The following is a 52562-nucleotide window of genomic DNA, read 5'->3' as shown; positions in this document are numbered from 1 at the left end:
TTTATATTTTACCTTGTGGCGAATGAACTCAAGGAAAATAAATCTCCAAGCGATCCGCACCATTACGAAAAATAAAGAAATTCGGAAACTGGGTATTAATGACTGCGGTTTTGTATTCATATATGGGAACCAATATTGTTCCGTCATTCCCCTTTAAAAATAGTAGCTGCTCGCTTCCAAATTGGATAGATTCAAAGTCAAAGCCGTCTCTTTTCCATAAAAAATCTTCATCCTGATAGTAGTTAAGAATGACCTGTCGATTGCAGTAACTCTCGAAAATAGACAAATCGGACAATTGTTTTTCCATACCAGAACCATCTCCCTTTAACTATATTTTATAAAAAGCAAGAAAAAGAAGAGGTGATAGGCATCACTTCTTATTTATTTAAAGGATATGTCATTTGGAAATCAAGTTTTATCGATTTTAAGATGGAAACTTATTTAAAGGAAAATAATCCGAAATAGAGTATAATAATGGTTCGGACTTTTATTCTCAAGGAGCACATAGACATGAATCAGACCTTTACAATACGGGAAAAGACAAAACAAATAGCTGTCTTATTAATTCCCATTTTAATTACACAACTTGGCATGTTTTCGATGGTGTTTTTTAATACGATTATGTCAGGGAAATATCATTCTTCCGATTTAGCAGGAGTGGCGATTGGCTCCTCGGTTTGGAGCCCTATTTTTATGGGAATCAGCGGCATTTTGCTAGCGGTTTCGCCCATTGCGGCGCAACGATTCGGTGAAAAACGAAATAATGAAGTTTCCTCTGTTGTGAAACATGGTATATATCTTTCCTTTTTAATTGCCGTCGTGGTCATTATTCTAGGAGCCTTTTTACTAGATCCCATCTTAGACAAAATGAAACTGCCGGTAGACGTTCAAGAAACGGCATATGATTATTTAGTTGGTCTAAGTTTTGGAATTGTCCCTCTGTTTATTTTTAACGTCCTAAGGTCGTTTATTTACGCTCTAGGGAAAACACGTGTGATTATGGTGATCATGCTGGCATCACTACCCCTTAATTTCTTCTTGAACTATGCGTTTATCTTTGGGCATTTTGGCTTTCCAGAGTTAGGTGGAGCTGGGGCAGGGTATGCGACGTCAATCACTTACTGGGCCATCATGGGAATGACGATTTTTATTGTAAAAACACAAGACCCATTTTCATCCTATCCGGTTTTCAGTAACAAGAAGGAATTCTCGTGGGAAGAATGTAAGGAAATTTTAAAAATCGGTGTGCCGATGGGGCTTTCCACTTTTTTCGAGACAAGTATGTTTGCAGTGGTCACGATTCTATTAAGTAAATTTAACGTCACAACGATCGCGGCTTATCAATCGGCTTTAAATATCGTGTCATTTCTGTATATGATTCCGATTAGTATTTCCACGGCGCTGACCGTCCTTGTCGGCTTTGAAGTCGGGGCACGACGTTATAAAGACGCTAAGCAATACAGCTGGCTTGGCGTGTATCTGGCTATTTTCATTGCACTCTTTACGGGTTTGTTAGTGGTTTTGTTCCGTTATCAAGTGGCTGGCTTATATTCGAACGAAACAGCCGTTATTAACTTAACAGCAAACTTTTTAATCTTTGCACTGTTTTTTCAAATATCCGATGCCATTCAGGCGACAGCACAGGCTGCATTAAGAGGGTATAAGGATGTCAATCTTGCATTTATCATGACATTAATCGCCTATTGGCTTATCTGTCTCCCAGTTGGCTTCGCTTTAGCCCATTACACAAGCTTAGAAGCAAGGGGCTATTGGATAGGACTAACCGTAGGACTACTAGCAGCAGGAATCGCCTTATCCCTCAGACTTATCTACATCCAGAAAAAGAAATTCGTGCCTGTAGAGGGGTAGAAGGATCCTATTTGGGTGTCAGGCACCATTCGTGGACATTTGTCTTCTTGAGATGGACATTTTGCCCATGCTTAAATACCATTAATGATAGGACTGACTTAAGGTTGGTCCTTTTTTTGTTTTTGTAAAAGGAATGGTTTACTTAATATTCCAGTGGTAAAATAAAGGATAATGGGTGATCGAAATCCGCTTGCGGGGTGATCTTGATGGGGAGAAAAGTAACCTTTACCAAGGATGAATTTGTGCTTAGGTTAAACGGGGTACTGAGTGTGTTTGCACTCAAATGGCAATTGAGAATTCCTTACAAGGCAATTAAACGTGTCTATATCGATGAATTTGATCCACCGATGTGGATGCTTAAAATGCCTGGCACTGCGATTGTTCCACTGAACATTTTTGAGGGCAGTTTTAAATTTGGTAACGAATGGTATTTTATTTCGTGTGAACACGACGTCCCCTTAGTGCACCTGGAAGTAGAAGGATTTGGAAAATATAAATATGTTATTTTTGAAATTGAAAATCCAAGAGCCGTAATGATTGAATTACGGAAAAAACTAAGAGAGTTAGATGAGTAATCAACTAAAATAGCAAAATAGCAAATAAATGACGCCATTCTAAATAGAATGGCGTCTTGTTTTTAGAATAATTTTTTCATGCCTAACCATTTGGTAAATAGACTTTGCTCTTTATCAGTGATTTTTAATTCGTCCATTATTAATTTTTCACGATTAGTAGAAATCCAATTCTTCAATTCTTGTTTGTCCTTACAACGCGTATAATATGTTTCCCCACCTTTTCCAAGTGCGTTGACAACATACCTACATGTGTTCCCCATAGTGCCCACCTTTAAATGTAATAATGTATTCTATTTGGATTATAACAGGCTTATAAAAATAGTCCACTATTATTTTTCAGCAAAAATCTCCAAATTTCCTCACGTGAACAATATGAACAAAATGGTTTATAAGTTTTTAATGCTGTTTAAATACATAATCTTTTCAAAGGCAAAAGATTTTGTAAAATTAAGAAAACGTTTACAAAGGGGGAAACAAAATGATTTCTATTAAAAGAATTTCAGCAGTCATGTGTGCAGGTGCATTAGCATTAAGTCTTGGTGCTTGTAGCAGCACTAAAGAAACAGCAAGCTCTGGTAAAAAGGAAGAAGGTACAGGCTATCCAACAAAAGCCATTACCGTTGTGGCTCCATCAGGTGCAGGGGGTGGCTGGGATCTAACCGCACGTTCCTTTACAAAAGTACTCAGCGAGACAAAATTGGTAACACAACCATTAACAGTGGAGAATAAACCAGGTGGCGGCGGCGCTGTATTTATGGCAGAATATGCAACCCAACATGCAGCAAACAACGATATGCTCTTTGTTAGTTCACCGCCAATTATCATTAACAACCTCAAAAAAGAAGGGAACAGCCCTTACGGCTACAAAAACACCACTCCATTAGCACAGTTGACGAAAGATTTTGGAGCCATTGTCGTAAAAGCAGATTCAAAATATAAGGACCTTAAATCTGTCTTGGATGACGTGAAAAAGGACCCTACTAAACTAACATTTGCAGGCGGTTCCGCACCAGGTTCGATGGACCATTTGATTTCAATTCTTCCAGCTTACAAATATGGTGTGGATCCTACGAAAATTAAATATGTCTCCTATGATGGCGGCGGAGAAGCGATTACTGCACTCCTTGGAGGAAATGCGGATGTGATCGGGACTGACGCTTCTAGTGTAAAAGAATTTTTAAAAGCAGGTAAGATTAGAGTATTGGCCGTCACTTCAACAGATCGGTTAACAGGTGATTTTAAAGATGTACCGACCGCAAAGGAACAAGGAGTTGACGCTGAATTTACGATTTGGCGCGGAATATTCGGTCCTGAAAAGATGTCTAAGGAAGCAAAATCTTATTGGGAAAAAACGATTGATAAGCTAGTCAATTCGCCTGAATGGAAGAAGGAAGTAGAAACTCAAGGTTGGGAGTTACAGTACAAAAACAGTGGTGATTTCAAAAAATTCCTAGAAGAACAAGATAAACAAGTCCAGCAATTATTAGAAGCATTGGGCATGCAAAAGTAATGGTGTGGGAAGGAGTGTACACTCTCCTTCCCATATTAGTTAAGGAGGGGGTATGAAGATGGATATCAAATTCGATCGTGTCGCATCAGTCATGTTTCTTGCGGTTGGAGTGCTATTTATGATTGGAAGTAAGCAGCTATCAAGCTCGTCCTATGGTAGTGTTGTAGGGTCTGACATTTTTCCATTTATTCTTGGAATTATCCTTGTATTATTAAGTATTCGTTTGTTTTATGAAACAATCATCTCAAAGGGAGAGCATAGGGAAAAAGGCAAATTAGAATATAAGCCGTTTTTAATCATTTTTGTCGCTACATTGGTTTATATCTTAACCTTGGAAACAATAGGGTATGTGATTACAACTTTTATCTTTTTATTTGTTTGCTTTCAAACAATGGAACGTTCGAAGTGGGTGTCATCCCTTATCATATCTGCTGCTTTTTCAGGAATCGTTTACTTTTTATTTGTTGAATTATTAAAGGGAACACTTCCAGGTTGGCCTATTTGGTTTTAACCACAACACTAGAAGGAAGGAGGAAAGATCATGAGTACGTTAGATTATTTATTTCAAGGTTTTGGAACGGCACTTATTTGGTATAATATTATTTTTGCTTTTGTTGGGGTTTTGATAGGGACTGCTGTTGGTGTATTGCCAGGTATTGGACCCATGAGTGGTGTGGCTCTTCTTATCCCGGTAACAGCATCCATTACAGGCGGACTGCCGCCAGAACAAGCTGCAACAAGCGCAATCATTCTATTAGCAGGAGTTTACTATGGAGCAATGTATGGTGGTTCCACCACTTCTATTCTATTAAATACTCCAGGAGAATCGTCCTCTGTCGTCACAACCTTGGACGGTTATCAGATGGCAAAGAAAGGAAGGGCAGGCAGCGCACTTTCCATCGCAGCCATTGGATCGTTTGTAGCTGGAATCGTGACTCTGATTGCCTTGATTGCCCTAGCAAAGCCGTTATCCGACGTAGCCCTCAAATTTGGTCCAGCAGAATATTTTTCCTTAATGCTACTAGGACTAGGAGCCGTTAGCGGATTAGCTGGAAAGTCGGTAACGAAAGCCTTAATCATGACTGTTTGTGGGTTATTACTCGGTACAATTGGAATTGACAGTGTTTCCGGGATTGCTAGATTTACATTCGATGTGCCATGGCTTTTCCAAGGTATTGAGTTTCTAACTATAGCGGTAGGGTTATTTGCACTCGGTGAAGTATTCAAGACCATTCTAGAAAAAGAAGAAGAAGAGGTGGATATTGCAAAAATTAATAACTTGCTTCCATCCAAAGATGAACTGAAAGAATCGGCTGGACCGATTGCCCGCGGAAGTATCCTTGGCTTCTTTGTTGGAATCTTACCGGGCGCTGGAGCAACACTTGCATCATTTTTCTCTTACATTCTTGAAAAAAAGATATCGAAAACTCCTTCTAAATTCGGAACAGGAACGATTGCTGGGGTAGCCGCACCTGAATCAGCGAATAATGCAGCATCTGGCGGCGCTATGATTCCATTATTAACATTAGGGATACCAGGTTCAGGCACCACAGCTATCCTCATGGGTGCTCTAATGATGTACAATGTGCAGCCAGGTCCATTGTTATTTGAAGACCATCCACAGGTAGCTTGGGGGTTAATCGCCAGCATGTTCATTGGCAACATCATGCTATTAATCTTGAATCTTCCATTAGTGAAGGTATTTGCAAAAATCATTCAAACACCGAAGAAATACTTAATCCCAATCATAATTGCGATATCTATTTTTGGCGTCTATGCCGTTCAAGTATCGACCAACGACCTTCTACTATTATTGGGCTGTGGAGTCCTGGGGTATTTTTTTAATAAAAATGATTACCCCATTGCCCCGCTAGTTCTTGGTCTAGTTCTCGGGCCAATGATTGAAAATAACCTAAGAAGAGCCCTGACCATATCCAATGGTGATTACAGTGTATTTTTCACAAGGCCAATTTCTTTAGCATTCCTTCTCATTACTGTCCTTTGGCTAGTTGTTCCGTTCATGATGAAACGAAGAGGGAAAGAAGTAATCATAAATGTAGAAGGGTAAGATTCTGAAGATTGAGAAAAAAACTCCTTTTTAATAGGAGTTTTTTTTTATATGATAGAGTTAGAGGTGTTTGAATGCGTCTACATACAAAGCTAATGCTAGGAATTTCCATACTTATTATTGTCCTTGGAACGATTATAGAATTTACCTTTAAAAATATTATGGAATCGAATTTAAAGCATGAAATAGGGTCCAAAGCGTTATCAGTTGCTCAATCAATCGCCAATATGCCGGAGATTCAGGCAGCCTTTCGGACCAATAATCCTTCGACAATTATCCAACCTATTGCTGAAAATATTAGAAAACAAGTCGAGGCAGAATTTATCGTCATTGGGAACAGAAACGAAATTCGCTATTCGCATCCCAACCCTGATCGTTTGGGTCAAAAAATGGTAGGGGGAGACAATGGGCAAGTATTTAAAGGAGAGTCTGTTATTTCCGAATCGACGGGGACGTTAGGTCCTTCCTTGAGGGGAAAAGCCCCCATTTTTAGTAACGGCAAGGTCATTGGCGTCGTTTCAGTCGGCTATCTGCAAACGGATATTGAAAAAGAGATTTCGAAGTTACAGAAGAAAATTTTTGTTGCCACATTAATTATATTAATAGGTGGGTTATTGGCAGCTCTGTTAATCTCGTTAAATATTAAAAGAGCTATATTTGGACTAGAACCAAAAGAAATCGCATGGATGTACCAAGAGAAGCACGCAATCTTGGAATCTATTCATGAAGGAATCATCGCCATCGATACAGATGGAAAAATTACGGTAGTAAATGAAACGGCCCATACGATCTTGAAGGTGCCTAATCATATCCTGTTGAGAGGAAAAAGAATTGAAGAGGTGCTGGTTAATACCCACCTACTTGAAGTGGTTCGGACGGGACAAGCCGAGTATGACCAGGAAATTATCATTATGGGCGAGGTGTATTTAGCCAATCGTATTCCTATTTTTAATAATAAAAGGGAAGTAGTTGGCGCTGTTGCCAGTTTTCGAAATAAGTCGGAGCTTGCTCAGCTACTGCAGGAATTATCCCATGTTAAAGCCTACGCAGAGGGATTGCGCGCTCAAACTCATGAATATTCTAATCGTCTCTATACTTTACTTGGCCTGATTCAACTGGGGTCCTACCAGGAGGCCATTGATTTTATTTCAAAAGAAGTGGATGTTGCCCAGGGGTTCATTCAATTCTTAATGAAAGAAGTACCAGATCCTATCATTGCAGGCTTTATCTTAGGAAAAGTTAGTTTAGCAAGCGAGTTAAAAATACATTTTACGATCGATAGAGAAAGCAGTTTTAAAGATATCTCACCTGAAATCAGCAGAGAGGCTTTAGTAACGGTGATAGGAAACCTCATCAATAATGCATTTGAAGCCGTAAAAGAAAATGAAAAGCAAGAAAAGAATGTTTCCTTATTTTTGACCGATTTGGGTAAAGAACTGATTATTGAAGTAGAGGACAACGGCAAAGGGATAGATCCAGACACGAGTGAACAGATTTTTCAGGCAGGTTTTACTACAAAGAATACAGGCAGCAATGCTGGTATTGGCCTTAGTTTAGTACAAAAAGCGCTAGATGAATTAGGCGGAACGATTACATTTTCTTCGAATGCAGGAGAAGGCTCCATTTTCACAGTAGCAATACCAAAAAGCAGGGGGGGATATGTATGAAAAGCAGTCAAACTATCACTGTGCTAATTGTGGAGGATGACTTAAGAGTAGCGGAAATCCAAAAGCGGTTTCTTGAACAAATTGAGGGGTTTGAGACAGTTGGGATAGCCGCCAGTTATATAGAGGCAAAAACGTTAATTGAGATTCTCCAGCCAGACTTACTCATACTAGATGTGTATTTTCCAGATATGAATGGATTAGACTTACTAAAGGAAACCAAACAGCAGACCAAACAAATGGATGTAATCATGATTACAGCAACAAAAGAGATTCACAAGGTGCAGGAAGCCATTAGTATAGGTGTATTCGATTATATTATTAAACCCGTCGTGTTTGAACGTTTCAAACAATCATTGTTACGGTATAAAGAGTACCATACAAAACTGATTCAATTAGGCAAAGAAAGTCTTCATGTCACTCAGCAACAGGTAGACAAGCTGTTGCGCAAAGAGAATGAAGGTGGAGGGAACGAAAGGATTTATCTACCTAAAGGAATCGATCCACTGACACTCGAAAAGGTATTGGAGGTCCTCGGCAGGGAGGGTAGGGGGCTAACGGCTGAGCTGGTGGCTAAAGAAATTGGCGTCAGCCGAACGACTGCAAGACGATACTTAGAACATTTGGTCTCAGAAGAAAAAATTGAGGCAGACCTCTCATATGGAACCGTTGGCCGCCCTGAGCGAGTCTATTTAGTGCATCAATAATGATTGACAAGGTTAAATCTAATACCATCCACATATAGTATCACAAACAAAAAAATTTTTTGACCCGTATCTTTTCACCCTCCTTGAAACGTTTATAGGGTAGAGAGTGCAAAGGAGTGAAATCAATGTCACACAAGCTTAGACAGGACAGCATAGAAAGTTCAGAGGACGAAAACGGGTTTGAGGAAGCCTTTTGGTTGGAGTATTATCCGAAACTTCAGCGATATTGTCACTTTTTAACCCAAAATAAATGGGATGGAGAGGATATCGCTCAAGAAACGTATCTTAAGGCCTTAAGATATTCGAATCAACCGCAAAAAATGACTTCGGCGTTGTTAAATAAAATGGCTTACAATCACTGGATTGATTTGCTTCGTAAAAGAAAGAAGGAAACAATTGAAACAGATTCCGATTGTGCAAGTCATGCTTTTTCTCATCAACTGGATGCTCTGAATGACTCGGTGGAATTACTTTTAAAATATTTCACTCCAAAGCAGGCGGTTATCTTTCTTTTAAAAGAGGCCTTTCAATATCAACTGAAGGAAATATCCGATATCCTGGATTTAACAGAAATAGCGGTGAAGTCCAATCTCCATCGAGCAAAAAAGCGACTGGAAAAAGCAAAAGAAGAGGACCAATTGTTTGGTTTGGAATCCTTTTGGGATAGAGAAGAGCGGAAGCAGCTTGCAGATCTTTTTTATGAGGCGCTGAAAGATCAAGATCCTACCATCCTGATTGATGCAATACCTTCGTTAAAGTGTATTAGTACGGGATCTACTATATTTGTTTCTAGTACTTTCCAAAAGACTCGTCCAAACTTCTCTCCTTCAAGCACTCTCTGTATGGCAGCATAGCCAATTATCGCTTCAAGGAGGAATAATGAATGAGTACAATTCCATATGTAATAGAGCAGTCTAATCGGGGAGAACGTTCCTATGATATTTATTCACGATTATTAAAAGACAGAATTATTATCATTGGTGATGAAATAAACGACCATACGGCCAATAGTGTGGTAGCCCAATTATTATTTTTAGCAGCCGATGCACCTGATAAAGAAATCTCACTTTATATTAATAGCCCCGGTGGTTCTACCTCTGCAGGATTTGCCATTTTTGATACGATGCAATACATTAAACCTGACATTCGCACGATTTGCACGGGCATGGCGGCCTCATTTGGAGCTATGTTGCTCCTCGCAGGGACAAAGGGAAAACGCTACGCGCTGCCAAACAGTGAAATCATGATCCATCAACCTTTAGGTGGAGCGAGAGGGCAGGCTACGGAAATAGAAATATCTGCACGACGAATTTTAAAGCTCAGAGAACATATTAATGAAATCATTTCAGAACGTACCGGCCAGCCGATTGAAAAAGTCGCAAAGGATACAGACCGAGATTATTTTATGAGCGCTGAAGAAGCAAAAGAGTACGGGATTATTGATGAAATACTTTATCCAAAATGAAAATTAGTGTAAAAGAGCAATGTGAATCCAATCTAAGTGGTTCACTTTTGGAGTACAAACAATTAAAAAACACTTAAAAAGACACACGAAATCGTCAATGATTTCGTATGTCTTTTTTTGTTGTTATATCAGTATTATTTGGTGATTCGCAATGAGATATTTGAAGCCAAAAGGTTTAAATTATTCCCTCCAATATAATTATTGCATTAATCCTTTTCGTCCTTATTATTTACTTTAAATAATAAGGATATATCAATAACAATAATAATATAATTAAAAACAATATTAATTTATTGTAAAACAATAAATTATGTGCTAAAATCACGTTATCATTTTAAATAAGTGAGGTGTTTTAAATGAATGGTAAACGAGGTTCAGCCATTTTCTTAAAGGTAATTATTTTTCTGGTTGGAATTGCAGTGCTTACTTTGTGCATTTATTGGATGCCTGTGTTAACCATTAGAGATGTAAAAGCACACCCAGGTGGGGATTACTCGATATACCCCCTTTTAGTATGTGCGTATGGAATCTGTATTGCATTTTCTTTTACGCTGTTTCAAGTATATAAACTATTAACCTTTATCGAGAGGAACAATGCTTTCTCGGAGTCATCTCTTAAATCTTTAAAGGTTATAAAAAAATGTGCTTTTACAGCAATTTTCTTCATTATGTTAATGATAATAAGCTTAAAGGTGATTTCTAGTATCTCAGGAGATGATTCAGCAGGTCCTATATCGGTAAGTCTGATTAGTATTTTAGCAACAAGTATTATCATAGCTGTTGTGGACGTACTTCAAAAGCCATTAAAAAGTTTCCTAGATAAAAAATAAAAAAGAGGTATTACAAATGAAAAATGCATCCACATTGTTTTTAAAATTAGCGGTTATTCTTATAGGAATTGCAACTCTTGCATTGTGCATATTTTTAGTGCCTAAGTTCGGGAATATGGCTGGAGAATTGTATCCAGATATTGCTTATATAAAATATCTCGTTTTCATCGTGATGTATGGTTCGGCTGTGCCTTTTTACTTTGCTCTTTATCAGGCTTTCAACCTTTTACGGTACATTGACGAGAAGACTGCCTTCTCGGAATTATCTGTAAAGGCGTTAAAGAACATAAAGTGCTGTGCGATTACAATCAGTGGTTTGTATGTATTAGGTTTGCCACTCTTTCATTTTATTGCGAAGAAAGTTGACCCTCCCATTGGATTAATGGGACTCATCATCATTTTTGCTTCGTTGGTTATCGCCGTTTTTGCCGCTATCCTCCAACGGCTTCTACAAGAAGCGATTAACATAAAATCAGAAAATGATTTAACGATTTGAGGTAGAGAATATGGCAATTATTATTAATATTGATGTGATGTTAGCAAAACGAAAAATGAGCGTAACAGAGCTTTCGGAGAAGGTTGGGATTACTATGGCGAATCTTTCCATTCTGAAAAATGGGAAAGCCAAAGCGGTTCGTTTTTCAACATTAGAAGCGATATGTAAGACTTTGGATTGTCAGCCAGGTGATATTTTGGAGTACAGAAGCGACGAAGACACTCAATAAAAACAGACAACAAATTTATTTAACGGAGTCGATAGCGAATTTAAGGGATAGTCATTAAGCTGTCCCTTCTTTGCGTTTATTGATGTTATTTTATTTACTCACCAATCGCATTGTTCTTTTTTAATAGGATGTGTCAAGGATCTATATAACGTAAATTGAATAGGCCCTTATAGGTATGTGACATGCGCTCATTTCATACATATTATCTTACAGATGAATAATTTAAAGGTCATCATTTGCTACTAACTTTATCAGTACAATGCACCTGCTGCAGAGATCCAAAAGGAAGCATGAAAAAACAGGAGGGGCTGAGTATGAAATTCACGATACAGTATATACCACTGAACAAAATCAAACCTGATTTATCACTTAAAATTACGGAGCACATGAAGAAACTCCAAAGATTAATGTGGGACTGCATGTTTGTTTTAGTGGTCAAAAAAAATCGGAAGGATGGGAGCTACATTATTGTGAGCGGGCAAGATCGATTCGAATCCCTTAAAAAACATACTAAAAGTATATATGCCCCATGTATAGTCGATAAAAGTAGTTCAACCGGAATGATATCGTGGTTTCATCGTTTACGGAATAAACAACCCCTAGATGACTTTCCTTTAATGCCACCCAGCTGGTCAATCGTTCGTACCTTTTTGAAGAAAGAGCCTCGTTTTAAAAATCTATCCCGATCCGAACAAATAAGAGTGCTGCTTATAGCGGCACGCTACAAAAAAACCGTCATTTATTCCATGAGAACAACCGTGAACGAGATACTAAGTAGCCAAAAATAATTCTTGGAAAAATAGAAGACATAGAAAAATGGCTTGGGAAATCCCAAGCCATTTTGTAATTAGATTGCTTCATGAATGAAGGCATAGTCTCTTAGATAAACCGGAAGCTGTAAAAGGGATTCAAGCTCGGCGAATGTCCCATTTGGTTCAATTTCTAAATCAATGATATTATAACTCCATTCAAAATCCGACGGTATATGAATCGCATTGATGCCTAGCTCGATAGCAGGTTTGACATCCGTTTTTAGTGAATTTCCGACCATCCAGGTTGATTTTTTTTCACACTCTATTCTACTTAGTACTTTTTTCAACGTAGTAGAATTTTTATGTTCATGGATAAACACGCGATCCTTAAAGTAGCGTTCTAATCCTAACTGATTAATTTTCCTTCTTTGATTTTTCTTATCCCCGCCTGTAAAAAGATACAATCGATGACCATCCTCTTGTAGACTATCCAAGACATCATATACGTAAGGAAAGGGCTGTACGTCAAGTTCAAACACTTTTTGACCCATGCTACGTACAAGATCGATTTCACTTTTCTTTAAGGCTCTACCATATTTGACGCAAAAATATTTGTAGGTTAATACGAATGATTCTGGGTAAAGTGAAGAATGTAAACCGTGTTTATCCACATTTTTTACGTCAATTTCTAATTGTTTTTGTAAAATTTCATCCTTTGAAAGGAAATCAAACCAGTCTTGCATCTGTTCAGCAAATTGGTTTTTTGATTGGATAAAATACTTGCTACAGTGGATGAGGGTATCATCTAAATCCAATATTAAGGTTTGTTGATTCATATAATCAATTCCCCCTTTAATATGGTGTAAAATAATTATATGGGTAAATACTGTTACAATGCTAAAAAAACAATGTCCATCGGTAAATTACGCCTTAGGTAGTAATCCTCTATACTTGTTCCCATGAATAATCATGCCGTTTCACCTAGCAAAAAATAAAAGACATACATATGGGGAACTAAATAATTTATTCACATGCTCAAGCTGGGCTCGAATTTTAATAAGGAAGAAGGTTTATCATGAAAAATGCGAGAGCAAAGCTAAATGCCATATTAATTGCAGATCAACCAGAATCATTTTTGACAAGAAGGATTGCCCATACCACACTTGAGTTTGGGGGAATGAGAGGAGACCGTCATTTCGGTCTAATCGTACCATCCGATTCACGGCAGCCAATGTATCCAAAAGGGACAGAAATTTTTAATCGTCGTCAAATTACAATTGTTTCGGAAGAAGAACTTGTTGAGATAGCTGAGGGACTCGGGGTAGAATATGTCCTACCGGAATGGTTAGGTGCGAACCTCTTATTGAACGGGTTACCTGAGCTGACGAAGCTTACGATGGGCTCACGTATTCTCTTCCCAAGTGGTGCAGGGTTAATTTGTATGGGTGAAAATCAACCCTGTATATTTCCTGGTGAGATGATTCAAAAACATTACGAAAACCACCCAAAACTGGCTGCTAAATTTGTCAAAGCCGCTTACAAACGCCGTGGAATCGTCTGCGCCGTCGAACGACCAGGAGAAATGAATGAAGGCGACGAAGTGCAAATCCTCATAAACGATTTCAGCAATCCCATGCAATAAAAGTGGTGTCAGGCACCACAAAAAGACAGTGTCCACCTCAGGCGGACACTGTTGTTTTCATGAAATATATTATTTAGACTAAATAGTCTTTTTTAAATAGGACCATCTATGTTTTAATTAAAATAAAGAAACTTGTAAATATTTTATTCAATTTTTTTAGAACGGAGGTAAAAAAATGCCGCCCATCGTTTCAGACTCACATAAAGAGAAGAAAAAGAAGGAGATTCTAGCCAGTGCCCTAGTTTGTTTTGCAAAGAAGGGTTTCCAAGTGGCAACCATCGATGATATTGTGGGACATTCAGGTATAAGCAAAGGGGCAATTTATAACTATTTTAAAAGTAAAGATGAAATATACTTAGAATTAATGAATACAGACACAAAAGAAACGTATGAAAGTTTAGTAAAGGATCTTGGAACTTACAGTAGGGCCATTGAAAAAATCAATTTTTTATTCAACCTCTATTTAGAGGTCGACCTATCGAATAAAGAAATTCAGGGAAAATTTATCGTTCATGATGAATTTAAGCTCCATGCCTCCAGACACCCCGAATTAGCAGAAAAGTTAACGGACCGGAGAAAACAGTATTTTGTCGATCTGCTTGCTGGGATTATTAAAGAGGGCCAAGAATCAGGTGAAATCAAGAAAGACCTTCACCCAGAAGTAATGGCAGACATTTTTTGGTCGATGATTAATGGAGTCACAGTACAGTCCGTATATACGGATTACCCTTTTAAACAAGTATTAACCGAAATGAAACAAATGTTTTTAGAAAAAATAAAATCATAAACTTGGAAAAGACAAGAAACCATTCTTGTCTTTTCTTCGTCTAAAGCTATGGAATCCATCAGACGTTTCTAAAATCAATAAAAATGAATAGTAAAAATATTTCTCAACTGTAGGTACATTAAATTGACAATTTAGGAAGAAGGTAAATATAATAAAATAAACTGACTAGTCGTTTTAAATCATGCGACTAAAGACTGATAAATTAATGGGTCAAAGATTGTAGCGAAGTTTCGCCTTGCGGATGATTAAATTTTTCCCAAGTTTTTCTATACTAAGGATATCAAATAAAACAGTATACTTTTAGAGTGAAGGAGTGGTAGAAATGACCATCAATATTTTATTCCTTTCGATTACCATAAAAAAACGGACGCTCAGTCTACAAGAAGCTTGTCAACATGAGGAAGTTGAAAAGCTCTACGACAAAAATCGAGATCAACAAATTTCCATGCATCGGTTTTTTAGATAAATTTTTTAAAAAGGGCTGATTTGAATGACCAAATTTAGATCGAGGTGAGAATCACATGAAAAAAAGACAAGAAATCCCTTCCGAAAAGAAAAAATCCGTCAGCCTCAATCTTGAGTGTTGGATGTGGGAATTAGTTGAGGGGATCGAAACCAATAGATCTAAGTTTTTTAGGGATTTACTCCTAGAAAAAATAAAAACGGAACTAATTAACGAGAAATTGATGACTGAAACAGATGCAGTTTCTGAATTGTTAAGTGAGGTTTACTTAAACATCATCCAATATAAGCGCAAATTAATGACAGCAATTTCCGTTCGAAAGCCAATAAGAAGGATAGGTAGTAAGAATGCGCCGGAAGATGTAAGAAAAAAAGCAATCAGTATTCATATGGAAAATTGGTTATGGGACATAGCCGCTAAAATAGCACCAAATCGTTCGGTCCTTTTTAAAGACTTACTTTTACAAAAAATGAAAAAGGACTTACTCATTGCGGGACTTGTAAAAGAAAACGTGGTTATTAGTCAAGAACATGCTGAACAATTTGTTAAACTAACGACAGCAAGAAAGATTAATAAGAAGGTTAGTTAATATAAATGTATAGTTCGAAAGGATTAACCAACACTACCTTTTAAAGGATGGTGTTAATATGAACAAAGAAGAAAAAATGTTACCACAAGAACTCCATAATAAAGTGAAAGAAGGTACGGCTAGTAAAACTGCCAACAATGTAGAAGCAAACCTTGAAGATAATGATATTCAGACAGAAAGCTCGATTATTGTTGGGAAAGGCGACCCAAATCTTTCGCCAGATGCAGGGAAACCTTTGCTTTAATCACATAGTCACATAGGTCAATTCTCCCGTAAATCACAAATTGAAAAACTAGTCATTAAGACATTCATAATAAGCGTCCAAAACGGTGTAATATCGGCTTTGGACGCTTATTTTCTTGTGTTTTGTGACTTCCATTACAGGATGTAAAAAGGTGCGAAAATTAATATACAAAAAATTAAATTTTTTTATTTACATAAAACCTATAGGTATGGTAGGATTAATTTCAATAAATTATTAAATTATTAAATTAATAAAATCTTCCTGGATTGATAAAGGGGGGCGAACCAACTGAAAGAAAACGAAAAGGAAGAACTATTCGCTCAGCTTGAGAAAATGCTCGAAACCTTACAATTTGGTTCAATTACACTGGTTGTCCAGGATGGCAAGATTGTGCAACTTGAAAAAATTGAAAAGGTTCGGATTCAATCGAATAAAAATCGCTGACTAGACAAACTAGAGGCGGTCTCCACTTTTACTTAAAAGGAGACCGCCTTTTTCTATTGAAAAAGGCGGAGCAAAACAGAAGTAACTTATTTTTTTATGAATGAAAAGGAGGCCTGTAGATATGACGACTACAGTAACTTATCAAAATTGGCGTGAACGATCAGATACATTTTCATTTGAGGATGAAACCAAAGGGGCTCGTTCCGTTTTAGAGTGGGCATACAGCAGCTATCCTGAACAAGAACTTGTGTATGCATCGAGCTTTGGGGCAGAAGCCATCGTGTTAATTGACTTAATCCAGCAGATTAAGCCCGACGCCCATATTGTTTTTTTAGATACAGGTTTACACTTCCCGGAAACCTATGAGGTCATTGACAAGATAGAAGCCAGATTTCCTAGCTTGAAAATTGAGAGAAAGCTCCCAAATCTTACCCTAGATGAACAAGCAGCACAATATGGATCAGCATTATGGAAACGAGATCCCGGCCAATGCTGCAATATCCGCAAGGTCATTCCTTTACGAGAAACACTAACAGCGAAACAAGCATGGATATCAGGCCTTCGAAGAGATCAATCACCAACAAGAGCAAATACAGAGTTTATTAATAAGGATGACAAATTTCAAAATATTAAAATCTGCCCATTAATCCATTGGACCTGGGAAGAAGTTTGGAGCTACATCAAAGAAAAAGACTTGCCGTACAACACCCTCCATGATCATGGATATCCAAGTATCGGATGCTTTCCATGTACACAGGCGACTGGGACGGATGGAGATTCCCGTGCTGGCCGCTGGGTGGGAAGCAGCAAGACTGAGTGTGGATTACACACGAAATAGGGAGGGCATATCATTTGCTCACAATCATTGCCATTACAATCGGATTATTTTTCGCAATTAATATAGGTGCTAGCGGGGCCGCCGCTTCGATGGGAATTGCCTACGGAGCTGGAGTAGTTAAAAAGAGGCTGGCATTACTCCTTTGTGCCATTGCAGTGTTCTTTGGCGCCTGGCTTGGCGGTGGAGAAGTAGTAAAGATGATTGGCAGCGGAATTGTTCCCAATAGCACATTTACCATTCCCATTGCCTTAATCGTTTTAACATCAGCAGCCCTGTCATTGTTCTTGGCTAACATATTTGGCATTCCACTTTCTACAAGTGAAGTGGCCGTTGGGTCAGTGGTTGGTGCCGGGATTGTTTATCAATCCGTATTCGTAAGTCACCTTTTCTGGATCATGATGTTTTGGCTCCTGACACCATTTGCTGCCTTTCTTATCGCTATTATTGCTTCTTATGTATTGAAAATTAAACAGCTGAAAAAATGGCTGGAAGCATCTAAAGCAGCTCCTTTTCTGTCAGTCCTTGTATTAATCATGGGTATGTTTGAGGCCTTTTCTGCAGGGATGAACAATGTGGCGAATGCGGTTGGACCGCTTGTAGGGGCCAACATCCTTTCAACAGGGGATGGTATTCTCTGGGGTGGCATCTTCGTCGCACTAGGTGCCTTGCTATTAGGTCATCGGGTTCTTGAAACAAACGGAAAAAAAATTACCACACTCAGGCTGGAGGAAGGCTGCGTTATCTCTGGTACAGGTGCAACAATTGTGACGATTGCATCTGTGTTTGGAATCCCCGTGCCGCTTACGCAAATCACGACCTCTTCCATTATTGGAATTGGTTTTGCGAAACACGGTAGAGCAGTATTAAAAAAAGGTATTGTGGTTCAACTGCTAACAGTCTGGATCGTTTCACCGGTTTTATCAATGGTCCTTTCGTACACGCTGATTCAGTTAATCATTGAACATAATTTTTACCCAATTATCGCCATGGGCGGTGCGTTAATTTCTGTGTTTGGGGTCCTGTCATTAATAAAAAAACAGAAAACCACTATTCCCATAAGACAAGAAATTGCTAAAGACTAAGTATTTTTCAATAAAATCTTAGTTTAATAAATTAATAATTTGTAGTCGAAAAAGGCTAACTAAAGAAAGGATTTGATTTTGTGTCATTTTTACCAAAGCCGCATGGAGGAAAATTAATCCAAGCATACAACCCAAATTTAGATCTATCACTTATTGAAAAAGAACTAGAAATTGATGCTATTGCCTTGAGTGACCTCGAGTTAATTGGCGTTGGACTATTCAGCCCGCTTACTGGGTTCCTTGGAAAAGCAGATTATGAATCAGTCGTTTCGAGCATGCGCCTAGCTGACAATACGATTTGGTCTATTCCTGTCACACTACCTGTTTCCACTGAAACGGCTGCCACATTAAAGGTAAGCGAGGAAATTAAGTTGATTTTTAACAATGAGGTTTATGGAGTCATTAAGGTATCCGAATGGTATGAACCGGACTTAGATAAAGAAGCACTAAAAGTATATAAAACACTAGAACTGGCTCACCCAGGTGTGAGACGTCTTTATGAAAGAGGTCCCGTTTACGTAGCGGGGGAAGTAACTCTCATTCAAAAACCGGAAAAGGGCGTCTTTACTGATGTATGGTTGGAGCCGAAAGAAACACGTGCCTTGTTTGAAGAAAAAGGCTGGAAAACAGTGGTCGGCTTCCAAACAAGAAATCCGATTCACCGCGCACATGAATACATCCAAAAGGCAGCATTAGAAACAGTTGATGGACTTTTCGTCAATCCACTAGTGGGGGAAACAAAATCAGATGACATCCCTGCCGACGTTCGTTTAAAAAGCTATCGTGTGTTACTTGAAAACTACTACCCTACTGAACGGGTTCAGCTAGGTGTGTATCCGGCAGCGATGCGTTACGCAGGACCACGCGAAGCCATTTTTCATGCGATTGCCCGAAAAAACTTTGGCTGCACACACTTCATCGTCGGACGCGATCACGCGGGTGTAGGCAATTATTATGGCACCTACGATGCACAGCTGATCTTTAGTGAATTTGAAGAAGGAGAACTTGGCATTAAACCATTGTTCTTTGAACACAGCTTTTATTGCAACAAATGTGAAGGTATGGCTTCAGATAAAACATGCCCACACAGCAACGAAGACCGTGTCATTCTTTCTGGAACAAAGGTGAGAGAAATGCTGCGCTCAGGAACTCTTCCACCATCAACATTCAGTCGTAAAGAAGTAGTAGAAGTGTTGATTGAAGGAATGAAAGAAACGACGACGGTCTAAGGAGGCAGAACAATGACGAAAGCAACAAATATTACATGGCATGCAACAACGGTTACTAAGGAAGACCGACGTTTGAAAAAGGGACATGGCAGCAGCGTTCTATGGTTTACGGGTCTCTCTGGTTCTGGGAAATCGACCATTGCCAATGCCGTATCCAGCGAATTGTTTCGTCAAGGAATAACGGAATACGTTTTGGACGGTGATAATATCCGCCATGGTTTAAATAAAGATCTTGGCTTTTCTGACCACGATCGTACCGAAAATATTAGGAGAATTGGAGAAGTAGCGAAATTGTTTGTAGACAGCGGAGCCCTGGTGACAACTGCGTTTATTTCTCCCTTCCGTTCTGACCGTGATCAAGTTCGCGAACTGTTTCAAGATGGTGAGTTTATTGAGGTTTTTATCGATTGCCCTCTTGAAGAATGTGAAAGACGTGACCCCAAACAGTTATATGTGAAAGCTCGTCGTGGTGAAATTAAAGATTTTACAGGGATCAACTCACCATATGAGGCGCCGTTAAGTCCAGAAATCACAGTTAGGTCTGATCAATTAACCGTTGAAGAAGCAGTAAAACAAATATTTGGATTTTTGCAGGATAAGAACATTATTTAACTGGTAATATAGAAAGGATGAATAGCCATGGTTGGAAAGGTGTATTTAGTGGGGGCGGGTCCAGGTGATCCAGAATTAATTACGGTAAAAGGCTTACGGTACCTGCAGCAAGCTGATGTCATCCTTTATGACCGACTGGTAAATCCTGAACTTTTAAAGCATGCAAAAAAAGGCGCCAAACTAGTATATTGTGGTAAACTTCCACATCACCATACAATGAAGCAGGAAACAATCAACCATTTTTTAATAAAGTATGCGAAAAAGGGTCTTCAGGTCGTTCGACTAAAGGGAGGGGATCCCTTTGTGTTCGGCCGTGGGGGAGAAGAAGCCGAGGAATGCTTGAGGAATGAAGTTCCCTTTGAGGTTGTTCCAGGGATCACGGCAGGCATTGCCGCTTCGGCTTATGCAGGAATTCCTGTCACCCATCGATATTTGAGTAGAAGTTTTGCCTTTATTACTGGTCATCAAGCAGGGGACCTAGCGGCAGAACACCAATGGTCACACTTGGCAAAAGGAGTTGACACCCTTTGTGTCTATATGGGAGTTTCACATCTTTCGACGATTATTAATGAACTAATTCAACACGGAAAATCTCCTCAGACACCAATTGCTCTTATCCAATGGGGAACATTAAGTGACCAAAGAACGGTTGTTGGAACGCTTGAAACGATCGAAGAACGAGTGAAGGTAGCAGGTGTTTCAAATCCGAGCATGATTGTGATTGGAGAGGTTGTTCGTCTTCATAAGGATCTGAATTGGTTCAATGAAGAAATAATGCCAAGTTTGCCAATAAGGCATGGATAAGGTTAGTCACGTAGAAGCAGTCTATGAGCCCGAATAGAGGAAAAGAAAGAGGAAACGGTCACGTAGAAGCAGTCTATGAGCCCGAATAGAGGAAAAGAAAGAAGAAACGGTCACGTAGAAGGTGTCTATGAGCCCGAATTGAGGAAAAGAAAGAAGAAACGGTCACGTAGAAGGTGTCTATGAGCCCAAATAGAGGAAAAGAAAGAGGAAACGGTCACGTAGAAGGTGTCTATGAGCCCGAATAGAGGATAGGAAAGAAGAAACGGTCACGTAGAAGGTGTCTATGAGCCCGAGCAAAGGGAAAAAATGAGGAAACGGTCACGTAGAAGCAGTCTATAAGCCCAAATAGAGGAAAAGAAAGAGGAAACGGTCAGGTAGAAGGTGTCTATAAGCCCGAATAGAGGAAAAGAAAGAAGAAACGGTCGCGTAGAAGGAGTCTATGAGCCCGAGCAAAGGGGAAAAATGAGGAAACGGTCACGTAGAAGCAGTCTATAAGCCCAAACAGAGGAAAAGAAAGAGGAAACGGTCGCGTAGAAGTAATCTATGAGCCGGAGAAGAGGAAAAGAAAGAAGAAACGATCATGTAGAGGCAGCTATGAGCCCGAATAGAGGAAAAGAAAGAGGAAACGGTCGCGTAGAAGGAGTCTATGAGCCCGAGCAAAGGGAAAAAATGAGGAAACGGTCACGTAGAAGCAGTCTATAAGCCCAAATAGAGGAAAAGAATGAAGAAACGTTCACGTAGAAGCAGTCAATGAGCCCGAACAGAGGAAAAGAAAGAGGAAAAGGTCACGTAGAAGAAGTCTATAAGCCCGAACAGAGGAAAAGAAAGAGGAACGGGATGTAAAATAAGCTGAAATAAAGTATTCCTATTGGGCTTATAGTAGTTTAAAATAAATAATAGTAATCCTATTGGATTTAATGATTTAAGTAAAATGTTTTTTTAAATAGTCTTGAATTATTGTATGGTCGAAAGATTTCGACCTCCTAAAAGTGAGGAATTCTATGAGAGCAATACTTTACATTGGTCATGGGACGCGCTCAAAAAAAGGAGCGGAAGAAGCGAAAGCTTTTATCCAAAGAGTAATGAAGCGAGTGAATATTCCGATTCAAGAACTTAGTTTCCTTGAATTGACTGCTCCTTTGATTGAAGAAGGCTTTCAGCGTTGTGTTGAAAGGGGAGCGACAGAAATGACTGTCGTCCCTTTGTTCCTTTTGGCGGCAGGACATATAAAGCAGGATATTCCTGAAGTACTTTCTTCATTGAAGGTCAAATATCCACATATTGAGGTAAATGTGAAGGACCCTTTTGGTGTCCAGGGGCCAATTCTGGATGGAATAGCAGAGTTGGTTCATTCTACTGCCGGTGACATAGGACGGGAAGATCGATTATTGATTGTTGGAAGAGGTAGTAGTGATCCAGTTGTTCACGATGATTTTGCAAGGATTGCTAAGGGAATTCGTGAGCGGCTGGGAATCAAGCATGTGTCTGTTTGTTATATGGCTGCAGCCGAGCCTAGGCTGAGTGAAGGGTTAGAGATGATTACAGAAGGTGCGGTTGGCCGAGTGCTGGTTGTCCCATATTTATTATTCTCCGGGCTGCTTACCGCTGAAGTGAATCAAGAGATACGGAAGAGACAAAAGGAAGGGCAGCAAATTCTTCATACGGGCCCTTTAAGTGGTCATCGGGTGATTGAGGATATTGTTGTAAATCGGGCGACAAGGGAATAAGATGCTGGCAGATCGATAAGAACAATTCATAAAGCCTATTCACCAGAAAAAAGAGGTCTACGGTCTTTAATAAAGATTCATAGTGCCCGTCCAGCTAAAAAACCGAGGTCCATGGGCACTATAAGAGGTCCACAATGCCCGTCCAACGAAAAAACTGAGGTCCATGGGCACTATAAGAGGTCCAAAGTGCCCGTCCAACGAAAAAACCGAGGTCCATGGGCACTATAAGAGGTCCAAAGTGCCCGTCCAACGGAAAAACTGAGGTCCGTGGGCACTGTAAGAGGTCCACAATGCCCGTCCAGAGAAAAAAACGAGGTTCACGGGCACAATAAGAGGCCATAATGCCCGTCTTAATGAAAAACCGAAACCCACGGGCATGAAAAAAAGCTCAATTTAACCTACCCAATGTAAAATAACAGATTCATAGTTTAATAACACAAAAACACATAACGGTCGCCCAAAATACGACCAAATTAACGAAAAAGATTATTCCTTAGTGAGGTGGATATCGTTGCAACTTCAGGTAATCAACAGTCCGTTTAATCAGGAGCAGGCAGAACTTCTTAACCGCCTTTTGCCAACCTTAACAGACGCCCAAAAAGTTTGGTTGAGTGGCTATCTTGCTGCAACCCCATTTACTGTTATTGGAGCAGCCAACAACCAGGGGGCAGTCCTCCCTGTCCAAAGCACTGAACCAAAAACAACAAAAGAGGTAACTGTCCTTTATGGTTCACAAACGGGCAATGCTAGGGGACTAGCAAAGAAAACGGGCAAAACATTAGAGGAAAAAGGGTTCCAAGTAACCGTCTCTTCTATGAATGATTTTAAAACAAATAATTTAAAGAAAGTCCAAAACCTTTTTATTATAGTAAGTACCCATGGTGAAGGAGAGCCACCCGATAGTGCACTCACATTCCATGAGTTTTTACACAGCAAAAGAGCACCAAAGCTCACGGATGTTCATTTCTCGGTGCTAGCTCTTGGCGATAGCTCATATGAATTCTTCTGTCAAACAGGAAAGGAATTTGATGCTCGCCTCGAAGAATTAGGCGGCACACGCCTATATCCACGCTTCGACTGCGATGTGGATTATGATGAGCCAGCATCTGAGTGGCTTGAAGGAGTCCTCGGCAGCTTAAATACCGAACTAGAAGGAATTACGGCTTCAGCCACAAGTCCAGTAGCGGCAGCAGCACTAATTACTGAATCAGAGTACTCAAGAACCAATCCATTTAAAGCCGAAGTACTTGAAAATATCAACTTAAACGGACGTGGCTCCAATAAAGAAACACGTCACCTTGAACTATCACTCGAAGGCTCAGGACTGACCTTTGAACCAGGTGATAGTCTAGGAATCTATCCAGAAAACGACCCAGCACTCGTTGAACAGCTCCTTGCTGAGTTGCCATGGAGTGCGGAAGAAACAGTGACCGTTAACAAACAGGGTTATGCTCTATCATTACAAAAAGCGCTCACTTCATATTTTGAGATTACCGTTTTATCAAAACCGTTCCTTGAAAAAGTGGCAAAGCTTTCAAAAAATGAGGAGTTACAAGACCTGCTGGCACCTGGTAATGAGGAAAAAATGAAAGCATACATCCATGGACGTGACCTGCTTGACCTGATTCTTGACTTTGGTCCATGGGGAGAATCGGCACAGGAATTTATTTCTGTCCTTCGTAAAATCCCTGCTCGTCTTTACTCGATTGCGAGCAGCTTAGCAGCCACCCCGGATGAAGTCCATTTAACGATTGGTGCTGTACGCTATGATGCCCATGGTCGTGATAGAAAGGGAGTTTGCTCCATTTTAACAGCTGAACGCTTGCAACCTGGAGATACACTACCTGTATTTATACAGCAAAACGAGAACTTTAAGCTGCCAACAAACCCAGAAACGCCAATTATCATGGTTGGACCTGGTACAGGAGTAGCACCATTCCGTTCGTTCATTCAAGAACGAGAAGAAACAGGTGCAGAAGGGAAATCATGGCTATTCTTCGGAGACCAACATTTTGTGACTGATTTCCTTTACCAAACCGAATGGCAAAAGTGGTTAAAAGAAGGCAATCTGACAAAAGTGGATGTGGCTTTTTCACGTGATACGGAAGAGAAAGTATATGTTCAGCACCGCATGCATGAGCATAGCAAAGAATTATTTGAGTGGCTGCAAGAAGGAGCACACCTGTATATTTGCGGTGATGAAAAACACATGGCACATGATGTCCATCACACGCTTCTTTCAATTATTGAAAAAGAAGGCAGTATGAGCCGTGACCAAGCAGAAGCCTATCTTGCAGAGATGCAGCAGCAAAAACGATACCAACGGGATGTATATTGATGGGATGGAAAGGAGTTATTTCAACATGGTGAAACAAATCTTAAAAGCGCCGGACGGCCCGCCAAGTGATGTTGAGGGCATTAAAGAACGAAGCAACTATTTGCGTGGTACATTAAAAGAAGTCATGGCCGACAGGATCAGCGCCGGAATTCCTGAGGATGACAACCGTCTCATGAAGCATCACGGCAGCTACCTTCAAGATGACCGTGATCTACGTAACGAACGACAAAAACAAAAACTTGAACCAGCGTATCAGTTCATGTTGCGTGTTCGATTGCCTGGTGGAGTGGCTTCTCCCTCCCAGTGGCTGGTCATGGATGAACTTGCTGATAAATACGGAAATGGCACATTGAAATTGACAACACGTGAGACGTTCCAAATGCACGGGATTTTAAAATGGAATATGAAAAAGACGATTCAGGAAATTCATGCATCGCTTTTAGACACCATTGCTGCTTGTGGGGATGTTAATCGTAACGTCATGTGTGCTTCAAATCCGTATCAGTCTGAGATTCATGCTGAAGTGTATGAATGGTCTAAAAAATTAAGTGATGACCTCTTGCCACGTACAAGAGCCTATCATGAAGTTTGGCTGGACGAAGAAAAGGTAGCCGGTACACCCGATGTGGAAGAAGTAGAACCAATGTATGGGCCGCTTTATTTACCAAGGAAATTTAAAATTGGAATTGCGGTTCCTCCATCTAATGATATTGATGTCTTTTCACAAGATCTTGGTTTCATTGCCATTGTGGATGATGGCAAGTTAATCGGATTCAACGTAGCGATTGGCGGAGGAATGGGGATGAGCCATGGTGATACAGCAACCTACCCGCAGCTTGCGAAGGTTATTGGTTTCTGTAAGCCAGACCAGTTGTATGAAGTAGCGGAAAAAACAATTACCATTCAACGTGACTATGGAAACCGTTCAGTTCGGAAAAATGCACGCTTTAAATATACGGTTGACCGCTTAGGTTTAGAGACAGTAAAGACGGAACTAGAAAATCGTCTTGGCTGGAAATTGGATGAAGCTAAATCCTATCATTTTGACCATAACGGAGATCGTTACGGCTGGGTAAAAGGTATACAAGGTAAATGGAATTTAACCTTATTTATCGAAGGTGGTCGTGTTGCTGATTTTGCGGACTATAAGCTAAAAACGGCACTTCGTGAAATTGCAAAAATCCAAACAGGTGATTTCCATTTAACACCGAATCAAAACGTGATTATCGCCAATGTATCTAGTCAGAAAAAGAAACAAATCAATGCTCTAATTGAACAATACGGTTTGACCGATGGAAGCCACTTTTCAGCTCTCCGTCGCAATTCGATGGCATGTGTGGCGCTGCCAACCTGCGGATTGGCGATGGCAGAAGCAGAGCGTTATTTACCGAATCTAATTGATAAAATTGAGACCATTGTCGATGAAAACGGCCTTCGCAACGAAGAAATCACCATTCGTATGACAGGCTGTCCAAACGGCTGCGCCAGACATGCACTTGGTGAAATTGGCTTCATCGGTAAAGCGCCAGGAAAATACAATATGTATCTAGGTGCAGCACACGATGGAAGCCGCCTAAGCAAAATGTACCGGGAAAATATTGGTGAGGATGAAATCTTGAAGGAACTAAACGTTGTACTTTCCCGCTATGCCAAAGAACGCAACGAAGGGGAGCACTTTGGAGATTTCACCATTCGTGCAGGGATCGTCAAGGCAACAACAGATGGAACGAATTTTCACGAATAAGGATTGGCATGGCACCTTAACGGGTATAGTTCCCTGTCTAAAAAAGTAAATAAAAAGAGTGTCAAATTTAATATTTGACACTCTTTTTATTGATAAAGAGCGATTCACACAGGAACTCTACAATACCTTGCATAGGATTGGTCCTGTATATAAGAGCAAGCTAGTTCAATAAAATAAAAGGGTATTGACAAAAAAATATATAAGTATTATTATTATCTCAGATTCAAGATAATTTAATTCGAGATATAAAAATGGTGTGCTAAATGGAATGGAAATGCTTGAATTTGCAAAATGCAAAAAACAAGCTTTGTATTACGGGAAAATCAACTGTTTAAATCATTAGATTCTGATGAGGCAAAGACATTGGTGCATAAAAATAATTTTTTTTAATACATTATCTCGAATTCGAGATAAATAACATTTAGGAGGATTTTAAAATGATAAACATTGGTCTATTAATCATTCGATTGGTAATTGGTTTACTATTTGTGGGTCACGGTGCTCAAAAATTATTTGGCTGGTTCGGTGGCTACGGATTGAAAGGAACTGGTGGATGGTTTGAATCCATTGGCATGAAACCAGGAGTGACAATGGCTCTTTTCGCAGGGTTAACAGAACTAATTGGAGGACTTTTGTTTGCTTTAGGACTATTAACACCACTTGCAGGAATTATGATTGCAGGAACTATGTTAATGGCTATCGTAAAAGTGCATGCTCCAAATGGATTATGGGCAACATCAAATGGATATGAATATAACTTAACTTTGGTTTCAGTTGCAATTGGTATAGCTTTGGTCGGTCCCGGTCAATATGCTTTAGATTCATTTTTATTCTAAAAATATCGTATTTTATGAGACTTTTACCAATTACGTGCGGTTTTAAAATATTATGACAGGGGTGATTAGGAGATGGAACTCTTAGGACTACATCATGTATCAATACTAACAGGAAAAGCGGAAAAAAATTATGAATTTTATACAAAAATTTTAGGAATGAGATTGGTAAAGAAAACGGTTAACCAAGATAATATAGAATCCTATCATCTTTTCTATGCCGACGCTGAAGGAACCCCGGGAACAGAAGTTACGTTTTTTGACATTCCTCATCTTGGGCAAACATACAGAGGAACTTCAGATATTTCTACTGTATCACTAAGAGTTAGAAATTCGGATTCATTGTTATTTTGGAAAGAACGTTTTAACCAATTTGGGGTTCAACATGATGATGTTCAAAAAAGAGCAAATCGTGATACATTGGCTTTCAGAGATTTCGAGGGGACTCGCTTAACACTGGTAGCGGATAACGGTGAAAAAGGTGTGAGAGCAGGGATTCCTTGGAAAAGGGATGATATTCCACTGGAACATGCCCATATTGGTTTAGGGCCAGTAACCCTCACAGTCGCAATTGCAGAACCAACTATCGGTGTTTTAACAGAAGTTATGGGCTTTCGATTTGCCGGTTCTTATCCTTCACTTGAAGGAGAGCATCCAGATATATTGATTTATGCAACTGGAGAAGGCGGCAGCGGTGCGGAAGTCCATATTGAAACAAGACCCGATTTGCCAAGAGTCCGCTTAGGTCGTGGAGGTGTTCACCATGTTGCCTTCCGTGTTCCGAATGAGGAAGAATATAATGAATGGGCAGTGCGTTTGAAAGAATACAGGTTACCGAATTCAGGGAAAGTGGAACGGTATTACTTCAAGGCCTTATATTTCAGGGAACCCAATGGAATATTATTTGAATTATCAACAGATACACCAGGATTTGCGACAGATGAACCAATGGAAACAATGGGGGAAAAACTAGCACTTCCACCATTTTTGGAACCAAATCGAAAAGAGATCGAAGAAAAATTACGACCTTTGATCTTAAATTAAATCTTGAGGAAGAGTCAATAGAACCTTTTCTATTGACTCGTTTTATTATGTTTGAATTGAAATGCTCCGAAAGGAAGATGGCGAAGGATTGAATGTACTTAATGGAAAATTTGAGTTATCTCGGCCGACCAAATTGACGAAGCTTACGAACGCGTATTAGCTTCAGATGTGAAGTATCGATTTGTGATTGATATAAGCACAATGTGATTTAAATTCTATTGGTCCATTCGAGGGTGTCCAAAAAGCCTAGCTTTTTGGACACCTTTTTATAGATGTTGCTTCAAAGTGGAATTAAGTCAAAGAAGTTGCGCTTGTAACTGGCGGGAATCGAGGAATAAATATAAGGAAAATAAACAAACGAGGGAGCATGATTAGATTGCTCTCTTGTTTGTTTACTATTTTGATTCAATTAATCTACCAAAGAAAATTCATCTTGTTTTAAGTCGATAGTTATGAATCATGGAACAATTTCATAAATAGTACCTTGGTTAAAATCAGTCACTTTCATAGAGTTATAAACGCCTAAATATAATTTGGTCTGATCCAGATTTGTTCCTAAATTAACATAATAAGCGGATTGAGACCCAAAATTATAATCGGTTTCAATCACACCAAAATCATTTAGTTTGCCATCTGTTCTTATCCTGCTATAAGCTAAAACCCCTCTAACCGCTGTTTGTGATTCTCCTTTCCGAGCAATATCAGTAAACACAACACTACCCGATAACTCAGAGATTCCATTCCCCATATAGGCTTGCACGCCTGTAAGTGCAGTTCCTCCAAACTTATCGGGTCTTTCATCTTTATGAAAATAACTAGTTAGAGGGTGAATACGCCTCGTTGAAGTGTTTACTGCTTCATTGTAATAAGCAATGGTTTTCTCATCCAAAGTCGGATTTGAAGAGCAGCCCCTTATAATGGAGGTAGGAAAAGCACCTTCCCACCCTCGCCATCCAAAGTTAATGAATCCTTCTTGGTCAAGTTCAATGTTATTTAAAGAAGCTTGAACAAGCTGAGTGACTGGGATGGCTTTAAAATGAATGAAAGAAAAAATCGATTCCACCAAATCCTGTCCGACCTGTCCTACATATTTCATATACTGATTATAAATTCTTTGATAAGAAATACCTGGGATATTGCGAACCCCTTTAGCTATTACCGTAAGCGTTTCCTGAATTGGTAAGGGAAGTTCATTAAACCGTGAGACTACGGGTGGGTTATTAATAAATGTATTCTTAGCTATATCCATTTCAATGATTTTACCGGCAATCTCCATATCGTCCTGACTTAAATTAAATGGATCATAGCCTGATCCACCATCACCGGTAGTTATAACAAGTTTTCCTGTTTCAGGTGAAAAGTTTAAGCTATTAACACCATTATGATTAAAAAATGGTCTTCTTAAGTTAAGTAATGTCCGTCGTTTTTGAGGTTGACCATTCGATTGTACAATCCATTCTTCCACGGTATCAACATGATCATATTGAGTTTCTCTATTTACCCACTTTAGGTTTAAAGTATTGGGAACACACGGGTTAGGATTGAAAGGTTCTGGAAGGGCACCTGGACCTTGTGTTCCAGATACTGAATAGTGAATATAAAACAGTCCGTTATAATAAAACTCCGGATGAAACGCCAGCCCCATCAATCCCCGTTCATCATACCCACCACCAGGATCACCCAGCTTGATGATTTGCTGCCGAATATCTAAAAAAGTTCGTACTGCCCCATTTCCTATGTAAAAAATCTCTCCAACTTGAGTTGCAATAAATAATCTTTCAATGGAGTCACCCGGAAGTGTAGCTGTTTTCAAGACAGTGGGTAAATTTATCTTACTTACAATGGGCCGTAAACGAACCTTAACTTTTTTCAAGTAACTTTACACCCCTTCTTATTGTTTTCTTTATAAGAATATGATTTGAACTACTCTATTAGTCCAAATGAGGGGAGTGGAATCCGGCAGTTGATTTTATCCACACTTAGTTTTTATTTGAACTCATTTTATTGTGATAATTTTTTAGGAGTTGGAAAAAAATAGTACCGAGGAAAGGAGGGATTGCAAATGTCTGTGAAAAAGTGGGTAACTCAATTCATCGTGTTGCTTACAATCATTTTGGTTGTGACAGCTGCAGGCACACACAGTGTATTTGCTGAATTTGGGGTGGATACACAGTCTTTTGAGTCAGGGAAAGCAATGGAGGTCAAATTGTACGATGATGCCTTTAATCCGAAAGTCATCACTATTCCGTCTGGAAGAACGACAACATTGAAATTAAAAAACGAAGGCAAGAAAAAACACACCTTCACAGTGGAAAAGCTTAGTATTGAAGAAGAAGTCCAGCCTGGACAAGAAAAGACCATTACTGTTAATCCGAAAAATGCCGGTACGTATGAACTGATCTGTCGTTACCATTTCCAAGAAGGAATGGTTGGAAAAGTAATAGTCAAATAACAAGCAGGGCCAAGTGGCCTTGCTTGTTAGGAGTATTTTAATAAAATTTCTCCTTAAGGACTAAGTGGTAGTCTTCCCCTTCATTGCTTATAATACCTTCGAAAGACCAGTTTCCTCACACATTAATGCAATCGTTATTTTTTTCCTATTTTTAAAGGAACGTATTTTAGAGACAATATCCATGTCAATCACATCAGATAGTTTTTTAATAGAAAACTTTATTTCATAAATACGAAAAATTGTTGACAATCCATATTTACATTATATATTCTATAAGGGAACAAAAATTCATATAAGAAAACTTAAAGATGATATACATTATATTTGTCTATTTCTTTTATTAAATCATGTTATATACTAGGAGGTTTTGAAAATGGAAACCGAAATGAAATATGAACTTCGCCGTCCTAAGAATATGATTCCTGGGAAAAAGTATCCCGCATTATTTGTTATGCATGGTATAGGAAGCAATGAACAAAATATGTTGTCACTTGTTAATGGTCTAGAGGATTCCTTCTTTATTTTTAGTGTAAGGGGACATTTGACGCAAGGACCGGGATTTGCCTACTTTACAATCCAAGGTTATGGAAAACCACATCGAGAAGTATTCGATGACGGAATCAAAAAGCTCGCTAAATTTATTGATTATGCATCAATAAAATATGAAATAGATCCACAGCAATTATATTTGTTGGGCTTTAGCCAGGGGGCTATTGTTTCAATGACATTAGCACTCACCCTTGGAAACAAAATTAAGGGTGTAGTGGCACTAAGTGGTTACATTCCTCAATTTGTAAAGGAAGAATACATGACAAACCCAGGCAAGCATTTATCAGTGTTTATATCACACGGGGAATTTGATCAGGTCCTACCATTCGAGTGGGGGAAAGAAAATGTCGATTATTTTACTGAGCTTGGGGTTCCCGTGACTTTTAAAGCTTATCTGGAAGGGCACACTGTAACCGAAAAAAATCTTCAGGACTTTCAATCTTGGATATTAAATGATTTACAAAGATAATTAATTTGGATAATGTCATGGAATTTATTAAAAACGGAGAATGTGAACATGAATCTAAATGTCATTTCTAATGAAATTTACCATCATCAAAAAAGTGCTGTAGAAATGGATAAAATCTCAACACGGTTTCCCTCTATTACCATTGAGGATGCTTATAAAATTCAAGAAACCAACATGAAAAAGGATTTAAAAGATGGCGATCAATTTTTTGGCTGGAAAATGGGTCTAACCAGTTTCGCGAAGCAACAATCCGTAGGGGTCAATCAACCCATTTACGGAAGATTGCTTAAGTCAATGGAAATGTCCAAAAAGGAACTTTCTTTGGAAGGTTTGATTCATCCACGAGTGGAACCGGAATTTGCTTTATTAATTAATAAAAAACTTGAAGGAAATAATGTCACTGAGCAAGAGGTATGGCAGGCTACTGAAGGGATAATGACTGCAATAGAGGTCATTGACAGTCGATATAAAGATTTTTCATTTAACCTCATTGATGTAGTTGCAGATAATGCTTCTAGTGCAAAATTTTTTCTTTCGGGAAAAATATATGAACCAAATAAGTTTCCATGGGAAAAAACGAAGGTTCGAATGAAGTTAAATGGTAAAGTAGTTCAAGAAGGAAAAGGTTCAGCCGTTATGGGAGACCCTGTTCGTTCGGTGGTTGAATTGGTCAAAATGTTACATTCCTCTGGGCTTTGTATTGAACCTGGGATGATTGTCCTAACCGGTGGAATAACGGAAGCCATTCATGTTTTTAGTGGGGATTCCATTGAGGTTGAATTTGTTGAGTTGGATAAAATTGGTTTAACTGTTCTTTAAAAATTGGGAGGTTTAAAATGCCAATTGTTCAGGTACACTTGCTTGAGGGTAGAACGAAAGAATTAAAACAGCAGTTGATTGCAGAGATTACGGCAGCAGTTAGTCGGACGTTAGGTAATTCACCCGAAACAATCAGAGTATTGCTACACGACATACCACATGAAAATTGGGGTGTAGCTGGCTTGCCCATGAGTAATAGACGAGATAATTAAGTTAGTTGAAGAAACAAAAGAAAAAAATGGCTCAATTCTAAAGAACTAAGCCATTTTTTGTATTACAAAAGAAAATAATATTCTAGTTTTGCGATAGTAAACGGATTCTATGATGGGCTCTCTGTCCTTATTTATGATAAAACAGATTATGTTTTCCCACGATAGCCAATCTTAAAAAACAATCGAAGCAACGGTGGTACCGCGAAATAGATAAAAAACAATCTAAAAAGTTGATACCCCGTTACCATTGATAAATCCGCATGCACCTCATGAGCGAGGATACCCATTTGATCCATACCCCCGGGTGCCAAGCTCAAAAAACTTGTCGATGGCGCAATATGGTAAAACGTCACGAGAAGCATGCTTAAACCAATCGACCCCAAAATCATAACCATCCCACTAATAAGGGCTAGTGAAATGATTTTCGCCTTATTTTGTAATTTTTCTGGCTTCAGTAACAGTCCAATGTAACCGCCAATCAAAAACTGTGATACATCCAAAACAATGGGTGATAACGAAGGACCGTGGAAACCAGAAATCGTAGCAATAGCTGTTCCAAGAATCGGCCCTAACAAAAATGGGGTAGGAAACTTAAGCCTTTTTGCTAAAAATGCACACCCAATACAGAGGACAGCAAACATGATTACTGTTGGCAAAAAAGGTCCAGTGAATGGCATCCCTTTTTCAACAAAATCAACCCCTGCCTGAGAAGGGGAATGTTTAAAATATGACCCCAGGATAAGAAAGGGAACAAAGAAAATAATCATTAACAATCGTGCTACTTGGAGAAAGGTAACAGTAGTGATATCAATTCCCTTGACCTCTTCGGCGAAAATAATCATCTGTGAAAGGCCCCCCGGAATACTCCCTGTCAACACAGTGGGATAATCCACTCCTGAAATCTTAGACACCACAAAGGCAATCCCAGCACAGAAAGTAACAAGTAAAACGGTCATAAGCAACATAGAAGGTAATTTAGCTACAATTTGTAAAAGGGCTGCCTTCGTAAACGAAAGACCAATCGAGTAACCGACGATAATTAAACCTGTATCACGAATATAACTCGGCCAAAAAAACGTGATCTTTCCAAATCTGGCTCCGATTAATACCGCTGTCATCGGTTCCAGGAGCCACGGAATCGGGGTATGAAGTGCCATAAACAAGAGGCCACCGATGAATGCTACTGCCAAGGTAACGGAAAATCGAAGCATTTTGTTGTCTTTATTCAATGGAACCCCTTCTGTCTGATAAATTTGTTTATCGTCCTTCCATTAAGGAAACACGGTATTTATGTAATTCACAATTCATGACACCTTCAACAACAGCGGGATCATTCTCCATAATCTTCTGCGCAGCATCCCATGATTCTGAACGTATAATACAAATTCCCATGGCGCCATCTAGGCATGGACCTGCAAGGATTAGTTTTTCCTGTGCTAAAAGCTCCTTTAAATATTGAAAATGCTTTCCCATAATAGCATTTTCCTCTTCAGTCATTGTCTCAATAAAATTTTCCCGCTTTGGTCTTATAACATATACAAACTCTTCCAATCCAATCCCCCTGTTAACATTAAGATTCCCTTATTTTAACATGCGCGGTCCGTAATGTTAAAAAAACTGATTCAGTAATAGCAGGAAAACAAGAAATAGAACTAGAAAAATTATAAGATAGCAGCACAAAGGGGAGTGCAAGAAATGAAAGTAAAATATTTAAGTCAAGAGAGAGTGGCAGATTTTGTGGCGTATTGTAAGAAACACAAAGTGGAGGTAGATGATTCGTTTTTGTATGATGACCATCTAGCAAACTTTCAACCCAATGAGGAAAATCCGACCTACATCCTAACTAATCAGGAGGGAGAAATAATCGCTGCTGCTTCACTGATGATGAATGATTATCATCGTCGCGGTAGGAAAGCGCGTTTCAGGATTTTTCATACAGAAGTGGGCACTATCGAGAGCTACAACCTATTAATGCAGGAAGTGGTAAAGAAGACAACCGGCTTTAATGAAGTCTTTTTGTTCGTCCCATTTGCAAATGAAAAATTGGCTAAGTTTATGGAACAATTGAAATTTACGGCGGAACGATACACTTTTTTACTTGTAAGAGGTGATGAAGTGGTTCCGGACTTCACCGTGCCTGAGGGTTATGAAATTCGACCCTACCGATTAGGAGTGGATGAAGAAGCATGGTGTTCAGTTCGAAACGCTGGCTTCGCCAATCTAAAGGGGAGTGAAACACCACAAACTCCAGCTATGGTTGCTAAAATGATGGCAAATAATGATTATATTGAAGGCGCGTCCTTAATCCTTTATTACAAAGAGCGTCCTGTAGGAGTTATTCACGGGGCCATTGATGAATATGAAGATGCACCGATTATGAATATTGGTCCGATTGCAATCCTGCCAGAATACCAGGGAAAAGGGTTGGGAAGGATCCTCCTACGATATTTATTGCGCTTTGCCAAACAAATTTCTTATGACAGGACAATTCTGTGTGTGAACGCTGAAAACGAAAGGGCTAAAGCATTATATATTCAAGAGGGTTTTAAACAAGTTGAGGGGGTAACCTGTTATACCTTTCAATTGTAAAAAAGGAACAAAAAAACAAGAGCAGTTGATAAACAGTAACTGCTCTTGTTTGAGAAACTATTTTTATAAATCACAGGTATTAATGGTCACTGCTTTCCATTTGGTCATGGCCATGATCATTTTCGTCCTCAAATTCCTCTTGATTAAAGCCAAAAGGACCTCTTCTTTGCATGTGTTCTACACGGAAGAGAGCAACAATGGTTTCAATGCGAATAGCCACTAACGTGGAACGCATCCGGCCCCTTGTCTCCAACACAATAACATCTTGACCAACTTCAAGCAGTCTTCCAGTAAAAGTCCCTTGAAGGGTAACAACCTCAACTTCTCTTTTTAATAGTTCATGAGCAAGTTGATGGAAATTTATCTCTGCCATACCTCATCATCTCCTTCATATACATTAAATGCAACTTCCCCAAAAAAGCCTCTATTTTTTCAAAAATTTTTAGGTGTTTATCTACAATCTTTAGAAGGAAATTCCTCAAAAGTAAGAATGTGTATGCGACCGAAAAGGTTTGGAAATCGAACGAACGGTCTCATAGAAGTGTGTTATGCGACCGAACGAATTGAAAATTCAATCATACGGTCTCGTAGGAAGAGTCTACGAGACCAAAAGGGTTGAAATATCGAACGAACGGCCTCATAGGAAGGGTCTATGCGACCAAACAGAATAAATAATTGAACGAACGGTCTCATAGGAAGAGTCTACGCGACCGAACAGATTAAATAATTGACCAAACGGTCTCATAGGAAGGGTCTAGGCGACCAAACAGATTAAATAATTGACCAAACGGTCTCATAGGAAGGGTCTACGCGACCAAACAGATTAAATAATTGACTAAACGGTCTCATAGGAAGGGTCTACGCGACCAAACAGATTAAGTAATTGACCAAACGGTCTCATAGCAAGGGTCTATGATACCAAACAGACTGAGAATAAGACAAACAGTTTCATAGACAGGCTCTACGCGCCCGAACGGATTGAGAATTTGACCAAACGGTCTCATAGGAAGGGTCTATGACACCAAACAGACTGAGAATAAGACCAAACAGTCTCATAGAAAGGGTCTACGCACCCATACGGAACTATTACACCTCCGCAACAAACCGAATGTGCAGCCTAGCAATTTAAATCCGCACAACCCGTCCTTTAAAAGCATTTTTCCAATATCCTTGTGTCATATCTGCGATGGCAACACCGGTTGAGTTTTGAGAACCGATAAACTTCCCATCGCCGATATAGATACCGACATGTCCGTCTTTCTTATACGTATCAAAAAACACGAGATCCCCTGGCTGCATTTCCTGAGGGGAAATCTGCCTGCCATCATTTTTAATTGCGGATGTAGTACTGCCAATTTTAACCCCAGCCTGCGAAAAAGCCCAATGTACAAAGCCAGAGCAATCAAATCTACCCCGAGCAATATCACTAGCACTTCTTCCGCCGCCAAAAACATATTTCGAGTTCCCAATATACTTCTTGCCTGCGTTAATGACCGTACTTATGTAATCATTTGAGTTGCTTGGAAAAACATTTATGTGGGTTTGAGCAGCAACTTCCTTTTTTCTCGATTCCTCTTTAACTTGTTTATTTAACAAAACGTATTCGTTCTTTTGTTTTAACAGGTGAGCCTTTAACGTCTCTAAGTTGTTTTTTAGATTGGCCAGTTCAGTAAGTTTTTTTTCAAGAGAAATTTTTTTACTATCCAATACCTGCTGTTCCTTTTCCTGCTGCTCTAAAAGAGTGCGGTCGGCTTCTGCAATAGCAGCGACTGCACCAACACGTTCTACAAAATCACTTAAACTAGTAGAACCCAGGAGCACGTCAAGGTAGGAGACATGCATATCAGTATGCTGATAGGAAAGAGCGCGGTCCTTTAAAATATCTCTCCGTTTTTCCATACTTTCTTTTAAAGCCTTCGTTTCTTTATCAAGTTTTTCCACTTCAGCTTTTGCTAATTTACTATAATTTTCGTTCTTCAATATCTCAACATTATTGGCTTGAATCGCCTCGAAAACGCGCTTCATTTGTTCCGCTGCATTGACTACGTTTCCTTGAGAGTTTGGAATTTCAGTTTCAACTGTTGTTTGGCTTATAGGAGGAGTTGACTGCGATGGAATGGTTTGTTTATGTAGGTTCGTGTACGATTCGGCATGAACGCTAGGTATGGAAAATTCGTTACCAGCTGCTATTAGAACGATGGCCAAGCTCAGTGTGAGTAACATCTTTCTGATCAACAAACATCACCACTTTCATTTAATTCTGTTATTTTTATATAATATTCTAAATGTTCATACTATTTAATGTATCAATATTTTAGCAAATCATTCTATCAACTGTGTTATAAGAATATTACATTTTGTTAACAGAGGTTTAAAAATAATAGAATATCTTAAAAACCGGAAGAAAATTAGGTGGGGAATGTAGTGAAAATATATGCATTATTAGAAAAACCGTATGTTTGTCCATTTCCAAATTGTTTATTTTACATACAATATTTTGATTTTATTATGAAAGGAGTGAGAATAATGGGTTTTAAGAAAGCAAAATTAAAAGGGGATTTTTCATCTATTAAACGAATTCAAAAAGCTTTTAAAATTCGTAACAAAACAGCATTATACTACAAAAAGCTTCCTAAAGTGGAACATCCTAGTAACGGGGATGAAAAGAAATACCCTAATAAAATCGCTAGTTATATTAAAGCAATGCCGCAGAATAGTCTCGGTGAAGTGGACCTTCGAGCATATGATATATATCTAGAGGCAATAGATACGGGCGAACCTGAGGATTTTGAAAAGATCCCACTTGGAGGTGAAAGAAAGCTAGTTAATCCCCAATCTGCTTATTCATTTGATTTAGTCGGACCAGATAGTCACCAAATGGTTTGCCCACCACCACCGGCCTTTAACACTGAAGAGTTTGCATCTGAAATGGTTGAACTATACTGGCAAGCACTCACACGTGATATCCCCTTTAATGATTATCATAACAATCCTCTAACTATTGCTGCTGCAGAAGAACTTTCTACATTGACAAAATTTCAAGGGCCAAAAATTAATGGACAAGTTACTTCTAAGACTCTATTCAGACAAGCATTTCCTGGAGCTTTAGAGGGACCATATATTTCGCAGTTTCTTTGGAAGGACTTTCCTTTTATTGCCACAAAGATTGTCCAAAAATATAAAACAACAGTAGCAGGGGATGACCATTTAACGAACTATGAGCATTGGCTTGCTGTTCAAACGGGCCAACCACTCTCTAATGGTAACACTTATGATTCCAGCCCACGATACATTCGAAATGGCCGAGACTTAGGAGAGTTTGTACACAAGGATTATTCCTTAGAAAGTGGCCTAGCTCCTTGTTTAATTCTTCTTAGTTACGGACCTAGGGCATTGGATCCGTGTAATCCATACCTCAGATCTAAAACTCAAGTTGGATTTTCCAGCTTTGGGTCAGCTCATGTTTTAGACTTTGTGCTAAGAGCAGTTCGACCTGCATTAGATGCCGCTTGGTGTCAAAAATGGCTTGTCCACCGGCGAATCCGTCCGGAGGAGTTCGGTGGCCGAATTCACCACAAATTGACGGGTGACACTAACTATCCCATTCATCCAGTAGTGCTAAATTCAAACGCATTATTAAAAACCTATGAAAAATATAAAACTTACCTGCTGCCTCAAGCTTTTAGTGAAGGTTGTCCTACACATCCTGAATATCCATCAGGTCATGCAACGTTTATTGGGGCGATGGTGACGATGTTAAAAGCATTCTTTAACGAATCATTTGTAATTCCTGATCCGGTTGTTGCGAGCAGTGACGGCCTCTCGTTAGAATCTTATGATGGAACGCTTACAGTTGGCGGGGAATTGAACAAACTTGCGTATAATATTGCGATTGGCCGGAATACAGCTGGTGTTCACTTTCGTAGTAGCGCGATCAATGGGATGTTGCTTGGAGAACAGATAGCAATTGGAATTCTTCGTGACTACCAAACCACATATAATGAGGAATTCGAAGGATTTAGTCTCACGAAATTTGATGGGACAAAGATCACTATTTAATATTTGAGCTTCTAGATAACGTGAAGAGACCCATTCGTATAAGAATAGGTCTCTTCACTTATTTCCGCCGAATTATACAGAGCTTTTTCTAACTTGATGTTTCAGCTGATACATGATTTGTTCAGAAATGGCGGTATATCCAGCAACATTTGGATGGACCCCATCTGAGGAGAGGTTTTGTAAATGGTCTCCATTAATAACCTTTGTTGTTTCAATAACAATGGATCCTGGAATATGATTAGCTACTTCATAGATATGAAGATTCCATTTGGGCAGAAATTTATCCGCAAGAGGATACATTTGATCATCAGGGGAGATGGGATTATACAATTCAAGAAATACAATGGTAGCTTTCGGATTCAAGGTAGAAATCCGATTAGAAATATCAGTCAAATTTTTTGAAAAAGAGGCTTGCAGCTGATCATAGTCTTGTAAAACCGTCCGAAAATTTTGCCCTTTGGCCATTCTTAGAATATCATTTCCGCCAACATTGATAGTGATAATATCAGCTTGCTTAATCGATTCGTCAAATCGCCCTTCCTGGACAAGCTCGTTTAATTCACCACTCGTAATCCCATTAATTCCTTGATTTTCAAAGGTAATCTCTTTGTTCGCCTGTTGAGCTAATTTGGTAGAAAACTGACTAACAAAGTTTTCATCCTGTCCAGCACCGACGCCGCGAATAATCGAATCTCCGATAGCCAGATGGTGCAGTCCAGGTGTTTTAGCATTTTGAAAATAATGAAGATAGGTGATTTGGGCGGCTTTGTGGTTAACCGCAACTGTAGTTTGTTTTTTCATTTTGTATATTTGGTACTGAGGGTAATAGACCCATGCAGAAATGCCAAGACCCATAATCAAAACAAATATAAAAAGATATTTTACTATTTTCATAAGAAACACTCCTTGATTAACACTATTATAACAAGGTTAAAAGGAGAATGGTTTAGGGGGTGATTTCCAAAAGTTAAAAACCATCTTCCCGTGAAAAAGAAGATGGTTTTTATAGAAAGCTATTTTGCTAAGGATTGGCCTGTATCTACATTTGTTGATTCTTTGTCGTCTTTCATTCGGCTAAAGATAGTTGCTAAGATTGGCCCTGAGATATTATGCCAAACACTGAAGATGGCACTTGGTACAGCTGCTAGTGGAGAAAAGTGTGCCGCTGCAATGGCTGCACCTAAACCAGAATTTTGCATCCCAACCTCGATTGCCACCGCTTTTTTCTTCGATAAATCCATCTTGAACATTTTACCGAATGTATAACCTAATAAATAACCAAGACAATTATGTAGAACGACTACTGCGAAAATGATTAAGCCTGTCTTAGCAATGGCCTGCTGGCTAACTGAGACTACAGCTGTGACAATCGCGACAATTGCAATAATTGAAACAAGCGGTAGAACCTTTACGCTAGCCTGCGCTTGCTTATTAAATAACTTCTTAACCACAACGCCAAGGATAATCGGGAATAACACGATTTTTACAATTGATAGGAATAGTCCGCCGGGATCGACAGGAATCCATTCGCTTGCTAGTAATAAAATTAGTGCAGGTGTTACTAGTGGAGCAAGAAGGGTTGTGATCGATGTAATCGTAACGCTTAAGGCAACATCTCCTTTAGATAGAAAGGTCATGACGTTTGAAGCAGTTCCGCCGGGACAGCATCCGACTAAAATAACCCCAACAGCTATTTCAGGTGATAAATTTAAGCCCTTTGCTAATAAAAAAGCAAGGATGGGCATGATTAAAAATTGACCCACCACACCAATAGCGACATCCTTCGGTCGCTTTAACACTTCTTTAAAGTCGTTAGCAGAAAGTGTTAAACCCATTCCAAACATGATGATTCCTAATAATAACGAGATGTGTGGAGCAATCCACGTAAATGTTGCGGGTGAAAAAAATGCGAGTGCTGCAAATAATAGCACCCAGATGGCAAATGTGTTGCCGACAAACTGACTGATTTTTTCTAACGTTTTCATTGTGCTCACCTCTGTATATTATTTCGTAATGAAAAGTATTATAGAATATTATTTTAATAAACACAATAGTTTGAATATTATTTTATTTTTAAAGTTTAAAGCGTTAACAGATGAAAGCGTTTTCTTTGGTATGAATGACAAAATTAGTTGTAGAGGGGTGGGAATTGTCCTTCATGCAGGTGATGAAGGACAAAATTAGCGGGAGAGGAGCGAAAACTGTCTTTCATACAGGTGATGAAGGACAAAATCAACAGGAGACAGACGAAAACTGTCTTTCATACAAACTATACAAAACAACCCGGTGTATCTTTTTATGAAAATCATTAACACCGTCATTTGTTCTTGAATATAAATAAAGGAATGCGAATGGAAACGGATTGAAAGTGATTGGAGGCTGACCAATGAACATCACATACGAGTATCGTTTTGGCTTGCCGAGGAACGTTGTTTGGAAGTTAATAAAAAATGAAAAGGTTTTACGAAATGCTTTGCCGGGATGTAAGTCGTTTGTCGAAACGTCAAAAGGAATGTACCGTGCAGAGTTGGATGTAAACATCGGACCGCTCCAAGATGTAATGATACTTGAAATTAGGCTACATGAAAACATGCCCTCAACCTATCAGCTCCGAGTAAATGGAAAAGGAAACATTGGAGAGATTGTAGGTAAAGCTGATCTTGTGATTAGCGATGTTGATGGAGGCTCAAAAATCACCTGTAAGGCCGATGCGGAGGTAACAGGTGCCTTGGCATTAGCGGGTAAACGTATATTAGATACTGGTGCAACGAAAGGGTTAGACTCGTTTTTTCAACAAGTCGAGAAACAGATTAAACGGAGTATTTATGAAATGAGAAGAAGTGGTAGATGACAAGATTTGTGCTATAAAAAATTCAAGAAAAAAAGAAAGCAGTGGAATCCCATTCCACTGCTATTTGCTATTTGAAAATTTATTAAGAGTGTTTAGTACAGACCTCAACCATAATTTTACAATTTTTTAAAATATAAGTCTATTCTTTTTTTATATTTCCTTTAAAATCAATGAACATAGGATCCTTACTGAATAAGTTGAAAGGGTGTTTTTAATGTTTTTTGATCAATCTCCCTATGAATGTAGAGTGGAATGGGGACGGCGTGGAGCGAGAGAGGCAGCGGAAAGAGGGGATATCATTATCATTGTTGATGTCTTAAGTTTTTCATCCACAGTGATATCCGCTTTAAGAAAAGGGGCAATCATCTATCCTTATCCTCGCACTTTGGATGGGAAAAAGTTTGCAGAAAAAATTGGTGGCGAGTTTATCTTAGGTAGGGTAGAGGCGGCACGAATAGGATCTCCCACTCTATCACCGGTATCCTTTAGCAAAGATCATACTAATAAAAAATATGTATTAACCTCGCTTAACGGGGCCAATTGCACATGGATCGCATCCCAGGTTCCTTCCCTTTTAATTGGGTCCTTACTTAATGCGGAATCAGTGGCAGCTGCTGCTAATCATTTACAAAAACAAACTAGAGCAAATATAACTGTGATACCCTGTGGTGAACAATGGGAGAGCAGTAAAGAATACGAAGATACTCTGCGTCCAGCAATTGAAGACTATTTAGGCGCAGGTGCAATTCTTAGTTATTTAGAAGGAAAAAAATCTCCAGAGGCAGAACTTTGTATGACTTCTTTTCTTCATTCTAAAGATAAACTAAATGATTTAATTTGGGATTGTGGAAGTGGACGTGAACTACGTGGAAGGGGATACGAGGCAGACGTAAACCACTGTTGCCGTTTAAATGTATATCAAACAGTTCCGTTATTGAATAAAGATCATTTTGTAGAATATTTGTAAAACCTTTTGTAGACCATCAACACCATTTGGATGATGGTCTACAAGTTCATTTAAAATACCTATTAAACTTAAAATTTAGTGAAAGTAATGGTTTTATTGGTACTGTTAATTTCTACTTCTCCACCAATTGGAAAGGTAAAAATAGGTTGGGTATGCCCAAAATTGACATCATATAAAACAGGAATTTCCTTTAACATTGGATGTTTATCTAATATAAAAAGCAATTGTTCTTCAGTCACCTTTGAAACCCGTTGGAATCTACCAACTACCAAGGCTTTAATGTTCCCAGCAACCTGTAAAAGGGAGGTTAGGTCACGTGCAAACGTCTCAGGAATGGTCAATTCGTCATCTTCAATAAAGAGGACACAATCCTTTATTGCAGGCATATAAGGTGTCCCTTGCAATAAATTCAGGGTACTTAAATTACCACCATATAATGGACCTTTCGTGGAACCTTCACTATATGTTTTCCAGTTTGCTTCCTCAAAATGTCGATTTTCCTGATCTAGATACCAAGCATCATCACTCCAAATTGGTGAAGACTCAACTGAATATGCCTCTGATTGCATCAGACATTTCTTAAAGAACGTGGTTTGATACTCCTGTGCTTTTTCCATATGAAAACTTGAAAAATGAGGCCCTGAGTATGTAATGAACCCTGATTGTGTTGTAATTGCAGTTCCAATCGCTGTAATATCACTATATCCACAAAAAACTTTTGGATTATTTTTGATTAACTCGTAGTCTAAGTAAGGTAACAATTCATTACTATTAAACCCACCAATTACAGTTAAGATGCCTTTCACGTTTGTGTCATGGAAGGCTTCGTGAATATCCTGAACTCTTTGTTCAATAGATGAAGAGTTTTGTAGATCAGATTCCAAAATGTTTTTTCCAAAGGTTACTTTAAAACCTAAATCTTCTAATCGGTTCTTAGCTTGGTCGAATCCTTCCTTAGATAAAATTCCTGCACTTCTGCTTGGTGCAACAATCCTTATTTCATCCCCTACGTTTAATTTGACTGGAATTCTCATTTACCTGACTTCCTTTACTCTTTATTTTTTCTAATATATTCCACTAATGCTAAAATTGGCAAGTGAATTTTGTGGTGGTTTTAGCTAAAAAAACATCCCTAAATTTATTAGAGATGTTTTTCATAGATATTTTCCTTTATGGGTGAGTGGAAGTGGTTACGAAAATTGAGATATAGGTGATGCATCATACCAAAAAATACGGTAATCCACGCTGCTATTGCTATATATACCATTACTCTAGGAATTAGGGTTAAAAACGGTAAATCTAGAGCTTGGGACAATTGATACGTGCTAGTTGTATACATAGCTAGAGGGAAGGCCATTCCCCAAAATTGTGGGTCATAGGAAAGTGGATAACGATGATAAAGGTGACGCCAAATCATAAGTATAAATAACAACGGAATCCACCAAGTGCCGGTTATCCAGAAAAATAATGTGAAGCCCTTCAAGAAGGGAGTTATTTCAGCAAGAAAGGAAAAGGAATTCGCGTGTAAAATTAATGTAGAACCTGACAAAGTAGTAATGGCAACTGCTCCCATATTAATCCAGTAAGGTGGTGTAAGAGCAGAATGATCTAGCCTTAAAAAGGTAAATCGATAAAAAATGAGTGTAATGATATTTAAATATAACATGCAGCCAAGGAAATACATGCATAAAGTAAAAAATAAAATGATCTCCTTTCCAGAGTCTACTTGTGAAGAGAGTAGGGTACCAAGGATGGAAATGGAATGGGTTGCGACTGCTGCAATCAACCAGGCCCCATTAATTCCTTCAACCATCGTAGGTTTATCCTTTCTTACGGTAACTGCTGAAAAGAAGGTATACATGATTAGTAGCCATAATAGAATGGCCAGTGCCCATAAATAAATGGCAATCGAGTAGTTGTGACCAACAATGATTAGTTGGCTGCCAAATACACAGGTCCCAGCGACTAATGTAAAAAATCCAGGACCAATTGTATGGCTTGTCAAATCAGCTAACATACTAGGAAAATAGAAAAAAATACGTGTAAGAGTTAGTACCCATAAAGAAATATAGGCAATGATATTAATATATAATAATATCTTTGAAATAATTTCCATTCCGAGCAGGTGTGTTCCTATTGATAATGCCCCCGTAGCCATGACTAAGGCAAAATAACCAGGAAAAAGATTGCCTGCTTTTTGTTTTAATAAGGAAAACAATTGCTCACCCCCAAAAATCTAAAAATTTTACCTTTCTTATTTTATCATATTAAAAATAATAAAAAGTTATTGATTAAAGGGATGGATTTTCAAAGAAGGAGAATGACTCCTTTTGTTGAATAAAACAAAGATGTATTCAAACTAAGGAGAAGTGTATGACTCAAAATGGAATCGTTTTAGTGGTTAGTGTATCGATTATTCAAAATAATGAAGTGTTGATAATAAAAGAAAATAAATCAACCGCACGGAATAAGTGGAACTTTCCATCAGGAAGAATAGAACAAGGTGAAGATATTCTGGTTGCTGCCCGTCGTGAAGTGAAGGAAGAAACAGGATTTGATGTTAAGTTAGTAAAATCAACCGGAGTATACAATTTTACTAGTAATACCAATCATCAAGTTGTTTTATTCCATTTTATTGCTGAAATTACCGGGGGATCATTAACAATGGACGAGACTGAAATCATAGACAGCAAGTGGATTGCCTTAAATGAACTAAATGAATTAGAAAATGAGGAATTACGCGATGCAACCGTTATCAAACAAATAATGGACGCCTTAATAAATCAAAGAACCTATCCAATAACTTTCTTTAGGGAGCAATTAATATAATAGAAAAATATCAAACTTTAGGAGAGTACACATGAAACAATTATCATTAGTGGATTTTAAAGAGTTTTTAGTAGAATATCGAGCTTCTTGGAACAGTCTGGATGCAAGAAGAATTGCAAGTCACTCTTCTAAGGATTTGAAGGTTAGATGGGCGAATCCTGAATCAAGTATTGCGGACTGGGGCTACGAAGAGGCTAAAGAAGGATGGAAACAAGCATATAAAATGTATGAGGGGAGAAATCCCCAATGGTCCTTTGATGATGTTCTAATTGAAATGAATCAACAGCAAGAAGGTGTTGCAATTTTTTGGGTGAGGTTCTCACTTGATGGACAAATGCTTCAAAATAAATTACTTTTTGTTGAGACCTTCCGTCAAGAAAATGGGGAATGGAAGAAAATTAGAGAATTTGTTGAAAATAGTTTTGACAACCTTCAAGTTTCTCAGGAAAATTAATAATAACAAGGGTTTGAAAGGGGGGATTGCATCTAAATCACCCTCTTTTTAATATGTTTCATACTTACAAAATTATCTTGCTTTTCGGTATAATTTTGCTATTCCGCCTATTGTGTAAGCGCTTTTATGTGAAGTGATTCACATGTATAATAAGAGTATAACTTGTTCATCAACCATACATGGGAGGAACTAACGATGCTTACTGAATTTTTGTTTGAATTAAAAAACTGGTGGTTTGGAGAAACGATTGACGAGTTTGATGAATTTGAACGTATTGAATCCAAGCATACAAGAGTACACCATGATGAAGATATTTACGAAATTATTCGTGTCCATTAATCTGTCATTATAGATTAAAGATTTGAAAACCCTAGAGGAATATTCTAGGGTTTTCTTTGTATAAACAATTGACATTATCTTTCTACTTCAATATGCTGATAACCGCCTTGGGTTGCATACACTTCATACCATTTATATGTTGGCGTTTTGAACCACTCCAACTGTGGCAAATAAACCAGGTATCTGATATTACCTTCAGCATCAACGATTGATTTAAATACTTTAACCGTTCCAAATCCAAACGTTTGATCCATGTAACCTTGCATGCCATCTCTTACCGCACTCTTTTTTTCTTCCATTTCTTTCTTATGTAGATCCATTAACCCACCAACAAAAATACTTACAAAAACCAAAGTAATGGCGATTAAAACGAAAATCAATAAATTTAACAAAATAGTAACCTCCTTTCTTTCAACGAATACATATCGATTGTACAATCGTTAGGGAAAGTAAGGTGTGATGCAAATAACAAGTGCAGTTATCTTTTTGAACATTTAGTGAAGATTAGGTGGAGAAGGGATTTCTCCCTTCACCGTTTTCATTTAGTCCCATATCAAAGGCCGGTCAATATGTAACATTCTTAAATATTGTAAAAGTTGACCTGTATGGACTGCATCATGATATGATTTCCGTTCTAACGTATCTCCCAGAGTTCTACTAATTGGTTTATGTGGCCAGTTAATATATTTTGTTCCAAGATCATTAATATTTAGAGAAGATACATAGTTTATAAATTCCTCATAATATACCGAAGCTCTGTCTACTTCATCTTGAAGATTCGTATAAGGTTCTTCCCATAAATCACTTTGTTCTTCTTCTGTTGGTAATCTATTATCCTTTAAAATCCTTAACCAGGAAAAATCATGTAGCAACACATGACGAATGGTTTCTCCAACTGATAAAGCGTCTTTATCAGGTCGCCAGGTAAGTAATTCATCCGGAAAAGCAGCAGAAGTGATTAAGAAACGACGTCTGCATTCTTTATAGTCTAGTAAAAATAATTCAAGTGAATTCATCGTAATTCCCCCTTTGGTAAGTCTCCTATTTATTGTAAATGATGAATAAAACGATTATCATCGAAGTATGGATTACATTTTTTGGAGGTATAAACATGAATTTTGATCCGCTAGTTTCAGAAGTAGCCACAATCATTAGTGACCAATCACGATCAACGATGTTATTAACTTTATTGGATGGAAGAAAATATACAGTTTCAGAGTTGGCAATGGCTTCAAAAATAACTCCTCAAACAGCAAGCTTCCATTTGTCTAAAATGATGGACAAAGGTTTTGTAATATCAGAAAAACTGGGTAGACATAAATACTTTTCGCTTTCCAATGCTGAAGTAGCTAAGGTATTGGAATCTTTACTGTGTTTAACACCAGAAAGAAAACCAAACTCATTTAGAGAAGTATCGAGAAATAAAGAAATACATCTTGCGAGAACTTGTTATGATCATCTAGCTGGTTCGTTAGGGGTTGGAGTAACTAATTCACTATTAACTAATAATTTTATATGTGATACGGGTGAGCAGGATTTCGAGTTAACTCCACAAGGGGAAAGTTTTTTAACTACACTAGGAATAGATATTCAACATAATAGGAAAAAAAGACGTTCGTTTTCATGTAAGTGTCTTGATTGGAGTGAAAGAAGATTTCATTTAGCAGGCTCTCTTGGGAATGCAATTTTATTATTCACACTCGAAAATAATTGGATTGAGCGAATGCCTTCAACTCGAGCACTTAAGATAACGAATAAGGGACGAGAAGGGTTTGAGGAAGTTTTTGGATTTAGTATTGATTCATGACAGAATCGTCGGGTGTCAGACTAATGGATATTAGGCAATATTTAAATACTACTTTACCGGAGTGTGTACAATGAAATTCTTATTTAAGAATAGAATTAAACAAATAGTAATTATTCAGTTACTTTTGTTAATCCCAATCTTTATCATTGGTATCCTTGTTTTTAGAGTTAAAGAAGGAGTCGATTTTTTCTATCTAGGAATTTTTCAGGGTATTGTTGCATTATATTGGTTTTTAACAGGAATTGAAAATTTTATCTTGAAAAAGAGAGGTTTTTCACTAATTTTCTTTATTTTAGGAGTAATGTTTATCCTATTATCTTTAGAAACTTTTCATATATTAAACATAAAAAAATAGTTATAGAATTAACAATAAAAGAAGAACGGACTATAAAAATGACACAAAAACAAGCAAACCTGATTCTCGCTTCTGTCTCTATGGGGTGGGGGACATCTTATCTTTTCATGAAGCTTTGTGTGGATACCATTTCTCCATTAACTATTATTGCTTTACGATTTGGCATTGCTTTTATTGTAATGATGGTAATCTTCTATCAAAAAGTAATTCTAATAGATGCTAAAACATTGAAATACAGTGCGATTGTTGGAGCTGTCCTATGCAGTATTTTTATCGCATTATTGTTTGGGATGAAAAATACTACTGCTTCTTCAGCTGGTTTTTTGACTAGCACTACTGTTATCTTAGTTCCGATTCTTCAGACATTCATTACACGGAAATTGCCCAGTAAGAAAATTTTTCTTGGCGTTTTGGTTGTTACAAGTGGCTTAGCGCTCCTTACTATTAGGGATGATTTAACTTTTGCGTTTAGCTCGCTATTTTGTTTAATTGCCGCCTTTCTTTATGCGGTTCACATTATAATTACAAATCACTTTGCTCGAGTGGTAGATACCTTGAAACTTGGGATTTATCAACTTGGATTTGCTGCACTATATGGAACCATTGGCTCATATATTTTTGAATCACCTGTATTACCAAAAGGAGTAACTCATTGGTCTGCAATACTTGGTTTAGCACTTATTAGCTCTGCTTATGGTTTTGTTATGCAGCCAATTGCACAAAAGTACACGACACCAGAAACCACGGGCTTTCTTTTTTCTCTCGAACCGATTTTTTCAGCCATATTTGCATTCATCTTTCTACATGAAAATATGGGGCTACAAGGTTATGTTGGTTCTTTGCTTATTTTAGCAGGCGTATTCATAGCAAACGCCAGATTTAAGAAACAACAAAAATTTAGGATTAGTAAAGGAAAGGGCAGATTGAAGGAAGGAAAATTTTAAAATTTTTATAAAAACAGCGGTTCCCTAAGCTGAATAATGTTTACGCATTGTGAATATTACATTACAATGAGTCATTCAAATGAAAGAGGGATTTATTTGAAAATATTAATTACAGGTTCAACAGGAGTGTTGGGTACCGCTTTAATAAATCAATTAACAAGTCGTCATTATGATGTAAAACTAACATCAAGAAGAAAACCTGAAACCACCGGACATTTTGAATGGGTTTATAGCGATCTTTTGACTGGGGATGGATTAGAAGAAGCAGTAAAAGATGTAGAGGTAGTAATTCACGCAGCAACAAGTCCCTTGAAAAATTCAAGACTCATAGATGTTTCAGGTTTAGAAAATTTTTTAACTAAGCTTGAGCACATCAAACATTTTATTTATCCCTCAATTGTGGGAATTGAAGAAATACCATTTAAATATTACAAACTGAAATGCGAAGCTGAAGACCTATTAAAGAACAGTTCTATTCCTTATACAATAGTTAGGGCAACTCAATTCCACGGCTTTGTTGATCATTTCCTTTTATCGAAACCTATTTTTAAAAGATATATCATTCCTGGAAGCATTAAATTTCAAAGTGTGGACGTAGGTGATTTCGCCAATCATTTAATAGGATTAATAGAAAAAGGTCCTCAGGGAAGAGTAGATGACTTTGGTGGTCCAGAGATCATGTCTTTAAGGGAGATGGCAAATCTCAAAATTAATGTAAATAATGAGCCAAATAAAATTGTAAGCTTTTCTTTGCCTGGGAAGCTTTATAAATCTCTATTAGATGGAAAAAATACAAACAAAATGGGACAAATAGGAAGAGTTACTTTTGAAGAGTATCTAAGTAAAAAGTTGAACTGAGTTTTTTTAGTTTTCTCTAACTACTTTCCCTTCGTTTTAACCACTGATAAAACTTGACGTGCAGAATTAAAAATAGGTAATAAATAATTGGATATATAATAAAGGAATTGAATAGGTTCCAATGGATATGCCAAAGAATACCTAATTTTATTGTCATCCATTCAAAGGCCGTAGAAAAAACGGACCATCCCATAATATAAAAAAATTTCTTCAATTTTGACGATTTATAAGGATACCAGTTAATTATTATTACAATTACTGCTGGATAGATCCCCCACTTAACTAATAGTGAAGGGAAATCCGCAGTATCCACTGAAAAAAATCCCCATGCCTTAAAAAAGAACGTTGCATACGAATCAAAATATTGTTGAATACACAATGCAAAAAAAATTGTTGAATAGATTACAGTTCTTGGTAACCTTTTTCTCGTTTTTATTGCTACTATATTAAAAATCAAAATCGAGATGATTAAAAAGATCCATTTCCAATAATTGTGTTCAATGGACATATTGATCACCTCTTGTCTCATTTGGTCTGATTACTCATATGTATTCATTTTCTATCTTTCGATTTTAATAAAAAAATATACAAAATAGTTCAATTAGTTCCGAGTATTCTAATCATGGCAAATAGTAAAAAGAATAAACAAATGTTTCATTCCTCGGATCGGTGGGTAGTTAAGTAAGGACTACTCATTCTAAGGAGGAATTTCAAATGTATGAACATGAAAAGCACTTGGTGGGAGTTTATGATACTGAGCAAGAGGCTATAAAGGCGGTAGAAGACTTAAAAAGACAGGGGTATGCTACAGAAGATATCTCAGTTATTGGAGCGAACAATGACATAGTAAACGAAATAAATGACGCGACTGGGACCAAGACTGAAGATGATTTACTTGCAGGAGCAGCAACAGGTGGAGCACTTGGTGGACTCGTCGGATTGCTCGCAGGTGTTGGCGCACTCGCCATACCAGGAATTGGACCATTCGTAGCTGCTGGACCAATAGCAGCAACTTTGACTGGTGCAGCAGTCGGCGCAGGAGTTGGTGGGTTGGCTGGAGCTTTAGTTGGTATGGGCTTCGATGAAGATGAGGCGGATCGTTATGAAGGTTACGTTAAAGAAGGTAAAATTCTTGTCCTTGTAGAACGCCGAATAACCAGCGTTGGAGATGGCCAGTTAGATACGATTGATGAGGATAACCTAACAGGAAGATCAATGACAACAAATGAACCATCAAATGCTGTGCTGACTTCTGGAAATCCAAATGATCCACGCTTAAGATAAATTTAAAAATTTAAAAGAAAGAGTACCCTTACGGTTTTATATTGGGTACTCTTTCTTTTGTAACCACTTTTCTTTCTTGTACCAGTGATGCTTATATTTTATCTTAAGAGCTCGAACTATTCGAAGTTGACTCAGGTTCT

60 protein-coding genes are annotated in these 52562 nt (G+C 38.3%); 45 read left to right on the top strand and 15 right to left on the bottom strand.

Features of this window, described 5'->3' with window-relative positions:
* Positions 1 to 28: 28 nt before the first annotated feature.
* Positions 29 to 307 (bottom strand): hypothetical protein, encoded by a 279-nt coding sequence (locus ABES03_RS24985; RefSeq protein WP_430121805.1) that lies wholly within the window; start codon positions 305 to 307, stop codon positions 29 to 31.
* A 203-nt stretch (positions 308 to 510) separates the two neighbouring features.
* Here ABES03_RS24985 and ABES03_RS24980 point away from each other — a divergent pair, with 203 nt between their 5' ends.
* Together ABES03_RS24980 and ABES03_RS24975 are read left to right on the top strand one after the other, a co-directional pair.
* Positions 511 to 1869, top strand: coding sequence for an MATE family efflux transporter (locus tag ABES03_RS24980; RefSeq protein WP_430121803.1), 1359 nt, complete (start codon positions 511 to 513; stop codon positions 1867 to 1869).
* A gap of 206 nt (positions 1870 to 2075) precedes the next feature.
* Complete coding sequence (locus ABES03_RS24975; protein WP_430121801.1) at positions 2076 to 2444, top strand: hypothetical protein; 369 nt, start codon at positions 2076 to 2078, stop codon at positions 2442 to 2444.
* Positions 2445 to 2506: 62 nt separating this feature from the next.
* Here ABES03_RS24975 and ABES03_RS24970 read toward each other — a convergent pair whose 3' ends face one another.
* Positions 2507 to 2704, bottom strand: a complete 198-nt coding sequence (locus tag ABES03_RS24970) for a hypothetical protein (protein WP_430121799.1) — start codon at positions 2702 to 2704, stop codon at positions 2507 to 2509.
* A gap of 218 nt (positions 2705 to 2922) precedes the next feature.
* Here ABES03_RS24970 and ABES03_RS24965 point away from each other — a divergent pair, with 218 nt between their 5' ends.
* The 10 genes from ABES03_RS24965 to ABES03_RS24920 all read left to right on the top strand — a co-directional run bounded on the left by ABES03_RS24965 (position 2923) and on the right by ABES03_RS24920 (position 11413).
* The gene (locus tag ABES03_RS24965; RefSeq protein ID WP_430121797.1) at positions 2923 to 3954 is read left to right on the top strand and encodes a Bug family tripartite tricarboxylate transporter substrate binding protein; all 1032 of its coding nucleotides are present in this window, start codon (positions 2923 to 2925) and stop codon (positions 3952 to 3954) included.
* 58 nt (positions 3955 to 4012) lie between these two features.
* On the top strand, positions 4013 to 4465 hold the full coding sequence (locus tag ABES03_RS24960) for a tripartite tricarboxylate transporter TctB family protein (protein ID WP_430121795.1): 453 nt from the start codon (positions 4013 to 4015) through the stop codon (positions 4463 to 4465).
* A 30-nt stretch (positions 4466 to 4495) separates the two neighbouring features.
* A complete protein-coding gene (locus ABES03_RS24955) occupies positions 4496 to 6022 on the top strand; it encodes a tripartite tricarboxylate transporter permease (RefSeq protein WP_430121793.1) in 1527 nt (508 codons plus the stop codon).
* 74 nt (positions 6023 to 6096) lie between these two features.
* Entirely contained in the window at positions 6097 to 7689 is a 1593-nt protein-coding gene (locus ABES03_RS24950) for an ATP-binding protein (protein ID WP_430121791.1), read from the top strand.
* Positions 7686 to 8393 (top strand): response regulator, encoded by a 708-nt coding sequence (locus tag ABES03_RS24945; RefSeq protein ID WP_430121789.1) that lies wholly within the window; start codon positions 7686 to 7688, stop codon positions 8391 to 8393. Before ABES03_RS24950 ends, ABES03_RS24945 begins: the two co-directional genes overlap by 4 nt.
* Before the next feature lie 125 nt (positions 8394 to 8518).
* Positions 8519 to 9247, top strand: a complete 729-nt coding sequence (locus ABES03_RS24940; RefSeq protein ID WP_430121787.1) for a sigma-70 family RNA polymerase sigma factor — start codon at positions 8519 to 8521, stop codon at positions 9245 to 9247.
* A gap of 29 nt (positions 9248 to 9276) precedes the next feature.
* Positions 9277 to 9858, top strand: coding sequence for an ATP-dependent Clp endopeptidase proteolytic subunit ClpP (gene clpP / locus ABES03_RS24935; RefSeq protein ID WP_308079583.1), 582 nt, complete (start codon positions 9277 to 9279; stop codon positions 9856 to 9858).
* Between the two features lie 356 nt (positions 9859 to 10214).
* Positions 10215 to 10688, top strand: coding sequence for a DUF2975 domain-containing protein (locus ABES03_RS24930; protein ID WP_430121785.1), 474 nt, complete (start codon positions 10215 to 10217; stop codon positions 10686 to 10688).
* Positions 10689 to 10704: 16 nt separating this feature from the next.
* The gene (locus tag ABES03_RS24925; RefSeq protein WP_430121783.1) at positions 10705 to 11184 is read left to right on the top strand and encodes a DUF2975 domain-containing protein; all 480 of its coding nucleotides are present in this window, start codon (positions 10705 to 10707) and stop codon (positions 11182 to 11184) included.
* Between the two features lie 10 nt (positions 11185 to 11194).
* A complete protein-coding gene (locus tag ABES03_RS24920; protein ID WP_423408058.1) occupies positions 11195 to 11413 on the top strand; it encodes a helix-turn-helix domain-containing protein in 219 nt (72 codons plus the stop codon).
* A gap of 847 nt (positions 11414 to 12260) precedes the next feature.
* Here ABES03_RS24920 and ABES03_RS24915 read toward each other — a convergent pair.
* Complete coding sequence (locus tag ABES03_RS24915; protein WP_430121781.1) at positions 12261 to 13001, bottom strand: HAD family hydrolase; 741 nt, start codon at positions 12999 to 13001, stop codon at positions 12261 to 12263.
* 236 nt (positions 13002 to 13237) lie between these two features.
* Between ABES03_RS24915 and ABES03_RS24910 the strand changes: the two genes are divergently transcribed.
* From ABES03_RS24910 to ABES03_RS24830, 17 genes are all read left to right on the top strand, one after another.
* On the top strand, positions 13238 to 13807 hold the full coding sequence (locus ABES03_RS24910) for an MOSC domain-containing protein (RefSeq protein ID WP_430121807.1): 570 nt from the start codon (positions 13238 to 13240) through the stop codon (positions 13805 to 13807).
* Positions 13808 to 13982: 175 nt separating this feature from the next.
* A complete protein-coding gene (locus ABES03_RS24905; protein ID WP_430121779.1) occupies positions 13983 to 14594 on the top strand; it encodes a TetR/AcrR family transcriptional regulator in 612 nt (203 codons plus the stop codon).
* A 322-nt stretch (positions 14595 to 14916) separates the two neighbouring features.
* A complete protein-coding gene (locus ABES03_RS24900; RefSeq protein WP_430121777.1) occupies positions 14917 to 15060 on the top strand; it encodes a YrzI family small protein in 144 nt (47 codons plus the stop codon).
* Between the two features lie 55 nt (positions 15061 to 15115).
* Positions 15116 to 15646, top strand: coding sequence for a hypothetical protein (locus tag ABES03_RS24895; protein WP_430121775.1), 531 nt, complete (start codon positions 15116 to 15118; stop codon positions 15644 to 15646).
* Between the two features lie 58 nt (positions 15647 to 15704).
* A complete protein-coding gene (locus tag ABES03_RS24890) occupies positions 15705 to 15890 on the top strand; it encodes a hypothetical protein (protein WP_430121773.1) in 186 nt (61 codons plus the stop codon).
* 288 nt (positions 15891 to 16178) lie between these two features.
* Positions 16179 to 16334: a YezD family protein gene (locus tag ABES03_RS24885; protein WP_308084189.1), complete on the top strand. Its 156-nt coding sequence runs from the start codon at positions 16179 to 16181 to the stop codon at positions 16332 to 16334.
* Positions 16335 to 16455: 121 nt separating this feature from the next.
* Positions 16456 to 17172, top strand: a complete 717-nt coding sequence (locus ABES03_RS24880; protein WP_430121771.1) for a phosphoadenylyl-sulfate reductase — start codon at positions 16456 to 16458, stop codon at positions 17170 to 17172.
* A gap of 14 nt (positions 17173 to 17186) precedes the next feature.
* Positions 17187 to 18254, top strand: coding sequence for an inorganic phosphate transporter (locus ABES03_RS24875; protein ID WP_430121769.1), 1068 nt, complete (start codon positions 17187 to 17189; stop codon positions 18252 to 18254).
* 80 nt (positions 18255 to 18334) lie between these two features.
* Complete coding sequence (gene sat, locus ABES03_RS24870; RefSeq protein WP_430121767.1) at positions 18335 to 19483, top strand: sulfate adenylyltransferase; 1149 nt, start codon at positions 18335 to 18337, stop codon at positions 19481 to 19483.
* Between the two features lie 12 nt (positions 19484 to 19495).
* The gene (gene cysC, locus ABES03_RS24865) at positions 19496 to 20095 is read left to right on the top strand and encodes an adenylyl-sulfate kinase (RefSeq protein WP_430121765.1); all 600 of its coding nucleotides are present in this window, start codon (positions 19496 to 19498) and stop codon (positions 20093 to 20095) included.
* A 27-nt stretch (positions 20096 to 20122) separates the two neighbouring features.
* Entirely contained in the window at positions 20123 to 20899 is a 777-nt protein-coding gene (gene cobA / locus ABES03_RS24860) for a uroporphyrinogen-III C-methyltransferase (RefSeq protein WP_430121763.1), read from the top strand.
* A gap of 543 nt (positions 20900 to 21442) precedes the next feature.
* Positions 21443 to 21601: a hypothetical protein gene (locus tag ABES03_RS24855; RefSeq protein ID WP_430121761.1), complete on the top strand. Its 159-nt coding sequence runs from the start codon at positions 21443 to 21445 to the stop codon at positions 21599 to 21601.
* 299 nt (positions 21602 to 21900) lie between these two features.
* Entirely contained in the window at positions 21901 to 22626 is a 726-nt protein-coding gene (locus tag ABES03_RS24850; RefSeq protein ID WP_430121759.1) for a sirohydrochlorin chelatase, read from the top strand.
* Between the two features lie 511 nt (positions 22627 to 23137).
* The gene (locus ABES03_RS24845) at positions 23138 to 24964 is read left to right on the top strand and encodes an assimilatory sulfite reductase (NADPH) flavoprotein subunit (protein ID WP_430121757.1); all 1827 of its coding nucleotides are present in this window, start codon (positions 23138 to 23140) and stop codon (positions 24962 to 24964) included.
* Positions 24965 to 24989: 25 nt separating this feature from the next.
* The gene (gene cysI, locus ABES03_RS24840) at positions 24990 to 26708 is read left to right on the top strand and encodes an assimilatory sulfite reductase (NADPH) hemoprotein subunit (protein WP_430121755.1); all 1719 of its coding nucleotides are present in this window, start codon (positions 24990 to 24992) and stop codon (positions 26706 to 26708) included.
* Positions 26709 to 27145: 437 nt separating this feature from the next.
* Positions 27146 to 27544, top strand: a complete 399-nt coding sequence (locus ABES03_RS24835) for a DoxX family protein (protein WP_430121753.1) — start codon at positions 27146 to 27148, stop codon at positions 27542 to 27544.
* A 72-nt stretch (positions 27545 to 27616) separates the two neighbouring features.
* Entirely contained in the window at positions 27617 to 28585 is a 969-nt protein-coding gene (locus ABES03_RS24830; RefSeq protein WP_430121751.1) for a ring-cleaving dioxygenase, read from the top strand.
* Between the two features lie 457 nt (positions 28586 to 29042).
* Here the strand turns inward: ABES03_RS24830 and ABES03_RS24825 are convergent, their stop codons facing one another.
* On the bottom strand, positions 29043 to 30458 hold the full coding sequence (locus ABES03_RS24825) for a PQQ-dependent sugar dehydrogenase (protein WP_430121749.1): 1416 nt from the start codon (positions 30456 to 30458) through the stop codon (positions 29043 to 29045).
* A gap of 189 nt (positions 30459 to 30647) precedes the next feature.
* Here ABES03_RS24825 and ABES03_RS24820 point away from each other — a divergent pair, with 189 nt between their 5' ends.
* The 4 genes from ABES03_RS24820 to ABES03_RS24805 all read left to right on the top strand — a co-directional run bounded on the left by ABES03_RS24820 (position 30648) and on the right by ABES03_RS24805 (position 33086).
* Positions 30648 to 31037: a cupredoxin domain-containing protein gene (locus tag ABES03_RS24820; protein WP_430121747.1), complete on the top strand. Its 390-nt coding sequence runs from the start codon at positions 30648 to 30650 to the stop codon at positions 31035 to 31037.
* A gap of 373 nt (positions 31038 to 31410) precedes the next feature.
* Positions 31411 to 32055, top strand: coding sequence for an alpha/beta hydrolase (locus tag ABES03_RS24815; protein ID WP_430121745.1), 645 nt, complete (start codon positions 31411 to 31413; stop codon positions 32053 to 32055).
* A 48-nt stretch (positions 32056 to 32103) separates the two neighbouring features.
* Positions 32104 to 32874, top strand: a complete 771-nt coding sequence (locus ABES03_RS24810; protein WP_430121743.1) for a 2-keto-4-pentenoate hydratase — start codon at positions 32104 to 32106, stop codon at positions 32872 to 32874.
* Positions 32875 to 32891: 17 nt separating this feature from the next.
* On the top strand, positions 32892 to 33086 hold the full coding sequence (locus ABES03_RS24805; RefSeq protein ID WP_430121741.1) for a 2-hydroxymuconate tautomerase: 195 nt from the start codon (positions 32892 to 32894) through the stop codon (positions 33084 to 33086).
* Between the two features lie 146 nt (positions 33087 to 33232).
* On the opposite strand, the gene ABES03_RS24800 is transcribed toward ABES03_RS24805, so the two are convergent.
* Both ABES03_RS24800 and ABES03_RS24795 read right to left on the bottom strand, forming a co-directional pair.
* Entirely contained in the window at positions 33233 to 34315 is a 1083-nt protein-coding gene (locus tag ABES03_RS24800) for an AbrB family transcriptional regulator (RefSeq protein WP_430121739.1), read from the bottom strand.
* A 28-nt stretch (positions 34316 to 34343) separates the two neighbouring features.
* Positions 34344 to 34637 (bottom strand): YciI family protein, encoded by a 294-nt coding sequence (locus tag ABES03_RS24795; protein WP_430121737.1) that lies wholly within the window; start codon positions 34635 to 34637, stop codon positions 34344 to 34346.
* A 144-nt stretch (positions 34638 to 34781) separates the two neighbouring features.
* Here ABES03_RS24795 and ABES03_RS24790 point away from each other — a divergent pair, with 144 nt between their 5' ends.
* Positions 34782 to 35675, top strand: coding sequence for a GNAT family N-acetyltransferase (locus tag ABES03_RS24790; protein ID WP_430121735.1), 894 nt, complete (start codon positions 34782 to 34784; stop codon positions 35673 to 35675).
* 79 nt (positions 35676 to 35754) lie between these two features.
* On the opposite strand, the gene ABES03_RS24785 is transcribed toward ABES03_RS24790, so the two are convergent.
* Both ABES03_RS24785 and ABES03_RS24780 read right to left on the bottom strand, forming a co-directional pair.
* Positions 35755 to 36048 (bottom strand): hypothetical protein, encoded by a 294-nt coding sequence (locus tag ABES03_RS24785; protein WP_430121733.1) that lies wholly within the window; start codon positions 36046 to 36048, stop codon positions 35755 to 35757.
* Between the two features lie 752 nt (positions 36049 to 36800).
* Positions 36801 to 37910, bottom strand: coding sequence for an NlpC/P60 family protein (locus ABES03_RS24780; protein WP_430121731.1), 1110 nt, complete (start codon positions 37908 to 37910; stop codon positions 36801 to 36803).
* A gap of 291 nt (positions 37911 to 38201) precedes the next feature.
* Here ABES03_RS24780 and ABES03_RS24775 point away from each other — a divergent pair, with 291 nt between their 5' ends.
* Entirely contained in the window at positions 38202 to 39734 is a 1533-nt protein-coding gene (locus tag ABES03_RS24775; RefSeq protein ID WP_430121729.1) for a vanadium-dependent haloperoxidase, read from the top strand.
* Positions 39735 to 39806: 72 nt separating this feature from the next.
* On the opposite strand, the gene ABES03_RS24770 is transcribed toward ABES03_RS24775, so the two are convergent.
* Positions 39807 to 40628: an SGNH/GDSL hydrolase family protein gene (locus tag ABES03_RS24770; RefSeq protein ID WP_430121727.1), complete on the bottom strand. Its 822-nt coding sequence runs from the start codon at positions 40626 to 40628 to the stop codon at positions 39807 to 39809.
* A gap of 119 nt (positions 40629 to 40747) precedes the next feature.
* Positions 40748 to 41719, bottom strand: a complete 972-nt coding sequence (locus ABES03_RS24765; RefSeq protein WP_430121725.1) for a bile acid:sodium symporter family protein — start codon at positions 41717 to 41719, stop codon at positions 40748 to 40750.
* A gap of 401 nt (positions 41720 to 42120) precedes the next feature.
* On the opposite strand from ABES03_RS24765, the gene ABES03_RS24760 reads away from it, so the two are divergent.
* Positions 42121 to 42585, top strand: coding sequence for a CoxG family protein (locus ABES03_RS24760; RefSeq protein WP_430121723.1), 465 nt, complete (start codon positions 42121 to 42123; stop codon positions 42583 to 42585).
* A 214-nt stretch (positions 42586 to 42799) separates the two neighbouring features.
* Entirely contained in the window at positions 42800 to 43552 is a 753-nt protein-coding gene (locus tag ABES03_RS24755) for a 2-phosphosulfolactate phosphatase (protein ID WP_430121721.1), read from the top strand.
* 68 nt (positions 43553 to 43620) lie between these two features.
* On the opposite strand, the gene ABES03_RS24750 is transcribed toward ABES03_RS24755, so the two are convergent.
* Positions 43621 to 44586: a S66 family peptidase gene (locus tag ABES03_RS24750; RefSeq protein ID WP_430121719.1), complete on the bottom strand. Its 966-nt coding sequence runs from the start codon at positions 44584 to 44586 to the stop codon at positions 43621 to 43623.
* 107 nt (positions 44587 to 44693) lie between these two features.
* Entirely contained in the window at positions 44694 to 45770 is a 1077-nt protein-coding gene (locus ABES03_RS24745; RefSeq protein ID WP_430121717.1) for a tellurite resistance/C4-dicarboxylate transporter family protein, read from the bottom strand.
* Positions 45771 to 45925: 155 nt separating this feature from the next.
* Here ABES03_RS24745 and ABES03_RS24740 point away from each other — a divergent pair, with 155 nt between their 5' ends.
* The 3 genes from ABES03_RS24740 to ABES03_RS24730 all read left to right on the top strand — a co-directional run bounded on the left by ABES03_RS24740 (position 45926) and on the right by ABES03_RS24730 (position 47174).
* Positions 45926 to 46381 (top strand): NUDIX hydrolase, encoded by a 456-nt coding sequence (locus tag ABES03_RS24740; RefSeq protein ID WP_430121715.1) that lies wholly within the window; start codon positions 45926 to 45928, stop codon positions 46379 to 46381.
* A 31-nt stretch (positions 46382 to 46412) separates the two neighbouring features.
* The gene (locus tag ABES03_RS24735) at positions 46413 to 46835 is read left to right on the top strand and encodes a hypothetical protein (RefSeq protein ID WP_430121713.1); all 423 of its coding nucleotides are present in this window, start codon (positions 46413 to 46415) and stop codon (positions 46833 to 46835) included.
* Positions 46836 to 47030: 195 nt separating this feature from the next.
* Positions 47031 to 47174 (top strand): hypothetical protein, encoded by a 144-nt coding sequence (locus tag ABES03_RS24730; protein ID WP_308079538.1) that lies wholly within the window; start codon positions 47031 to 47033, stop codon positions 47172 to 47174.
* 74 nt (positions 47175 to 47248) lie between these two features.
* Here ABES03_RS24730 and ABES03_RS24725 read toward each other — a convergent pair whose 3' ends face one another.
* Together ABES03_RS24725 and ABES03_RS24720 are read right to left on the bottom strand one after the other, a co-directional pair.
* A complete protein-coding gene (locus ABES03_RS24725; protein WP_430121711.1) occupies positions 47249 to 47566 on the bottom strand; it encodes a hypothetical protein in 318 nt (105 codons plus the stop codon).
* A gap of 150 nt (positions 47567 to 47716) precedes the next feature.
* Positions 47717 to 48190 (bottom strand): DinB family protein, encoded by a 474-nt coding sequence (locus tag ABES03_RS24720; protein ID WP_430121709.1) that lies wholly within the window; start codon positions 48188 to 48190, stop codon positions 47717 to 47719.
* Positions 48191 to 48285: 95 nt separating this feature from the next.
* On the opposite strand from ABES03_RS24720, the gene ABES03_RS24715 reads away from it, so the two are divergent.
* The 4 genes from ABES03_RS24715 (at position 48286) to ABES03_RS24700 (ending at position 51138) form a co-directional block, all read left to right on the top strand.
* Positions 48286 to 48981 carry an ArsR/SmtB family transcription factor gene (locus ABES03_RS24715; RefSeq protein WP_430121707.1) on the top strand — a complete coding sequence of 232 codons (696 nt, stop codon included), beginning with the start codon at positions 48286 to 48288 and terminating at the stop codon, positions 48979 to 48981.
* A gap of 70 nt (positions 48982 to 49051) precedes the next feature.
* Positions 49052 to 49336, top strand: a complete 285-nt coding sequence (locus ABES03_RS24710) for a hypothetical protein (protein ID WP_430121705.1) — start codon at positions 49052 to 49054, stop codon at positions 49334 to 49336.
* 38 nt (positions 49337 to 49374) lie between these two features.
* Positions 49375 to 50280: a DMT family transporter gene (locus ABES03_RS24705; protein ID WP_430121703.1), complete on the top strand. Its 906-nt coding sequence runs from the start codon at positions 49375 to 49377 to the stop codon at positions 50278 to 50280.
* Positions 50281 to 50376: 96 nt separating this feature from the next.
* On the top strand, positions 50377 to 51138 hold the full coding sequence (locus ABES03_RS24700) for an SDR family oxidoreductase (RefSeq protein ID WP_430121701.1): 762 nt from the start codon (positions 50377 to 50379) through the stop codon (positions 51136 to 51138).
* A gap of 16 nt (positions 51139 to 51154) precedes the next feature.
* Here ABES03_RS24700 and ABES03_RS24695 read toward each other — a convergent pair whose 3' ends face one another.
* Positions 51155 to 51646, bottom strand: coding sequence for a CBO0543 family protein (locus ABES03_RS24695; RefSeq protein WP_430121699.1), 492 nt, complete (start codon positions 51644 to 51646; stop codon positions 51155 to 51157).
* 206 nt (positions 51647 to 51852) lie between these two features.
* Here ABES03_RS24695 and ABES03_RS24690 point away from each other — a divergent pair, with 206 nt between their 5' ends.
* Positions 51853 to 52422, top strand: coding sequence for a general stress protein (locus tag ABES03_RS24690; protein ID WP_430121697.1), 570 nt, complete (start codon positions 51853 to 51855; stop codon positions 52420 to 52422).
* The last annotated feature ends 140 nt before the right edge of the window (positions 52423 to 52562 follow it).

The sequence above is a fragment of the Neobacillus rhizosphaerae genome (assembly GCF_050477885.1).
In the GTDB taxonomy this organism is placed as follows: Bacteria; Bacillota; Bacilli; order Bacillales; family Cytobacillaceae; genus Neobacillus; species Neobacillus rhizosphaerae_A.
The sequence above is the reverse complement of the archived record's forward strand: the minus strand, read 5'-3'. Positions and strand labels throughout refer to the sequence as shown.

Bases quoted from the DNA above. Each gene is read 5' to 3' on its own strand.
- ABES03_RS24985 (WP_430121805.1), bottom strand. From the start codon at position 307: ATGGAAAAACAATTGTCCGATTTGTCTATTTTCGAGAGTTACTGCAAT.
- ABES03_RS24980 (WP_430121803.1), top strand. From the start codon at position 511: ATGAATCAGACCTTTACAATACGGGAAAAGACAAAACAAATAGCTGTC.
- ABES03_RS24975 (WP_430121801.1), top strand. From the start codon at position 2,076: ATGGGGAGAAAAGTAACCTTTACCAAGGATGAATTTGTGCTTAGGTTA.
- ABES03_RS24970 (WP_430121799.1), bottom strand. From the start codon at position 2,704: ATGGGGAACACATGTAGGTATGTTGTCAACGCACTTGGAAAAGGTGGG.
- ABES03_RS24965 (WP_430121797.1), top strand. From the start codon at position 2,923: ATGATTTCTATTAAAAGAATTTCAGCAGTCATGTGTGCAGGTGCATTA.
- ABES03_RS24960 (WP_430121795.1), top strand. From the start codon at position 4,013: ATGGATATCAAATTCGATCGTGTCGCATCAGTCATGTTTCTTGCGGTT.
- ABES03_RS24955 (WP_430121793.1), top strand. From the start codon at position 4,496: ATGAGTACGTTAGATTATTTATTTCAAGGTTTTGGAACGGCACTTATT.
- ABES03_RS24950 (WP_430121791.1), top strand. From the start codon at position 6,097: ATGCGTCTACATACAAAGCTAATGCTAGGAATTTCCATACTTATTATT.
- ABES03_RS24945 (WP_430121789.1), top strand. From the start codon at position 7,686: ATGAAAAGCAGTCAAACTATCACTGTGCTAATTGTGGAGGATGACTTA.
- ABES03_RS24940 (WP_430121787.1), top strand. From the start codon at position 8,519: ATGTCACACAAGCTTAGACAGGACAGCATAGAAAGTTCAGAGGACGAA.
- clpP (WP_308079583.1), top strand. From the start codon at position 9,277: ATGAGTACAATTCCATATGTAATAGAGCAGTCTAATCGGGGAGAACGT.
- ABES03_RS24930 (WP_430121785.1), top strand. From the start codon at position 10,215: ATGAATGGTAAACGAGGTTCAGCCATTTTCTTAAAGGTAATTATTTTT.
- ABES03_RS24925 (WP_430121783.1), top strand. From the start codon at position 10,705: ATGAAAAATGCATCCACATTGTTTTTAAAATTAGCGGTTATTCTTATA.
- ABES03_RS24920 (WP_423408058.1), top strand. From the start codon at position 11,195: ATGGCAATTATTATTAATATTGATGTGATGTTAGCAAAACGAAAAATG.
- ABES03_RS24915 (WP_430121781.1), bottom strand. From the start codon at position 13,001: ATGAATCAACAAACCTTAATATTGGATTTAGATGATACCCTCATCCAC.
- ABES03_RS24905 (WP_430121779.1), top strand. From the start codon at position 13,983: ATGCCGCCCATCGTTTCAGACTCACATAAAGAGAAGAAAAAGAAGGAG.
- ABES03_RS24900 (WP_430121777.1), top strand. From the start codon at position 14,917: ATGACCATCAATATTTTATTCCTTTCGATTACCATAAAAAAACGGACG.
- ABES03_RS24895 (WP_430121775.1), top strand. From the start codon at position 15,116: ATGAAAAAAAGACAAGAAATCCCTTCCGAAAAGAAAAAATCCGTCAGC.
- ABES03_RS24890 (WP_430121773.1), top strand. From the start codon at position 15,705: ATGAACAAAGAAGAAAAAATGTTACCACAAGAACTCCATAATAAAGTG.
- ABES03_RS24880 (WP_430121771.1), top strand. From the start codon at position 16,456: ATGACGACTACAGTAACTTATCAAAATTGGCGTGAACGATCAGATACA.
- cysC (WP_430121765.1), top strand. From the start codon at position 19,496: ATGACGAAAGCAACAAATATTACATGGCATGCAACAACGGTTACTAAG.
- cobA (WP_430121763.1), top strand. From the start codon at position 20,123: ATGGTTGGAAAGGTGTATTTAGTGGGGGCGGGTCCAGGTGATCCAGAA.
- ABES03_RS24855 (WP_430121761.1), top strand. From the start codon at position 21,443: ATGAGCCGGAGAAGAGGAAAAGAAAGAAGAAACGATCATGTAGAGGCA.
- ABES03_RS24850 (WP_430121759.1), top strand. From the start codon at position 21,901: ATGAGAGCAATACTTTACATTGGTCATGGGACGCGCTCAAAAAAAGGA.
- cysI (WP_430121755.1), top strand. From the start codon at position 24,990: ATGGTGAAACAAATCTTAAAAGCGCCGGACGGCCCGCCAAGTGATGTT.
- ABES03_RS24835 (WP_430121753.1), top strand. From the start codon at position 27,146: ATGATAAACATTGGTCTATTAATCATTCGATTGGTAATTGGTTTACTA.
- ABES03_RS24830 (WP_430121751.1), top strand. From the start codon at position 27,617: ATGGAACTCTTAGGACTACATCATGTATCAATACTAACAGGAAAAGCG.
- ABES03_RS24820 (WP_430121747.1), top strand. From the start codon at position 30,648: ATGTCTGTGAAAAAGTGGGTAACTCAATTCATCGTGTTGCTTACAATC.
- ABES03_RS24815 (WP_430121745.1), top strand. From the start codon at position 31,411: ATGGAAACCGAAATGAAATATGAACTTCGCCGTCCTAAGAATATGATT.
- ABES03_RS24810 (WP_430121743.1), top strand. From the start codon at position 32,104: ATGAATCTAAATGTCATTTCTAATGAAATTTACCATCATCAAAAAAGT.
- ABES03_RS24805 (WP_430121741.1), top strand. From the start codon at position 32,892: ATGCCAATTGTTCAGGTACACTTGCTTGAGGGTAGAACGAAAGAATTA.
- ABES03_RS24790 (WP_430121735.1), top strand. From the start codon at position 34,782: ATGAAAGTAAAATATTTAAGTCAAGAGAGAGTGGCAGATTTTGTGGCG.
- ABES03_RS24785 (WP_430121733.1), bottom strand. From the start codon at position 36,048: ATGGCAGAGATAAATTTCCATCAACTTGCTCATGAACTATTAAAAAGA.
- ABES03_RS24775 (WP_430121729.1), top strand. From the start codon at position 38,202: ATGGGTTTTAAGAAAGCAAAATTAAAAGGGGATTTTTCATCTATTAAA.
- ABES03_RS24770 (WP_430121727.1), bottom strand. From the start codon at position 40,628: ATGAAAATAGTAAAATATCTTTTTATATTTGTTTTGATTATGGGTCTT.
- ABES03_RS24765 (WP_430121725.1), bottom strand. From the start codon at position 41,719: ATGAAAACGTTAGAAAAAATCAGTCAGTTTGTCGGCAACACATTTGCC.
- ABES03_RS24760 (WP_430121723.1), top strand. From the start codon at position 42,121: ATGAACATCACATACGAGTATCGTTTTGGCTTGCCGAGGAACGTTGTT.
- ABES03_RS24755 (WP_430121721.1), top strand. From the start codon at position 42,800: ATGTTTTTTGATCAATCTCCCTATGAATGTAGAGTGGAATGGGGACGG.
- ABES03_RS24750 (WP_430121719.1), bottom strand. From the start codon at position 44,586: ATGAGAATTCCAGTCAAATTAAACGTAGGGGATGAAATAAGGATTGTT.
- ABES03_RS24740 (WP_430121715.1), top strand. From the start codon at position 45,926: ATGACTCAAAATGGAATCGTTTTAGTGGTTAGTGTATCGATTATTCAA.
- ABES03_RS24735 (WP_430121713.1), top strand. From the start codon at position 46,413: ATGAAACAATTATCATTAGTGGATTTTAAAGAGTTTTTAGTAGAATAT.
- ABES03_RS24730 (WP_308079538.1), top strand. From the start codon at position 47,031: ATGCTTACTGAATTTTTGTTTGAATTAAAAAACTGGTGGTTTGGAGAA.
- ABES03_RS24720 (WP_430121709.1), bottom strand. From the start codon at position 48,190: ATGAATTCACTTGAATTATTTTTACTAGACTATAAAGAATGCAGACGT.
- ABES03_RS24715 (WP_430121707.1), top strand. From the start codon at position 48,286: ATGAATTTTGATCCGCTAGTTTCAGAAGTAGCCACAATCATTAGTGAC.
- ABES03_RS24710 (WP_430121705.1), top strand. From the start codon at position 49,052: ATGAAATTCTTATTTAAGAATAGAATTAAACAAATAGTAATTATTCAG.
- ABES03_RS24705 (WP_430121703.1), top strand. From the start codon at position 49,375: ATGACACAAAAACAAGCAAACCTGATTCTCGCTTCTGTCTCTATGGGG.
- ABES03_RS24695 (WP_430121699.1), bottom strand. From the start codon at position 51,646: ATGTCCATTGAACACAATTATTGGAAATGGATCTTTTTAATCATCTCG.
- ABES03_RS24690 (WP_430121697.1), top strand. From the start codon at position 51,853: ATGTATGAACATGAAAAGCACTTGGTGGGAGTTTATGATACTGAGCAA.